At 37.7% G+C, this 57,671-nt stretch carries 59 protein-coding genes and 2 pseudogenes (2 of these 61 running past the window's edge); 53 read left to right on the top strand and 8 right to left on the bottom strand.

What is annotated here, in order from left to right; translation table 11 throughout:
• Positions 1-481, top strand: partial view of a redox-regulated ATPase YchF gene (ychF, locus tag KSHG_RS14025; protein WP_010308291.1) — the 3' end only. 620 nt of this gene lie to the left of the window's left edge; 481 of the gene's 1,101 nt are visible here — the last part of the coding sequence; its start codon lies beyond the left edge, outside the window; it ends in the stop codon at positions 479-481.
• A gap of 23 nt (positions 482-504) precedes the next feature.
• Here the strand turns inward: ychF and KSHG_RS14020 are convergent, their stop codons facing one another.
• On the bottom strand, positions 505-1,092 hold the full coding sequence (locus KSHG_RS14020) for a DUF3267 domain-containing protein (protein WP_010308287.1): 588 nt from the start codon (positions 1,090-1,092) through the stop codon (positions 505-507).
• A gap of 182 nt (positions 1,093-1,274) precedes the next feature.
• Here KSHG_RS14020 and rpsF point away from each other — a divergent pair, with 182 nt between their 5' ends.
• The 21 genes from rpsF (at position 1,275) to KSHG_RS13915 (ending at position 21,538) form a co-directional block, all read left to right on the top strand.
• The gene (gene rpsF, locus KSHG_RS14015; protein ID WP_010308283.1) at positions 1,275-1,565 is read left to right on the top strand and encodes a 30S ribosomal protein S6; all 291 of its coding nucleotides are present in this window, start codon (positions 1,275-1,277) and stop codon (positions 1,563-1,565) included.
• Positions 1,566-1,610: 45 nt separating this feature from the next.
• On the top strand, positions 1,611-2,171 hold the full coding sequence (locus KSHG_RS14010) for a single-stranded DNA-binding protein (RefSeq protein WP_010308277.1): 561 nt from the start codon (positions 1,611-1,613) through the stop codon (positions 2,169-2,171).
• Between the two features lie 21 nt (positions 2,172-2,192).
• Positions 2,193-2,432: a 30S ribosomal protein S18 gene (gene rpsR, locus KSHG_RS14005; protein WP_187116288.1), complete on the top strand. Its 240-nt coding sequence runs from the start codon at positions 2,193-2,195 to the stop codon at positions 2,430-2,432.
• Between the two features lie 215 nt (positions 2,433-2,647).
• Positions 2,648-3,607, top strand: coding sequence for a YybS family protein (locus KSHG_RS14000; RefSeq protein WP_010308272.1), 960 nt, complete (start codon positions 2,648-2,650; stop codon positions 3,605-3,607).
• Between the two features lie 4 nt (positions 3,608-3,611).
• Positions 3,612-5,585, top strand: coding sequence for a DHH family phosphoesterase (locus KSHG_RS13995; RefSeq protein ID WP_010308269.1), 1,974 nt, complete (start codon positions 3,612-3,614; stop codon positions 5,583-5,585).
• The gene (gene rplI / locus KSHG_RS13990) at positions 5,585-6,034 is read left to right on the top strand and encodes a 50S ribosomal protein L9 (protein ID WP_010308267.1); all 450 of its coding nucleotides are present in this window, start codon (positions 5,585-5,587) and stop codon (positions 6,032-6,034) included. The genes KSHG_RS13995 and rplI overlap by 1 nt, the downstream gene beginning before the upstream one ends.
• A 12-nt stretch (positions 6,035-6,046) precedes the next feature.
• Positions 6,047-7,402, top strand: a complete 1,356-nt coding sequence (gene dnaB, locus KSHG_RS13985; protein ID WP_010308265.1) for a replicative DNA helicase — start codon at positions 6,047-6,049, stop codon at positions 7,400-7,402.
• Between the two features lie 151 nt (positions 7,403-7,553).
• A complete protein-coding gene (locus tag KSHG_RS13980) occupies positions 7,554-8,843 on the top strand; it encodes an adenylosuccinate synthase (RefSeq protein WP_010308263.1) in 1,290 nt (429 codons plus the stop codon).
• Between the two features lie 376 nt (positions 8,844-9,219).
• A complete protein-coding gene (gene yycF, locus KSHG_RS13975; RefSeq protein ID WP_010308260.1) occupies positions 9,220-9,927 on the top strand; it encodes a response regulator YycF in 708 nt (235 codons plus the stop codon).
• A gap of 6 nt (positions 9,928-9,933) precedes the next feature.
• Entirely contained in the window at positions 9,934-11,760 is a 1,827-nt protein-coding gene (gene walK, locus KSHG_RS13970; RefSeq protein ID WP_010308256.1) for a cell wall metabolism sensor histidine kinase WalK, read from the top strand.
• A complete protein-coding gene (gene yycH / locus KSHG_RS19025; protein WP_010308254.1) occupies positions 11,757-11,939 on the top strand; it encodes a two-component system activity regulator YycH in 183 nt (60 codons plus the stop codon). Before walK ends, yycH begins: the two co-directional genes overlap by 4 nt.
• Entirely contained in the window at positions 11,918-13,108 is a 1,191-nt protein-coding gene (locus KSHG_RS13960; RefSeq protein ID WP_147630555.1) for a YycH family regulatory protein, read from the top strand. Before yycH ends, KSHG_RS13960 begins: the two co-directional genes overlap by 22 nt.
• Positions 13,095-13,919: a two-component system regulatory protein YycI gene (locus KSHG_RS13955; RefSeq protein WP_010308247.1), complete on the top strand. Its 825-nt coding sequence runs from the start codon at positions 13,095-13,097 to the stop codon at positions 13,917-13,919. The genes KSHG_RS13960 and KSHG_RS13955 overlap by 14 nt, the downstream gene beginning before the upstream one ends.
• Positions 13,920-13,932: 13 nt before the next feature.
• Positions 13,933-14,721: an MBL fold metallo-hydrolase gene (locus KSHG_RS13950; RefSeq protein WP_010308244.1), complete on the top strand. Its 789-nt coding sequence runs from the start codon at positions 13,933-13,935 to the stop codon at positions 14,719-14,721.
• Positions 14,722-14,868: 147 nt separating this feature from the next.
• The gene (locus tag KSHG_RS13945) at positions 14,869-16,164 is read left to right on the top strand and encodes a S1C family serine protease (RefSeq protein ID WP_010308239.1); all 1,296 of its coding nucleotides are present in this window, start codon (positions 14,869-14,871) and stop codon (positions 16,162-16,164) included.
• A gap of 132 nt (positions 16,165-16,296) precedes the next feature.
• Positions 16,297-16,461 carry a CxxH/CxxC protein gene (locus tag KSHG_RS17810; protein WP_010308235.1) on the top strand — a complete coding sequence of 55 codons (165 nt, stop codon included), beginning with the start codon at positions 16,297-16,299 and terminating at the stop codon, positions 16,459-16,461.
• A 90-nt stretch (positions 16,462-16,551) separates the two neighbouring features.
• Positions 16,552-17,031 carry a 23S rRNA (pseudouridine(1915)-N(3))-methyltransferase RlmH gene (gene rlmH, locus KSHG_RS13935; protein ID WP_010308230.1) on the top strand — a complete coding sequence of 160 codons (480 nt, stop codon included), beginning with the start codon at positions 16,552-16,554 and terminating at the stop codon, positions 17,029-17,031.
• A gap of 222 nt (positions 17,032-17,253) precedes the next feature.
• Positions 17,254-18,231, top strand: coding sequence for a papain-like cysteine protease family protein (locus tag KSHG_RS13930; RefSeq protein ID WP_010308225.1), 978 nt, complete (start codon positions 17,254-17,256; stop codon positions 18,229-18,231).
• Between the two features lie 176 nt (positions 18,232-18,407).
• Positions 18,408-19,907, top strand: coding sequence for a phytoene desaturase family protein (locus KSHG_RS13925; RefSeq protein ID WP_010308221.1), 1,500 nt, complete (start codon positions 18,408-18,410; stop codon positions 19,905-19,907).
• A gap of 13 nt (positions 19,908-19,920) precedes the next feature.
• Entirely contained in the window at positions 19,921-21,036 is a 1,116-nt protein-coding gene (locus KSHG_RS13920) for a glycosyltransferase (RefSeq protein ID WP_010308219.1), read from the top strand.
• 16 nt (positions 21,037-21,052) lie between these two features.
• Positions 21,053-21,538, top strand: coding sequence for a glycosyl-4,4'-diaponeurosporenoate acyltransferase CrtO family protein (locus KSHG_RS13915; protein WP_010308217.1), 486 nt, complete (start codon positions 21,053-21,055; stop codon positions 21,536-21,538).
• A 36-nt stretch (positions 21,539-21,574) separates the two neighbouring features.
• Here the strand turns inward: KSHG_RS13915 and KSHG_RS13910 are convergent, their stop codons facing one another.
• Complete coding sequence (locus KSHG_RS13910) at positions 21,575-22,231, bottom strand: TVP38/TMEM64 family protein (RefSeq protein ID WP_010308214.1); 657 nt, start codon at positions 22,229-22,231, stop codon at positions 21,575-21,577.
• Between the two features lie 190 nt (positions 22,232-22,421).
• Here KSHG_RS13910 and KSHG_RS17100 point away from each other — a divergent pair, with 190 nt between their 5' ends.
• The 7 genes from KSHG_RS17100 to KSHG_RS13875 all read left to right on the top strand — a co-directional run bounded on the left by KSHG_RS17100 (position 22,422) and on the right by KSHG_RS13875 (position 28,358).
• Positions 22,422-23,258 (top strand): Gfo/Idh/MocA family protein, encoded by an 837-nt coding sequence (locus KSHG_RS17100; protein ID WP_010308212.1) that lies wholly within the window; start codon positions 22,422-22,424, stop codon positions 23,256-23,258.
• Positions 23,259-23,398: 140 nt separating this feature from the next.
• On the top strand, positions 23,399-23,581 hold the full coding sequence (locus tag KSHG_RS13900) for a hypothetical protein (RefSeq protein ID WP_010308209.1): 183 nt from the start codon (positions 23,399-23,401) through the stop codon (positions 23,579-23,581).
• A 131-nt stretch (positions 23,582-23,712) separates the two neighbouring features.
• Entirely contained in the window at positions 23,713-24,333 is a 621-nt protein-coding gene (locus tag KSHG_RS13895; protein WP_010308206.1) for an NUDIX hydrolase, read from the top strand.
• A gap of 366 nt (positions 24,334-24,699) precedes the next feature.
• Entirely contained in the window at positions 24,700-26,232 is a 1,533-nt protein-coding gene (gene mqo, locus KSHG_RS13890; RefSeq protein ID WP_083844906.1) for a malate dehydrogenase (quinone), read from the top strand.
• 71 nt (positions 26,233-26,303) lie between these two features.
• Positions 26,304-26,444, top strand: coding sequence for a hypothetical protein (locus KSHG_RS18435; protein WP_154646913.1), 141 nt, complete (start codon positions 26,304-26,306; stop codon positions 26,442-26,444).
• Between the two features lie 140 nt (positions 26,445-26,584).
• Positions 26,585-27,382: an alpha/beta fold hydrolase gene (locus tag KSHG_RS13880; RefSeq protein ID WP_010308200.1), complete on the top strand. Its 798-nt coding sequence runs from the start codon at positions 26,585-26,587 to the stop codon at positions 27,380-27,382.
• 4 nt (positions 27,383-27,386) lie between these two features.
• Positions 27,387-28,358 (top strand): sensor domain-containing diguanylate cyclase, encoded by a 972-nt coding sequence (locus KSHG_RS13875; RefSeq protein ID WP_010308198.1) that lies wholly within the window; start codon positions 27,387-27,389, stop codon positions 28,356-28,358.
• A gap of 31 nt (positions 28,359-28,389) precedes the next feature.
• Here KSHG_RS13875 and pgeF read toward each other — a convergent pair whose 3' ends face one another.
• Both pgeF and KSHG_RS17095 read right to left on the bottom strand, forming a co-directional pair.
• Positions 28,390-29,148, bottom strand: a complete 759-nt coding sequence (gene pgeF, locus KSHG_RS13870) for a peptidoglycan editing factor PgeF (RefSeq protein WP_010308194.1) — start codon at positions 29,146-29,148, stop codon at positions 28,390-28,392.
• A 6-nt stretch (positions 29,149-29,154) separates the two neighbouring features.
• The gene (locus tag KSHG_RS17095) at positions 29,155-29,631 is read right to left on the bottom strand and encodes a phosphate-starvation-inducible protein PsiE (protein ID WP_010308190.1); all 477 of its coding nucleotides are present in this window, start codon (positions 29,629-29,631) and stop codon (positions 29,155-29,157) included.
• A gap of 173 nt (positions 29,632-29,804) precedes the next feature.
• Here KSHG_RS17095 and KSHG_RS13860 point away from each other — a divergent pair, with 173 nt between their 5' ends.
• Positions 29,805-30,170 (top strand): hypothetical protein, encoded by a 366-nt coding sequence (locus tag KSHG_RS13860; protein ID WP_010308185.1) that lies wholly within the window; start codon positions 29,805-29,807, stop codon positions 30,168-30,170.
• Between the two features lie 64 nt (positions 30,171-30,234).
• Here KSHG_RS13860 and KSHG_RS13855 read toward each other — a convergent pair whose 3' ends face one another.
• Together KSHG_RS13855 and KSHG_RS13850 are read right to left on the bottom strand one after the other, a co-directional pair.
• On the bottom strand, positions 30,235-31,872 hold the full coding sequence (locus tag KSHG_RS13855) for a methyl-accepting chemotaxis protein (protein WP_026022617.1): 1,638 nt from the start codon (positions 31,870-31,872) through the stop codon (positions 30,235-30,237).
• Between the two features lie 32 nt (positions 31,873-31,904).
• Positions 31,905-32,138 (bottom strand): hypothetical protein, encoded by a 234-nt coding sequence (locus KSHG_RS13850; RefSeq protein WP_147630554.1) that lies wholly within the window; start codon positions 32,136-32,138, stop codon positions 31,905-31,907.
• Between the two features lie 246 nt (positions 32,139-32,384).
• On the opposite strand from KSHG_RS13850, the gene KSHG_RS13845 reads away from it, so the two are divergent.
• Positions 32,385-34,439 (top strand): methyl-accepting chemotaxis protein, encoded by a 2,055-nt coding sequence (locus tag KSHG_RS13845; RefSeq protein WP_010308183.1) that lies wholly within the window; start codon positions 32,385-32,387, stop codon positions 34,437-34,439.
• A 24-nt stretch (positions 34,440-34,463) separates the two neighbouring features.
• A complete protein-coding gene (locus KSHG_RS13840) occupies positions 34,464-34,754 on the top strand; it encodes a hypothetical protein (RefSeq protein WP_010308180.1) in 291 nt (96 codons plus the stop codon).
• A 207-nt stretch (positions 34,755-34,961) separates the two neighbouring features.
• Here the strand turns inward: KSHG_RS13840 and guaC are convergent.
• Both guaC and KSHG_RS13830 read right to left on the bottom strand, forming a co-directional pair.
• Positions 34,962-35,946, bottom strand: a pseudogene (guaC, locus tag KSHG_RS17090) (GMP reductase).
• A 184-nt stretch (positions 35,947-36,130) separates the two neighbouring features.
• Positions 36,131-37,012, bottom strand: a complete 882-nt coding sequence (locus KSHG_RS13830) for a LysR family transcriptional regulator (protein WP_010308171.1) — start codon at positions 37,010-37,012, stop codon at positions 36,131-36,133.
• Positions 37,013-37,171: 159 nt separating this feature from the next.
• On the opposite strand from KSHG_RS13830, the gene KSHG_RS13825 reads away from it, so the two are divergent.
• The 21 genes and pseudogenes from KSHG_RS13825 to KSHG_RS13730 all read left to right on the top strand — a co-directional run.
• Entirely contained in the window at positions 37,172-38,350 is a 1,179-nt protein-coding gene (locus tag KSHG_RS13825) for an MFS transporter (RefSeq protein WP_010308168.1), read from the top strand.
• A gap of 196 nt (positions 38,351-38,546) precedes the next feature.
• Entirely contained in the window at positions 38,547-39,758 is a 1,212-nt protein-coding gene (locus KSHG_RS13820) for a M20 family metallopeptidase (RefSeq protein WP_010308166.1), read from the top strand.
• A gap of 1 nt (position 39,759) precedes the next feature.
• Positions 39,760-40,959: an L-aspartate--L-methionine ligase LdmS gene (ldmS, locus tag KSHG_RS13815; RefSeq protein WP_010308163.1), complete on the top strand. Its 1,200-nt coding sequence runs from the start codon at positions 39,760-39,762 to the stop codon at positions 40,957-40,959.
• A gap of 117 nt (positions 40,960-41,076) precedes the next feature.
• Positions 41,077-42,483 carry a hypothetical protein gene (locus KSHG_RS13810; RefSeq protein ID WP_010308161.1) on the top strand — a complete coding sequence of 469 codons (1,407 nt, stop codon included), beginning with the start codon at positions 41,077-41,079 and terminating at the stop codon, positions 42,481-42,483.
• 520 nt (positions 42,484-43,003) lie between these two features.
• Complete coding sequence (locus tag KSHG_RS13805) at positions 43,004-43,936, top strand: ABC transporter substrate-binding protein (RefSeq protein WP_010308158.1); 933 nt, start codon at positions 43,004-43,006, stop codon at positions 43,934-43,936.
• Between the two features lie 3 nt (positions 43,937-43,939).
• Complete coding sequence (locus KSHG_RS13800) at positions 43,940-44,980, top strand: FecCD family ABC transporter permease (RefSeq protein ID WP_010308155.1); 1,041 nt, start codon at positions 43,940-43,942, stop codon at positions 44,978-44,980.
• Complete coding sequence (locus KSHG_RS13795; protein WP_010308152.1) at positions 44,973-45,755, top strand: ABC transporter ATP-binding protein; 783 nt, start codon at positions 44,973-44,975, stop codon at positions 45,753-45,755. The genes KSHG_RS13800 and KSHG_RS13795 overlap by 8 nt, the downstream gene beginning before the upstream one ends.
• Complete coding sequence (locus KSHG_RS13790) at positions 45,756-46,160, top strand: hypothetical protein (protein WP_010308149.1); 405 nt, start codon at positions 45,756-45,758, stop codon at positions 46,158-46,160.
• Positions 46,145-46,474: an antibiotic biosynthesis monooxygenase gene (locus tag KSHG_RS13785; protein ID WP_010308146.1), complete on the top strand. Its 330-nt coding sequence runs from the start codon at positions 46,145-46,147 to the stop codon at positions 46,472-46,474. The genes KSHG_RS13790 and KSHG_RS13785 overlap by 16 nt, the downstream gene beginning before the upstream one ends.
• Before the next feature lie 191 nt (positions 46,475-46,665).
• Positions 46,666-47,940, top strand: coding sequence for a sensor histidine kinase (locus KSHG_RS13780; protein ID WP_010308143.1), 1,275 nt, complete (start codon positions 46,666-46,668; stop codon positions 47,938-47,940).
• 1 nt (position 47,941) lies between these two features.
• Positions 47,942-48,841, top strand: a complete 900-nt coding sequence (locus KSHG_RS13775; RefSeq protein ID WP_010308141.1) for a response regulator — start codon at positions 47,942-47,944, stop codon at positions 48,839-48,841.
• 197 nt (positions 48,842-49,038) lie between these two features.
• The gene (locus KSHG_RS13770) at positions 49,039-50,355 is read left to right on the top strand and encodes a cation:dicarboxylate symporter family transporter (RefSeq protein ID WP_010308139.1); all 1,317 of its coding nucleotides are present in this window, start codon (positions 49,039-49,041) and stop codon (positions 50,353-50,355) included.
• A 162-nt stretch (positions 50,356-50,517) separates the two neighbouring features.
• Positions 50,518-50,670: a hypothetical protein gene (locus KSHG_RS18430; RefSeq protein WP_010308137.1), complete on the top strand. Its 153-nt coding sequence runs from the start codon at positions 50,518-50,520 to the stop codon at positions 50,668-50,670.
• Positions 50,667-51,212 carry a SurA N-terminal domain-containing protein gene (locus KSHG_RS18865; RefSeq protein ID WP_235728385.1) on the top strand — a complete coding sequence of 182 codons (546 nt, stop codon included), beginning with the start codon at positions 50,667-50,669 and terminating at the stop codon, positions 51,210-51,212. Before KSHG_RS18430 ends, KSHG_RS18865 begins: the two co-directional genes overlap by 4 nt.
• Before the next feature lie 56 nt (positions 51,213-51,268).
• Positions 51,269-51,598, top strand: a pseudogene (locus KSHG_RS18860) (peptidylprolyl isomerase); the annotation flags it as partial.
• A gap of 560 nt (positions 51,599-52,158) precedes the next feature.
• Complete coding sequence (locus KSHG_RS13755) at positions 52,159-52,749, top strand: SAM-dependent methyltransferase (RefSeq protein WP_010308135.1); 591 nt, start codon at positions 52,159-52,161, stop codon at positions 52,747-52,749.
• 500 nt (positions 52,750-53,249) lie between these two features.
• Positions 53,250-54,437 (top strand): ABC transporter substrate-binding protein, encoded by a 1,188-nt coding sequence (locus KSHG_RS13750; RefSeq protein WP_010308133.1) that lies wholly within the window; start codon positions 53,250-53,252, stop codon positions 54,435-54,437.
• Positions 54,438-54,509: 72 nt separating this feature from the next.
• Positions 54,510-55,388 carry a branched-chain amino acid ABC transporter permease gene (locus tag KSHG_RS13745; protein ID WP_010308130.1) on the top strand — a complete coding sequence of 293 codons (879 nt, stop codon included), beginning with the start codon at positions 54,510-54,512 and terminating at the stop codon, positions 55,386-55,388.
• A 9-nt stretch (positions 55,389-55,397) separates the two neighbouring features.
• Entirely contained in the window at positions 55,398-56,336 is a 939-nt protein-coding gene (locus KSHG_RS13740) for a branched-chain amino acid ABC transporter permease (RefSeq protein ID WP_026022612.1), read from the top strand.
• Entirely contained in the window at positions 56,329-57,105 is a 777-nt protein-coding gene (locus KSHG_RS13735) for an ABC transporter ATP-binding protein (RefSeq protein WP_010308124.1), read from the top strand. The genes KSHG_RS13740 and KSHG_RS13735 overlap by 8 nt, the downstream gene beginning before the upstream one ends.
• Positions 57,105-57,671, top strand: the 5' portion of a protein-coding gene (locus KSHG_RS13730; RefSeq protein ID WP_010308119.1) for an ABC transporter ATP-binding protein. The gene runs 144 nt beyond the window's last position; the window shows 567 of its 711 coding nt (coding positions 1-567); it begins with the start codon at positions 57,105-57,107; its stop codon lies off the right edge, out of view. The genes KSHG_RS13735 and KSHG_RS13730 overlap by 1 nt, the downstream gene beginning before the upstream one ends.

The raw sequence follows: 57,671 nt of genomic DNA, 5'->3' as shown, positions 1-57,671 counted from the left end.
CGTTTCAGAAGATGAAGTATCAAATTCTGAAGAAAATGATTACGTAAAACAAGTACGCGAATACGCTGCTAAGGAAGGCGCGGAAGTAATCGTTGTTTGTGCAAAAATTGAAGAAGAAATCGCTCAATTAGATGACGATGAAAAAGCAATGTTCTTAGAAGAATTAGGCATTCAAGAATCAGGTTTAGATAAACTAATCAAAGCGGCATACAGCCTACTTGGTTTAGCAACATACTTCACTGCAGGTGTACAAGAAGTACGTGCTTGGACGTTCCGTAAAGGAATGAAAGCTCCGCAATGTGCAGGTATTATTCACTCTGACTTCGAACGTGGCTTCATTCGTGCAGAAACGATTTCTTATGAAGATTTAGTAGAGTTCGGTTCAAAATCAGCTGCTAAAGAAGCGGGTCGTCTACGTCTTGAAGGAAAAGAATATGTAGTAAACGATGGCGACGTAATGGAATTCTTATTCAACGTTTAATTCGTAATAAAAAAGACACGCTCTTAAAGAGTCGTGTCTTTTTTTGTTGTTTCTAATGGTTTCAAAGAATACAAATGAAGTCTTGGAAACTTTTCATCATCTTTTACGAGACAATTTTTCGGATATTTTAAAAGTGCTGTATACATGGCAAAATCTCCGATGGCACCAGCTATGAGCCATGCACCTCCGAGAACGACTGCGACATTTTCAATAGCAAAGCCGATAATGACAGGAATGACACCCGTCACCCAAAATGGGAGTAATAACGCTTTACGCATCACATAATTCGGTAATAGTTCGGTCGTTGTCGCATAGGCAACGCCTAATTTTAAGTTGAGTCCGTATTTTAAACTTGAAAGCGGTACTCGCCCGAAAAGAACGAAACCGATTAGGTGACATATTTCATGTAAGACAATTAGAGCAACGTATAATACGACGAACAGAACGATGTTCAACAAGATCGAGCTTATTGAAAAATGTTCGGGCCAACCAAATGTTAAATAATAAGCGAATAGTAGAACGATTGATGCAATGAATGTTAGCCATACATTTTGTTTTGTAATATGGTGCATATCTAACTCAATAACAGCAAATTTTACAGGATCAGTCATTTTACCACCTCCTACTAATAAGTATCGCAAAACAAAATGGAAATAGCGAATCTCAATTAATAATCATTGCTTCAATACATCAACTATGTTAATATTTGAAGATGTGAGTAGTACAAGATACTATCTCTCCTTGTCTATCCTTTTTTGGTTAGACCAAAGTCCATAAGGAGGTGCAAATTACAATGCGTAAATACGAATTAATGTACATCATTCGTCCAAACATCGAAGAAGAAGCTAAAAAAGCTTTAGTTGAACGTTTCAACGAAATCTTAACTTCTAACGGTGCGGAATTAGCTGAGTCTAAAGATTGGGGTAAACGTCGCCTTGCATACGAAATCAATGATTTCCGTGAAGGTTACTACCAAATCATGAAAGTTTCTGCTCCAACAGAAGCAATCAACGAATACACTCGTCTAGCTAACATCAGTGAGGATATTATCCGCCACATCGCTGTTCGCGAAGAAGAAAAATAATAAACAAATCAGTTATAACATAAACGATAAGGAGGTTGTATTCTGATGATTAACAATGTCGTTTTAGTCGGTCGTCTTACTAAAGACCCCGAACTTCGCCAAACACAATCTGGCGTTGCTGTAGCACGTTTCACTCTTGCTGTTAACCGTCCATTTTCAAGCCAAGGTGGCGAGAAACAAGCGGACTTCATCCAATGTGTTGTATGGCGTAAACAAGCAGAAAATGTTGCCCAATTTTTACACAAAGGTAGCTTAGCTGGCGTTCAAGGACGTATTCAAACAGGTAGCTATGAAGGACAAGATGGAAAACGCGTCTACACGACAGAGGTAGTTGCTGATAGCGTTCAGTTCTTAGAACCGAAAAATGCTAACAACAATAACTACCAACAAGGCGGATTCCAACAACAAGGTGGATTCCAACAACCTTATGGTGGAGGCAACCAATTTGGAGGTTCTGCTCCTCAACAAGGCGGTTATCAAGCCCCATCTTATCAACAGAATCAGCCAACGAATCAAAACTACACAAGTATGGATAACGATCCCTTCGCAGCTCCTGCCAACAACAGTGGCAAGGTAAACGTTGCAGAAGACGATCTTCCATTCTAATTATACAAAGGAGGGAAATTGATCATGGCACCACGTCGAGGAGGCCGCAAACGCCGTAAAGTTTGTTACTTCACATCTAACAACATCAAACACATTGATTATAAAGATGCTGATTTACTAAAAAAATTCATCTCAGAACGAGGCAAAATCTTACCACGTCGCGTAACTGGTACTAGCGCTAAATACCAACGTAAATTAACTCTAGCTATCAAAACTGCACGTGTAATGGCTTTACTTCCATTCGTAGCTGAAGAAAAATAGGTCTTAACCTATTGGAGAAAGTTGTAACAAAAGTTTTTAACTTTTGTTGCAGCTTTTTTTTATGTTTAGAATGGTTAATTTCCGCACGTTATAGGAGGATTTCAGCTATTTTTCTATCTTATTTCACCTCTCTGTTCTTTTGTTAGGTACTTTGAAACATGGTACAATGGAAAGATAAAATATTAAAAGTTTTTCTTAAAAAGGAAGGTTTCAATATGCCAGATAATCCTGCGAGGCGCTTGACGCAAGGGGCCATGATGGTTGCTTTATTCGTTATTATATTAGCAATATCAGCCTTCGTACCGTCTGTTTATATCGTAACAATTTGGGTACTACCGTTACCGATTGCTTGGTACAGTGCCAAGTATAGTACAGGTCCATCTATTACCGTTACTATTGCGGCGCTCATTTTGAGTTTTATTATTTCGGGTGGTTTAGCCGCTATGCCAGCCGCATTGATTTTTTCAGTGATTGGATTAGTAATGGGCACGACAATTCGTTTGAAAAAGTCCAAAGCTTATATGTTTGTAGCTGCTAGTCTTGCTTCATTTATAACAGTTTCTGTTTCGTATAAAGCAGCTGTTCAAATTATGAATATAGATGTATTACAACTCGGTTTAGATTTTGCGCATAACTCAATCAATACATCGCGTAAAATGCTTAATCAAATGGAATTATCTGCAGCACAAATGAAGCAACTCGTTGCTCGTTTAGATTACGTGGACAAAACTGTAGATGCTATATTACCTACAGTCGTTGTTATGAGTATTATTGCTATCGTATTTATTGCGTTGCTCGTTTGCTTACCAATCTTAAGAAAGCTTGGTGTACAAGCACCGAAATTTAATGCGTTCCGTCATATGAAGCTACCGCGTTCACTGCTATGGTATTATTTAGCTGTTTTAATTATTCAAATGTTTGTAAAACCAGCAGAAGGTACATATTTGTATGTAGCGGTTTTGAATTTATCTTTATTACTTGTGATGTTATTAGCGCTACAAGGGTATTCTTTACTTCACTTTTTCTTATATGAGAAAAATATGCCAAAAGGTGTCGTATGGATTGTCACGATTGTGACGTTACCACTCGCGCAATTTATGCCGTTAATAGGTCTTGTTGATGTAGGTTTCGATGTAAGAACCTTCATTCAAAGAAAGACAAAAAACAGGAGTTGATGTTTTGGATACTCTATTTAGAAAAAGACCCGTTCGTTATCCGCTAGTCGTCTTATCATTATTAGCAGCCATTAGCATTATTATTTTTGTGATGAACTATCCGCTAATCGGTTCGATTTACGGCGTAGTTGCGATTATTGCGTTATCTATCGCATTTAAAGCAGAAAAAGAAGCGTATGAACAAACGGAGAAGCATATTGAACAATTGTCTTATCGTCTAAAGGAAGTCGGTGAGGAAGCGTTTATGGAAATGCCAATTGGTGTATTGGTCGTAAATGATCAGCATCAAGTAGAATGGGCGAATCCATTTATGCAACGTGTCATGCAAGTCGATACGCTCGTCGGAATGGAAATTTTTACGATCTCAGATGAATTAGAAGCGTTAATTCGTCATGAAGATTTGAATGAAGTGACAGTGACGTTGCAAAATCGTCAATACCAAACGATTTATAAAAGAGAAGAAAAGATTTTGTATTTCTTTGATATTACTGAACAAGTAGAAATTGAAGAACTGTATTACGATGATCGTACAGTCGTCGGAATTTTATTCATCGATAATTTTGATGAAGTTACCGACAACATGGACGACCAACATCGAAGCCAGGCAAGTGCACTCGTGACATCGCTCGTGAATAAATGGGCAACGATGCACGATATTTTCTTGAAACGTACGTCGAATGATCGCTTCATTGCGGTTATGAATGAATCGATTTTACAAAAACTTGAGAAAAAGAAATTTTCAATTTTAGATGATATTCGTGAAGAAACTGCTCAGCGCAGTTTACCATTAACACTAAGTATCGGCATCGGTGCAGGTTCACCTTCACTCGTTGAACTAGGCGAACTTGCGCAATCGAGTTTAGATTTAGTACTCGGTCGAGGTGGGGATCAAGTAGCGATTAAACAGCCAGATGGGAAAGTAAAATTTTATGGCGGTAAAACGAATCCTGTTGAAAAACGTACACGCGTACGTGCGCGTGTCATTTCACATGCTTTACGTGATTTAATTCAAGATAGTGATCAAGTATTCGTTATGGGGCATCGTATGCCGGATATGGATGCAATTGGCGCATCAATTGGTGTACGTAAAATGGCTGATATGAATGGCATTAACGGTTATGTCGTTATGGATTTCGACAATATTGACAACAGTATTAATCGTTTGATGCAAGTCGTGCGCGAAAAATCGGATTTATATGATAAGTTTTTAACACCTGAGGATGCGTTAGAGCGCATTACTAAAAAATCGTTACTCGTTATCATTGATACGCATAAACCTTCTATGACGATTGATGAACGCCTTTTAAGTCGTACAGATAAGGTCGTTGTTATTGACCACCATCGTCGAGGAGAAGAATTCGTGAAAAGTCCGATGCTCGTTTATATGGAACCGTATGCTTCATCAACAGCCGAACTCGTAACGGAGCTGTTAGAATATCAACCGAAAAATGACAAACTGACGATGTTAGAAGCAACAGCATTGTTAGCGGGGATTATCGTTGACACGAAAAGTTTTACACTTCGTACAGGGGCTCGTACATTTGAAGCAGCGTCTTATTTACGAACGAACGGTGCTGATACCGTACTCGTACAAAATATGTTAAAAGAAGATATGGACACGTATATTACGCGTTCTAAAATTGTAGAAACAGCAGAAATTGTACACGATACGATTGCAATCGCACATGGTGAAGCAACGAAGGTGTATAATTCTGTATTAATCGCTCAAACAGCAGATATATTATTAACGATGCAAAAAATATCTGCTTCTTTCGTAGTTGCACATCGAGCAGATGGACGCGTCGGTATTTCCGCCCGTTCACTAGGGGACTTGAACGTCCAGCTCGTTATGGAAAAACTCGGCGGTGGCGGACACTTAACGAATGCTGCTTGCCAGTTAGAAGTAGATACGATTGGTCAAGCGATTGATCAATTAAAAGTAGCGATTAATGATGTAATAGAAGGGAGTTCAAAATGATGAAAGTTATTTTCTTAGAAGATGTTAAAGGTAAAGGTAAAAAAGGTGAAGTGAAAGAGGTTTCTGACGGTTACGCCCGTAACGTTTTATTGAAACAAAAGAAAGCAGTAGAAGCAACAGCTGCTGAACTACAAAAATTAAACAACAACAATAAACGCGCAGAAGCAAATGCTGCAAAAGAACTTGCTGATGCAAAAAAATTGAAAGAAACGATGGAAAAACTAACAGTTGAACTAACTGCAAAACTTGGTAAAGATGGTCGTTTATTCGGTTCAATTACATCAAAACAAATTGCTGAACAACTACAAAAAGATCACGGTATTAAAATTGATAAACGCAAAATGGATTTAAAAGATGCGATTCGCACATTAGGTGTTACGAACGTGAATGTAAAATTACATCATGAAGTAACAGCTGTTCTTAAAGTACACGTTGCGGAAGAAGCGTAAGGAGAGACGCATATGAACGATCCAATGGACCGCGTCATGCCACACAACCAAGAAGCGGAGCAATCTGTTATTGGTGCTATCTTCTTGGATCCACAAGCGCTCGTGACGGCTTCAGAGTTATTAGTGCCGGAAGATTTTTATCATTCTGCACATAAAATTATTTTTGAAACGATGCTAACGTTAAATGACCAACGTAAAGCGATTGATATCGTTACGGTTGCTGAAGAATTATCGAATAAAAATTTATTAGATGATGTCGGCGGTGTGACGTATATTACGGAAGTTGCGAGTATCGTACCGACAGCGGCAAATGTCGTATTTTATGCAAACATTGTCGCTGAAAAATCAGTACTTCGTCGCTTAATTCGCACAGCTACGAAAATTGTGGAAGATGGGTATACACGCGAAGATGAAGTTGCAGACTTACTTGGCGAAGCTGAAAAGCAAATCATGGAAGTCGCAAGTCGCAAAAATTCTACCGACTTTAAGCATATTAAAGGTGTATTAGTTGAAACGTACGATCACGTAGAACAACTACAAAATCGTAAAGGTGATGTAACTGGTATCCCGACAGGATTCCGTGACTTGGATCGTCTTACAGCAGGGTTTCAACGTGGTGATTTAATTATTGTTGCTGCCCGTCCATCTGTCGGTAAAACGGCATTTGCGTTAAATGTTGCGCAAGCTGTCGGAACGAAAACAACGGAAAATGTAGCCATCTTCTCTCTGGAAATGGGTGCAGAACAACTTGTAATGCGTATGCTTTGTGCGGAAGGAAATATCGATGCACAAGTGCTACGTACTGGCGCATTGACAGCAGAGGATTGGAGTAAATTAACGCTTGCGATGGGAACATTATCACGAGCAGGTATTTACATTGACGATTCAGCTGGTATTCGTGTAAATGATATACGAGCAAAATGTCGTCGTCTGAAACAAGAAAATGGATTAGGCATGATTTTAATCGATTACCTACAATTAATTCAAGGTCCAGGTAAATCAGGTCAAAATCGTCAACAAGAAGTATCGGATATTTCTCGTTCACTTAAAGCGTTAGCTCGTGAATTGGAAGTACCTGTAATTGCCCTATCTCAGCTATCTCGTGGTGTAGAACAACGTCAAGATAAGCGTCCAATGATGAGTGATTTACGAGAATCTGGTTCAATTGAGCAAGATGCCGATATCGTTGCCTTCTTATATCGTGAAGATTATTACGATAAAGAAACAGAAGATGCCAATACGATTGAAATTATAGTAGCAAAACAACGTAACGGTCCAACTGATACAGTTAAATTAGCTTTCAAAAAAGAATTTAATAAATTTGTTAGCGTAGATTGGTCCCAACAGGCACCAGCTGCAGATTACTAAAAAACAACCTGAAACACGAACAATGATGTCAGACCTTGATATCTTGTTCGTGTTTTTTCGTGTTTTTGGTTGACTAATGGAAATATCGTTGTTACAATAAGTCTGTTTGAATCAGGGCATACAAAAATTGCCTGACGGAGGTGCTGATCATATGACATCAGTTGTAGTAGTAGGAACACAATGGGGAGACGAAGGTAAAGGTAAAATTACCGACTTCCTTTCTAAAGAAGCGGACTCAATTGCTCGTTACTCAGGTGGCGACAATGCGGGCCATACAATTCAGTTTAAAGGCGAAACTTATAAATTACACTTGATCCCATCAGGTATTTTCTATAGTGAAAAATCTTCAGTAATGGGTAATGGTATGGTTATCAACCCAGAATCTTTAGTAAAAGAATTAAAAGGTCTTCAAGATCGCGGTGTAGATACTTCTAACTTACGCATTTCTAATCGTGCACATGTTATTCTTCCTTACCACGTTTACCAAGACAAAGTAGACGAAGAATCTCGTGGTGATGCTAAAATCGGCACAACATGCAAAGGTATCGGACCATGTTACACAGATAAAGTGCAACGTATCGGTATTCGTATTGCAGATCTTTTAGATAAAGAAGTGTTTGAACAAAAACTTCGCTCTAACTTAGAAATGAAAAACCGTTTATTCACGAAATTCTATGAAGTAGAAGGCTTAAACTTTGACGACATTTTCGAAAAATTTTATGCATACGGTCAAGAAATCGCGAAATACGTTACAGATACATCTAAAGAATTAAATGATGTAATCGATAACGGAGGTAAAGTGTTATTCGAAGGTGCACAAGGCGTATTACTAGACGTCGACCACGGTACGTATCCATACGTAACTTCTTCTAACCCAGTAGCGGGTGGAGTTACAACTGGTACAGGTATTGGACCTTCTGCTGTTACACGTGTAATTGGTGTTTCAAAAGCATACACATCTCGTGTAGGTGATGGCCCATTCCCTACTGAATTATTTGATGAAGTAGGTCACCAAATTCGTGAAGTTGGCCGTGAATATGGTACGACAACAGGTCGTCCACGTCGTGTTGGCTGGTTCGACTCAGTAGTCGTTCGCCACTCTCGTCGTGTGTCAGGTATTACGGATTTAGCATTGAATTCAATCGACGTGTTAACAGGTCTTGATACAGTGAAAATTTGTGTTGCTTATGACTATAACGGTCAACGCATTACAGAATATCCTGCAAACCTACACATCATTGAACAATGTAAACCAATTTATGAAGAGCTTCCTGGTTGGGAAGAAGATATTACAGGTGTACGTCGTCTAGAGGATCTTCCAGAAAACGCTCGTAACTATGTGAAACGTGTTAGTGAATTAACAGGTATTAGCATTGCGACTTTCTCTGTAGGTCCAGACCGTGACCAAACGAACGTATTAGTAGACGTTTGGGATAACTAGTCTACACAGACAATCTTGATAATATGATTGCAATTGTTTAAAAATTCCTCTATTATCGAATTATAACGATCGGTACTATTGCTCCCATCATTTATTTGATGAAGAGCGTTTCAACATATCTTTGAAATAACGTACAAAATAATTGCAGAAAAAGACGTTCGCTCGGCAAAGGCGAACGTCTTTTTTAGTTATTGCAACAATAAAAGGCTTATGTGACTTTTATTTTTCAAGTTCATTACAATGTGTCAAAATCAGTAAACTAGCCACTTTATTTGTGATACGTTAGAATAAAAGAATGGTATATTACAGTTTTATGCTATAAACACGAAAATATTTTCATTTAATATACAACTTTATTGCGAAAGGAAGAATGAATTTGGAAAAGACAATTTTAGTAGTAGACGATGAGAAACCGATTGCAGACATACTGCAATTTAACTTAATTAAAGAGGGCTACAAAGTCGTATGTGCATATGACGGGGAAGAAGCACTTGAAAAAGTAGAAGAAGTACAACCAGACTTAATGTTATTAGACATCATGTTACCGAAACGCGACGGCATGGAAGTATGTCGTGAAGTACGTAAAAAATACGATATTCCAATTATTATGTTAACAGCGAAAGATTCAGAGATTGATAAAGTATTAGGTCTCGAATTAGGTGCGGACGATTATGTGACGAAACCATTTAGTACACGTGAATTAATCGCACGTGTGAAAGCGAATATGCGCCGTCATCAAACTGTGGCTCAACCAGAAGAAGTAGAGGAAAGTAACGATATCGTAGTCGGTTCATTAACGATTCAACCAGATGCTTATTTAGTATTAAAACGTGATGAAACGATTGAATTAACACATCGTGAATTTGAATTACTACATTATTTAGCACGTCACATCGGGCAAGTAATGACACGTGAACATTTACTTCAAACAGTTTGGGGTTATGATTATTTTGGAGATGTTCGTACAGTAGACGTAACGATTCGTCGTTTGCGTGAAAAAATTGAAGACAATCCAAGTCACCCGGCATGGATCGTGACACGTCGTGGTGTCGGTTACTATTTAAGAAACCCTGAACAGGAGTAAAATACGATGCAAAAAGTGAGATTTTTAAAATCGGTACAAATGAAAATAGTATTAATTTACATGCTATTAATTATCATTGCGATGCAAATTATGGGTCTCTACTTTGCGAATAAACTAGAAGCAACATTAATCAATAACTTTGAAACGTCTATTTCACAGCGCTTAAAAATCGCTGAATTTAGCGTGAAAGAAGAAATGAAAAAAACGAATAACGAAAATGATTCCACACTTGAAGACAATCTCCGCAGCATCATTGGGGGATTGTCTTCCAATGATATTACGGAAGTTCGTGTAATTGATGTACGCTCTAGAATACTCGCAACGAGTGACGAAAATAATCAAAGTAGTGTTGGGCAACGTTCGAATGATTCACTCGTTCAACAGACGCTTACGACAGCTTCACAAGTCGATAAGATTGCGTTAGACGATGAAACGCGTAAACGTGTCTGGGTCGTCGCAAAACCGATTCAAGCGGGCGATAAGACGCTCGGAGCTATTTATGTGAAGGCGAATATTGAATCCGTTTTTGATCAAATGAGTTCAATCAATAAAATTTTAGCAGCAGGTACAGCACTTGCCCTATTAATTACGATGGTATTAGGTGTATTTATTTCGAAAACGATTACGAAACCTATCTCAGATATGCGACGCCAAGCACAGGCGATGGCAAAAGGAAATTATTCACGTAAAGTAAAAGTTTACGGAGATGACGAAATTGGTCAGTTAGCCGTTGCCTTTAACCATTTAACGAATCGTTTGCAAGAAGCGCAGTCAACGACAGAAGGGGAGCGACGCAAATTAGCATCCGTTTTAGCGAATATGACAGATGGCGTTATTGCGACAGACCGTAAAGGGAAAATTATGGTCATTAACACACCTGCACAAAACTTACTCGGTAGTGAACAGAGTGAGATGATGGGGCGTTCGTTAACGACCGTATTAGGCGTCGACGATGAGTATACGTTTGAAGATTTGATTCATATGAAAGAGTCGATTAATTTAGATTTCAGTAAGCAAGAGCAGCCGTATATTTGGCGCGCGACGTTTTCTGTTATTCAAAAGGAAACGGGCTTTGTAAATGGTTTAATTACGGTACTGCATGATATTACAGAACAAGAAAAAATCGATATGGAACGTCGTGATTTCGTTTCGAACGTATCGCATGAATTACGTACGCCATTAACGACGATGCGCAGCTACTTAGAAGCGTTGTCGGACGGAGCGATTAATGAGCCGGAACTTGGAAAGCAATTTTTAAGTGTGGCACAAACGGAAACAGAAAGAATGATTCGTCTCGTGACGGATTTACTACAATTGTCTCGTATGGATAGTCGCGAGTATGAACTAAATACGGATTTTGTTGATTTCATTAAGTTTTTCAACCGTATTATCGATCGGTTTGAAATGGCTAAATCAAAAGAAATCACGTTTAAACGTTCGTTACCTACGACGCCGCTTTACGTAGAAATCGATACGGACAAAGTGACGCAAGTCATCGATAATATTATTTCGAATGCCCAAAAATATTCACCAGATGGTGGGAGCATTCGCTTTACGGTAACGGCAAATGATGGCGAGTTGCTCGTTGAAATTAAAGATACCGGAATGGGCATTCCACGTGAACAAGTTGATCGTATTTTTGATCGATTTTATCGTGTAGACCGTGCCCGCGCTCGTTCTATGGGTGGTACAGGACTTGGTCTCGCTATTTCCCGAGAAATGATTATGGCACATAACGGTCGTATTTGGGCAGAAAGTGTTGAAGGGAAAGGGACATCTGTCTTCTTCACACTGCCATATGATGTGGATATTGAGGACGGTGAGTGGGATTGAAATATATAGAACAAATTAAGACGGTCGTTTTATTCGTTCTCGTTATTTTAAGCGTCACGTTAACATTCTCAATTTGGTCATATCGCCCAAGTTACGATACGATTGAAAAACCAAAAACGGTTGATATTGTGATGGACGATAAAAAAATACGGAAGAAATTATTAAGCCGTATAAATTAATCGGCTTTAGCGATCGTACGTATTACGGAACGACAAATAATGATGCGATTGAAGATGTGTACAATACGTTTAAACACGCGAAGTTATCTAATATTATGATGTTAGATGAGCAAGCATCTTCTAAAAAGCTACAACAATTAGTTACATCACAAGATAGTTTGACACTTTTATTCCCGGATGAAGTATCGCTATCTATTTTCCAAAGTATTTTGCCAACAACGAATAAAAAAGTGCCGGGAATAAACTTTACGCGGATGACGATTGCATTGGATGAAGCGAAAGAAAATAAAGTGGATGTGTATTTAGCGTCAGAAACGACGAAAGATTTATATAAAGCAAAAATTCGTCTAGATGATGCGAAGCAATATATTAAGCATCAACTAAAGGAAATTGATCAATATGATCGTTATGAAAAGTATGTAACGACGAAAAATCGTTCAATTTACGTACCTGAAAACAATCCAAGTATTGCGACACAACAATATTTTTCACGTAATGTGAGTGGGAAAGTAGACGACTTTAAAAATGCGTTGTTTACGAATCCTAAAATTGTGAAGCTGAGTCAAAATCGTCAAAGTAACGTCGATAAGTATTCGGATGATCGTTCGGTCATGACAGTTTTCAAAAACTTTTATACGTTGAGTTTCTCGAACATGCTTGGAGAAGAAGAGACACGTATTTCAAAATCGCATTTGATGGCGAATACGATTGGATTTATTAATGAACACGGTGGCTATACGAATGATTATCGTTATAAATCAGTCGATTACGTGAACCAAAAAGTAGCGTATCAACTGTTTATGTCTGGATTACCTGTCGAGCCTGCTAATAAGGCGATGATGACAGAAATCGACGTGAAGTGGGAAAGTGGAAAAGTTTCGACGTACACACGTCCGTATTATGAACTTGAAAACATTCCGACAGATGAAGAGAAAAATAGTGTGAAACTACAAACGGCACCAGCAATTTTACAAGCACTTGAAAGCCAAAATCCAAAAGTTACAATCGTCGACCTTCGACTTGGCTATCGTATGACATCTGAGGAGCGGGGGACGTCAGCTGTCGTCTTTACATTAACGCCAAATTGGTATTATAAAGTGAAAGAAGAATGGATTGAAGTGCCTACAAGTATTAGTACGGTAGGAGGTGCAGCTAGTGGATTGGAATAAGACGAAGACGATTTTTATTGTCGTGTTTTCTATATTAAATGTTTTCTTATATTCGATGTATGTGAATAGCTACAATGAGTCGAAGAAGTTAGATGTCATCGGCCAAACGAACATTGACGATGAATTGAAAGTAGCGCATATTAAAATTGCAGACTTACCGACGACAGTTGAAAATACGTCCTACATTTCGGGCAAAACGAAATTGTTTAGTGCGCAAGATACAGTCGGCTTAGCGGCTAATCAAACGTTTCAATTTAGCCCGTCGAAACTCGTATTAACGAGTAAAATTAGCATTCCGTATCAATTGGAAAATGTTGATTCAGAACATTTAACAGAGTTCGTACAAAGTTATGCACCAATGGGGAAAGAATATAAGCTTTTCACAATCGATGAAAAATCGCGCGTCGCAACATTTTTCCAAATGGCGAACAAACAAACGATTTTTTACAATGAAAGTGCCTATATTAAAGTGAAATGGGATGCTAACAAACAAATAACAAGTTATGAACAAACCGCTTTCAAAAATCTTAAAAGCTTCGGTGAAGAAAGCACGCTCGTAACACCGAATCAAGCGGTTAAAACATTGTTTAAAAAAGGCTACCTACCAGAATATTCTCGTGTTACGAAAGCAGAACTTGGTTATTCTACACTCGTTCCATTAACGGAAACACGCGTACTATCACCTACATGGCGCATTCACGTAGAAGTGCCAAAAAATGATAAAATGGTAAGTGAAGATATGTTTATCAACGCTGTCGATGGACAATACATCGACGTATCCGAAAATAAAGAGGCATTAGAAGCGAAGTAAGGAGTCTTAAACGATGAAGTTTAGTGTATTAGCTAGTGGTAGTACGGGGAATTCGATTTACGTCGAGAATGAAGATCACGCGTTTATCGTTGATGCAGGATTGACGGGCAAAAAAATGGAAGCTCTTTTTGCTCAAATTGATCGTGAAGTGAAACAATTGAGCGGTATTCTTGTTACGCATGAGCATTCAGATCATATTAAAGGTGTTGGGGTACTTGCACGCAAGTACAACATTCCTATTTTTGCGAATGCTAAAACGTGGCAGGCGATGGATTCATTAATCGGCAATGTACCGCTTGAACAACGATTCGAATGGCAAATGGATGAAGTGAAAAACTTTGGGACGATGGATATTCAATCATTTGGCGTGTCTCATGATGCGGCTGATCCGATGTTCTACACTTTCCATGAAGATGGTCGTAAACTCGTTGTAATGACGGATACAGGCTATGTGAGTGACCGTATGAAAGGAATGATTTCTGCTGCGGATGCATACGTGTTTGAAAGTAATCATGACGTGAGTATGTTGCAAATGGGACCGTATCCTTGGAAAATTAAACGTCGTATTTTAAGTGATGTCGGTCACGTAAGTAACGAAGATGCGGCAGTTGCCATGAGCGAAGTCATAGCAGAGAAAGAAACACAAATTTACTTAGCGCATTTAAGTAAAGATAATAATATGAAAGATTTAGCACGCATGAGCGTTTCACAAACGTTGCAATCATGTGGTATTATGCCAGGTGAATTTTTACATTTACACGATACAGATGCAGAAAAATCAACACCTCTTGTGCTCGTTTAAAACCTCCTTATTAAGGAGGTTTTTTTTATTCCAATTTGGAAATAATAATATTGGTGCCATTTTTATGTTAATTTTTAACCGATTTTCATCTAATTTTCATGTTCAAGTATTACAGTAATAATAAGAATATAATAGGAGGTAAGTACAATGAGCATTTATGATAATGAAAAACCATCACAATCAGACCAACAGCAATACGAACAACCGATACCACCCTCTAAACGAAATAAAGGGAAAAGCAAGTTAGGTTATTTTTTAAGCGCGTTAATCGGTGTAATCGTCGGAGCATTACTCGTTTGGCTCATCGTACCGAATAATTTAAATAACGATACAGCAGGCTCAACAACAACGACACAAGTTATGAAATCAGATCCTGTTAAAGTATCCACAGACATATCCACAGCGACAACAGAAGCTGTCGATAAAGTAGATGATGCGGTTGTTGGTGTCGTCAACTTACAAAAATCCCAACAAGATTTATGGGGCTCATTCGGTAATAGAGGAAACCGAGGAAATCAAACATCTTCAAAAGAAGCTGTAACTGAAGAAGCGGGGACAGGTTCTGGGGTTATTTATAAAAAAGATGGCAATCAAGCGTACATCGTAACGAACAATCACGTAGTCGAAGATGCAGATGAATTAGAAGTAAGACTAGCAGATGGAACAAAAGCCGATGCGAAATTAGTTGGCACTGACATTTGGACGGATTTAGCAGTCATTTCAATTTCAAGTAAAGACGTAAAAACAGTCGCAACATTCGGGGATTCTTCATCTCTTAAAAAAGGTGAATCGGTTATGGCAATCGGGAATCCACTCGGTTTAGATTATTATGGCTCTGTTACAACAGGTGTTATTTCAGGTTTAGATCGCTCAGTACCGGTAGATTTAAATTCTGACGGTACAGCAGATTGGAATGCAGAAGTACTTCAAACAGATGCAGCGATTAACCCAGGGAACTCAGGTGGCGCGCTCGTGAATTTAGCGGGACAAGTGATTGGTATTAACTCAATGAAAATTTCAGATAGCCAAGAATCAGTAGAAGGAATTGGCTTCGCTATTCCGAGCGATACGGCCGTTCCAATCATTGAACAATTAGAGAAAAATGGGAAAGTAGAACGTCCATCACTTGGCGTTACATTAGCCGACTTAGCTGACGTACCAAGTTACTATCAACAAAGCGAATTAAACTTATCAGCAGACGTAACGGAAGGCGTCGTTATTACAGGCGTAGAAAAAGGTACAGCAGCAAGTAAAGCAGGTCTTGAAAAATATGATGTGATTGTTGAACTAGACGGTAAAAAAGTAGAAAATGCGATTGGTTTACGCAAAGTGTTATACAACGACAAAAAAGTTGGAGATACACTGAAAATTAAAGCGTATCGTAACGGGGAAATAATTAATAAAACTGTTACATTAACGAGTACACTTACAAATGAAAGTTAATCCCATCATGTGGATAACTTAGTGGATAAACGGTGGATAGATGAGGCGAACTTTGCTTTTCTATCCACTTTTTGTTTGCTACAATGAGGAAGATTAGAAAAAACATAAAAACATATTTAAAGGAGACTGTCAATGAAAATTTTTAGCTGTGAAGAGCATGTAGGGCACGCCCTAGACATGTTTGTAGCCCTTGAGAAGGATTTTCCAATTATGGATCGTTTGCAAGAAAACGAACAAAATAACGAAAAATGTGAGTATTGTGCAGAACAAGCGACATATATTGTGGCGAACAAATGACCTCCTACAACATATAGGGGTATCTGTGGATAACTTTCAGAAAACTGTGGATAACTCAGAAAATTAGCAAAAAAATAGGAGGAACCAATTGTGAGTATAACGTTAATTTCTGTTGGGAAATTAAAAGAGAAATATTTAAAGATGGGCATTGAAGAATACGTTAAACGCTTAAATGGCTATACGAAAATTGATTTAATCGAAGTGCCAGATGAAAAGGCACCAGAACAATTAAGCGATGCCGAAATGGAAATTGTAAAGAAAAAAGAAGGGGAACGTATTTTAGCGAAAATCCCTCAAGACGCATACGTGATGGCACTCGCAATCAATGGAAAAATGCGTACGTCTGAACAACTTTCAAAAGACATCGAAAATTGTATGACGTACGGTCATAGTAAAATCGTTTTTGTCATCGGCGGATCACTCGGTCTTCACGACGACGTCATTAAACGTGCAAATGATTTATTATCATTCGGTAAAATGACCTTGCCGCATCAGTTGATGAAACTCGTACTCGTTGAACAAGTGTACCGCAGTTTTAGAATTATGAAGAATGAACCGTATCATAAGTAAGTGCGTAAAAAAACGTTGAGATAGAGGCTCAACGTTTTTTTTATTTATTTAAATTTAAACTCCATATCAATCAAAGCAGAAGTTGCTTTTTTGTTCAAAAAATTCCCATTATTATGTGTATTCTTGAATTTTTAAAATAATATTGCTAAAAAATCTATTTTTATCTATAATAAATTCTTGTGCAAGAATTGCATACAATCAAAAGAAAAGGCGGAGTGATAAATGAAAAAAACCCTTACAGCAGTTTTAGCATCTGTAATGTTGCTGGGTGCATGCTCAGACAAAGAAACAAAAGACAATACGGAGGCTTTAGTAGACACAAACGCGTCAGCAGAAACTACTGTGGCAGTTAAACCAACGCCAATCGAAGGCAAAGACTATGACAAAGCAGGCGGTGCAGATGCATACGCCAATGCGGGAGATAATAAAGAATCTCGTTATTACAAAGCACCTGATTTTTATAATATGAAATCAGATGAAAACTTAACAATCATTGAAAAATTCCAAACGATGCAACAAACGACAGAATGGTCTTGTGGTCCAGTTACAGCATTAATGGTAGCGAATCATTTTGGTTATAACAAAATGACAGAAATGGACATTGCGGTTCAAATGAAAGCAATGACTGACCTTGATGTGAAAGGTGCATTACCTGGTTCGGCGAATAATTTCCATGAGTACGGATCAGATGTTTCTAAGCTTTATAACTTTTTCACAAGTGTTGAAGGATTTGAAGTGGTAGAAACGAGCTATCGTGCAGACTATAAAAAATCTGATTTAATTCAAGCTGATTCGGGCGCAACGGGTAATAATGTTGGTAATTTACCAGAAACATTTTTATGGAATAGCTTATATGCATCGGAAAATAGCGACACAACAGAAGCTTGGGTTGAAGATGCAAAAGATAGTTATTTCGTAAAATGGCTAACAAATCATTTGAATAATGATCGTCCAATTATGGTTGAATGGGGCGATTGGGGCGGACATTGGCAAGCAATTATTGGATACGATAACAACGGTACACCAGGTATCGGTGATGACGTTTTAATTTTTGCAGACCCATATGATACTTCAGATCATTGGCAAGATGGTTATTACTTCTATCCATTAGAGCGTTGGTTCGGGATGTGGAATGACCGTAACATAGCACCGAAACCATTCCAATTACAACCTTACATCGTTGTTGATTATAATAAATAAAATAGTTACATATAAAACAGACATAACTTTAGTTATGTCTGTTTTTTTTGTTTACCATATGATTGCCGTTTTTATGTACACAATTTCACTTCAATAGATTGAAAGTCCACGGAATAGGGAAAACTAATAATAAGTAAAAATGGTGGAAGTTGTAAAAATATAGAGGGGGATCATACATGCGAGAAGAAACGAAAGTAGTTGTGATTGGCGGAGGATTGGGCGGTTTGTCTGCTGCGATTTCTTTGCGACAACAAGGATATCAAGTCGATGTATACGAGCAAAATCAGCATATTGGTGGTAAATTGAATCGCTTGGAGCAAGATGGCTTCGGCTTTGATTTAGGGCCTTCGATTTTGACGATGCCACATATTTTCGAGTCGCTTTTTGCGCGTAGCGGGAAGGAAATGAAAGACTATGTGCAAATTGAGCATTTACCTCATCAGTGGCGCACTTTTTTCCCGGACGGTGACGTGCTAGATTTGCATAAGGATTTAGACGATATGAAAAATAAAAACGACACGTTAACAGCAAAAGACATAAAACAGTACGAAAAATTATTAGCTTATTCAAAAAAGCTGTATGACATCACAGAAGAAGGGTATTTCGACCAAGGGCTAGATACGATGTCTGATATTTTGCGTGCGCACGGACCGCTGAAAGCACTAAGGAAGTTTGATATTCATTCGACGATGTTTGAAGCAATCGATGAGCGTATTTCAAATGCGCATTTTCGAGATATGTTGAGCTACATCGTTAAATACGTCGGCTCGTCTGCCTATCACGCACCAGCTGTATTAAACATGATGATTTACATGCAACATGCACAAGGAATTTGGTACGTGAAGGGCGGTATGAATCAGCTGGCGAACGGACTCGTTACACTAGCAAAAGAAATCGGCGTGACGTTCCATTTAGGCAGGAAAGTCGTGAAGCTCGATACACATAAAAAAGACGTGATAGCTGCTTATTTAGATGACGGAACAAAATTAACAGCGAACTATTTCATATCGAATATGGAAGTCATTCCTACATATGAACAGCTGACGAAAGAACCTGAGAAATTTACAGAACGACTAAAGAAAAAATTTGAACCAGCTAGTTCGGGACTCGTTTTACATTTAGGTGTTAAAAAACAATATCCGCAATTAGCGCATCATAATTTCTTTTTCTCACGAGATGCTAAAAAACAAATGACGCGTATTTTTGAGCAACATATACTGCCAGATGATCCGGTGATTTACGTCGTGAATGTTAATAAAACGGATGACAGTCAAACGCTACCAGGACACGAAAATTTAAAAATTTTACCGCACATACCATATCTTCAAGAAGATGGTATGACACGTCAAGATTACGAGGCATTTGCGGAGGAAGTTTTAATAAAGCTAGAAAGTATGGGGCTGACGGATTTAAGACAAAACATCGTAACGCGCGACATGTGGACGCCACACGATATTGAACGTACGTACAGTTCAGACCGTGGTGCGATTTACGGCACGGTGTCTGATAAGAAAATGAATAAAGGCTTCAAACATAAAAAGCAAAGTGAGCAATACGATAATTTGTACTTCGTAGGAGGCACCGTAAATCCTGGTGGCGGTATGCCGATGGTGACGTTAAGCGGTCAACAAGTAGCTGCGAAAATCGTCGGCAAGGATCGTATTTCATCGCTCTAAGGGGGAAGTGTAGATGATCGTATTTATAGTACTTCAAGCTTTGGCGTTGATTGGACTTCTTTGTGGCATAGTTATGTTTTGGAAAATGCCAACCGTACGAATGGAAGAAAGACAAGACGACTTACCGAGACTGTCTATTATTATTCCGGCACGTAATGAGGAATTGCGACTACCACCACTACTGAAATCGTTGAATGAACAACAGTTTCAAAACTTCGAAGTACTTGTCGTAGATGATGGCTCGACAGACGAGACAGAACAAGTTGCGAAGTCTTTTGGTGCGCGTGTACTAAAAAGTGAACTACTCGAAAATATGCAGCCGGGTAAAGCGAATGCTTGTGCATATGGGGCACGTTTTGCGACGGGCGAATGGATTTTATTTTTAGATGCGGACATACAATTGATCGGAGAAAATAGTTTGCAAACGATTTTAAATGGCTTTCAAAAGCAAGGTGGGAAAGGTATTTTTTCTATGCAACCGTATCATTATATTTATAAAATGTATGAAAATTTATCGGCCATTTTCAACGTTACGATGATTACCGGGATGAATGTTTTTACGTTTTGGGGCAAGAAATTTAAAACAGCTGGTTCGTTCGGTCCGTGCATCGTTTGTGATGTAGAAAGCTATCGAAAAACGGGCGGACATGAAGTAGCGGCACATACGATTATGGATGACTTTGCATTAAGCGATGTATTTTTAAAAGAGAGGTTGCCTGTGACAAATCATTTAGGAAAAGGCATTTTGAAAATGCGTATGCATGAGGAAGGACCGAAGCAATTAGTTGAAGGATGGACGAAAAATTTAGCGACCGCTTCCCAGTCAACACATCCATTCGTCATGTTTTGCATCCAACTGTGGATCATGGGGAGCTTCATGACAGTAGCAGCACTCATGTGGGCATTGTTTTTACAACAGCCAATTTTCCTCATTATTAGCGTCATTTCGTATAGCTTATACGGTTTACGTGTGTACCGTTTAACACGTAAAGTCGGCAACTTCCATTGGAGTATCATCGTAGCGTATCCGATTTTCATTAGTTTCTTTATTGCGATTTTTAGCTATTCATTTTATTGTACGCACGTATTGCATACAGTTACGTGGAGAGGACGGAAAGTAAAAATATAAGAGGAGGGGGAACGTATTGAACTTGTTCCTATTATTTTTAGTGAACTTTTTTTGTTGGTTGTTGTTTCATTACCTCTTATCGTATATTTGTTTCAAAATTCCTCTCTCCTTTTTTCTAAAAGAACATCGACTTTTTACGATTGCTAAATGGGAAAAAGAAGGACAGCTTTGGAATCGATTGTTTCAAGTGAAGAAGTGGAAAAAGCATTTAATCGACGGATCTTCCATTGTGAAGCATAGTTACAACAAAAGTCATTTACACGGAACGAGGCAAGAGGCACTAAATGAATTTAGTGCAGAAACGAAACGTGCAGAATTGACGCACTGGGTGTTATTATTACCGGCACCTTTGTTCTTTTTATGGAATCCGGCTTGGGCTGCGTGGCTCAATGTGTTGTATGCGGTCATTGCGAACGTACCGTTTATCGTGACGCAGCGTTACAATCGTGCACGTTTGGAGCGTGCTTTAAAAAGACAAGAGATGAGAAAGTCGCGCCATTAAAAAAAGAAGAAGCCGCTACTGCGACGTCCTCTTTTTTTAAGGTTGTGAGCGAGTTCTTTTTTTAATACTTTTAAATACGACAAAGGCGAATAGTAAAAAGAGCGCCATAATAACGAGTAGTTTTGAATCGTGTATGCCTAAAGAGATGACACCGAATGATGCCGCAGCAAGAACGAAACCGTACACGGTATTCCCAATTGCTGTACCTAAAATAAATGAAGATATTTTCATCGAGCTAATGCCCGATAAAATATTAATTAAATTCGTTGGCATGAACGGTAAAATTCGTCCAGACAGTACGAAAAGAAAGCCATTTTTCTCGATTTTTTTCTCGTATTTTTCAAGTTTTGAATGGGCGAATAAATTGGGAAATAAAAAGCGAATAGATAAGAAGATGAGTGTACTGGCAATCGTGCTACAAATAATGCTGTATGCATAACCTTGCCAAAAGCCAAATAATGTCGTATTCACACCGATGACGACAACGAGTGGAATAAACGTAAAGATATTTTGGCAAAGCATAATGCCAAACATAATGAGAAGCATTAATGGAATATGATGATTAGCTAAATGTTCAATAGTAGTTGGATTTAAATCTTTCATCGTATATCCACTTTGTATAAAAAGGCATAGGACGAATAAAATAACCGCAACGTAACAGACGATGCGAATGATTAACTTTTTAATGTTCATGAGACGCTTCCTTTACTAAAATGGAATCAATAGCCTTCACGTATGCAAATATACGATAAAGGGCATCAACATAAATTATACCTGTATAAAATCGTGATGAACAGAAACAATAATGCAGAAAGTGTCTATTAACTAGATAGTATACGCAAAAGTAAGGACTTGGTATACTCCAATAAAAGGGGATGATGGAATGGGACAAAAATTAGCATTAATCGGCACAGGGGTTGTCGGCGAACGTATTTTACGAGAAGCGGCACAACGATCTACATATGAGATTGTCGGGATTTTTGATGAAAATGAAGAGCGCATGAATCGTTTAGCGACAACGTATAATGTTTGTGCGACACACTCATTAGAAGAACTTTTCGCTAAAGAGCCAGACTGGGTGTACATCGGCACACCACCGATTAGTCATGCACCACTTGCAGAAGAAATTGCGAAACGTGGCTTTGCGGTTTTATCAGAAAAACCACTTGCGCACGATGCGGCAGACGGGGAGAAAATGGTCGAAGTAGTTCAGCAATATGACGTTAAAAATGCGATGCACTTTCCGATGATGTATAGCGATGAAGTAGCGGTATTACGAGAAGCCGTGCGCGAAAGAACGTTAGGGGATATTTTGCGAATCGAATGTCATGCACATTTTCCTGCATGGCCTAGACCGTGGCAACAAAATGAATGGATTGCGACGAGAGCACAAGGCGGTTTCATTCGTGAAATCTTCCCGCACTACTTACAGTTGACGCATCATTTATTTGGCGACTTACAATGGACGGCACATCAAACGGAATATCCAGACGATCCGACACTTTGTGAAACGGGAACGATGGCTATTGGGAAAACGACATCGGGTATACCTGTATTGTTTAATGCTTCATCAGGCGCAGCTCAAATAGAACGAATTGAATATCGCGTAGTCGGAAGCGAAAGGGTGATGACGATTCGTAATTGGGGAGAGCTGTGGATAAGTGAAAAAGAAGTAAAAGAAAAAATATCTCCTGTGGACAACTTGGTAATTCGTTCTTAAAAACGATCGCATCCGACGGTTTGACGGTTTCTTTCGCAGAAGGTGCACGCGTACAACGGTGGATTGACGAGTTACTTCAATAGCTTTCCTTCTTCAAAAGAGGTAAGCTAAAAGTACTTAAGCGAAAGAGGGTTTCTTGCGTGAAATATCACAACGAACAAATGAATAAGCTCGTGAAAAATACACCGGCTTTACAAAAAGAATTAAAATCAATCATGAAACAAATGTCTTTAGAACGTCATTTAGCATTAAAGGCATTGTATCATTCAGAAGTTGCTGACGGTGGTCCTTACCAAACGGATTATCAAGATTTAAATAAATAAAAATCTTCTATCTTTATATAATAGGAAGAAAAAAAGAATTGTCGTAAGAAGGCAATTCTTTTTTATATATTTATGGAATGAATGAACATGTTATGATGAGATTACGAAAAGGTCGTACTGGAGGAAATAACATGGATTTAACTAAACTTGAAAAAAAATTGCAACAGCCACAACCACTTTTCATTGGTGAGGAAACAGCTTTCCGTTCAGCAGTTATCATTCCACTCGTTGAAGTGAACGGGGAGACACATCTTCTTTTTGAAGTGCGCTCACTTATTATGCGTAAACAACCGGGAGATATTAGTTTCCCAGGAGGACAAATTGATGCGACGGATGCTAATCCAGAGCAAGCTGCTCTTCGAGAATTATACGAAGAATTAAGCGTGCCACCATCTTCTGCTCAAGTTATTCGTGCTTTGAGTCCGATGGTCGTATCCCCATCTTTCGTCATATATCCTTTCGTAGCAAAAGTAGATATTCGAGAAGTGAATACGATGAACCGAGACGAAGTGGACGAAGTATTTACAGTGCCGCTTAAATGGTTGCTAGAAACGGAACCTGAAGTACATCAAGTATACATGCAACCAACACCATCTAAAGATTTCCCTTTTGAAAAAATTATGAACGGTAAAAATTATGAATGGCGCGCTCGTGCATTAGAAGAGTACTTCTATGAGTACAATGGCTATACAATTTGGGGCTTAACTGCACGTATGATGAAATATTTCTTAGATCTATTACGTTTAGAATGATAAAAAGGCGCATGCTTTTTTTAACTATTTTTATCGTCATCGCGTTATAATAGTGAAAAATGAAAAAGGAGGCAAAATAAACAATTGTATTAGAAAAATGATCTTCATATAAATCATTATTTTCGTGGTATTTTTAGTAGATTTTGTCATCAAGTAAGAAAGAAACTACATTTTATAACAATCGATTTGTTCAAAAAATGTACGTATTTCTCTGTTTTCGCTCACTTAAATAGCGTATAAACGAGGTATAGCACTATTTATTTTATTCAATAAATAATTATGATACACTGTAATAAGGTAAATTATTGATACAGAAAAGGTGTGTGACGAAGTCGCTTTTAGGCCAAATTCGTTTAGAAATTCATGATGCTGTGCCTACATCCTTTCTGCAAATCTTATGGTATAAGGAAGGTAAACATGAGTAACAAACAAACTACAACAGACGTTATCTTAGTTGGTGCTGGTATCATGAGTGCGACATTAGGTACACTCCTTAAAGAATTAGCACCTGATTGGAAAATTAAAGTATACGAAAAATTAGACAAACCAGGTCTAGAAAGTTCTAATGAATGGAACAATGCTGGTACAGGTCACTCAGCTTTATGTGAACTTAACTACACTCCAGAAAAAAATGGTGTAATTGATACGACTAAAGCGATCAACGTTAACGAACAGTTCCAAGTGTCTCGTCAATTCTGGTCTTATTTAGTAGAACAAGGTCGCATCGCAGACCCATCAGAATTCATTATGCCAATTCCACATATCAGTATGGTGCAAGGTGCTGATAAAGTAGAATTCCTTAAAAAACGTTACGCAGCTCTTAAAGATATCCATCTTTTCGAAGGTATGGAATTCTCTGAAGATGAAGCAAAATTAAAAGAATGGTTCCCATTAATTATGAAGGGCCGTACGAGCCAAAGCCCAATTGCTGCAACTCGCATCGAATCAGGTACGGACGTAAACTTCGGTTCATTAACTCGTATTTTAATGGCATCTTTAGAACAACAAGAAGGTGTTGAAGCTTCTTATAACGCTTCAGTACAAGACGTTAAACAAAACAAAGATGGTCTTTGGGAAGTTAAAGTTAAAAATGCTGATGGCAAATTAGAATACGTAACATCTAAATTTGTATTCTTAGGTGCTGGTGGCGGTAGCTTACACTTACTACAAAAAACTGGTATCCCTGAAAGCAAACACGTTGGTGGTTTCCCAGTAAGTGGTCTTTGGTTAGTATGTAACAACCAAGAAGTTGCAGATCAACATCACGGTAAAGTTTACAGTACTGCTGAAGTAGGTGCTCCTCCAATGTCAGTACCTCACTTAGATACTCGTTATATTGATGGTAAAAAATCATTATTATTCGGGCCTTTCGGTGGTTTCTCACCTAAGTTCTTAAAAACGGGTTCTAATATGGACTTATTTGCTTCAATTAAACCGAACAACATCCTTACATTACTTGCTTGTGGCGCGAAAGAAATGGGCTTAACTAAATATTTAGTACAACAAGTTATGTTAAACAAAGGTCAACGCGTAGATGAATTACGTAAATTCGTTCCTGAAGCGAAAGATGATGAATGGGATATCGTAGTTGCTGGTCAACGTGTACAAGTAATTAAAGATACTGAAAAAGGCGGTAAAGGTACGCTTCAATTCGGTACAGAAGTAATTACTGGTGCGAACGGTACAGTTGCAGCATTATTAGGTGCATCTCCAGGTGCGTCTACTGCTGTTAAAGTAATGCTTGACGTTATGAAAAAATGTTTCCCAGAACAAATGACAGAATGGGAACCAAAAATTAAAGAAATGATTCCTTCATACGGTCAAAAACTGATCGATAATCCAGAACTTTTCAAAGAATTACACGCAGCTACAAACAAATCTCTTAAATTACACGACTAATTTTAAGATGATCAATCCTCGTCTTCGGACGGGGTTTTTTTTATAATGAAATGAATAGGAGGGGAGTTTCGATGAAAAAGATCTCATTCGTAAAAATTCTCGGTTTTGCATTTGGTATTGCGGCTGTTTTAGACGTACAACAAAAAGGGGCGGGTTATAAAATGTTGCCCCCTGCCGCACAAAAATGGGCAACGAAAATATTTAGTAAGTAAAATTTGCTATAAAATGGCGTAATTTAAAACTAAAGCGTTTTAAAAATAGGCCTAATAAGCAAATAAAAATTATGTAAAAATTAGTAATTCTAACCTATAATAAAGAAAAGAACGTAGTATTGTAAGGAGAGGTGTTTATAATGAATTCTATTTTTTCACGAAATCATGTGACAATTTTAGGAGAAGGAAAGCAAGTTATTTTATTTGCACATGGTTTTGGTTGCGAACAAAGCATGTGGAAACAAATAACACCAGCATTTGAAAAAGAATATCGTCTCGTTTTATTTGATTATGTCGGTGCAGGCAAATCAGATATTCACGCATACGATGCGAATTATCGTAGCATCGAAGGGTACGTGCAAGACGTATTATTAATTATTGAACAACTACAATTAGAGGATGTTATTTTTGTAGGGCATTCAGTAAGTTCAATGATTGGAATGCTTGCTTCAATTCGCCAACCGGAGAAATTTAAGAAAATCATTATGATTGGACCTTCACCTTGCTATATGAACGACGGAGATTACAAAGGTGGTTTTGAAGAGGAAGACGTTCAAGAACTATTAAAAATGATGGAAATGAATTTTACAGGTTGGGCTAGTTATATGGCGCCTTTCGCTTTAGGAGAATCATCTACTGAAAAAACAGCAGAGCAGTTAGAAAATGTGTTCGTATCACAAGATCCTCATATTGCACGTGAATTTGCTGAAGTGACGTTTCGTTTAGATTGTCGAGATCAACTATCGAAAATGACGACACCGTCACTTATTTTACAATGCGCAGATGATAGTATCGTACCGAGTGAAATCGGATATTATTTGCATGCACATTTACCACATAGTCAGTTTCAACTGTTGAAGGCAAAAGGACATTATCCACACATTAGTCATCCAGAAGAGACAATTGCATTCGTGAAAGATTATATAAAAGAGGGATAAAATAATGGATATTCGTTTACTCAAAGCACCATGTGGGTTTTTAAGTACGAATAATGAGGGCTTCATAACGGAAGTGAATGAAACGTTTTTAAAATGGACGTCTTATGATGAAGAAACATTGTTAGGCAAACATATTGAAATACTTTTATCACCTACGAATAAAATCATGTTTCATTCTTATTTTTATCCGACGATCCAATTAAAAAATCGTGTCGAAGAATTTTATATTCGTATGAAAGATGCAGAGCGTCAATCGCTTCCTTTTTTATTGAACGCGAAACGTTACGTACGTGGCGGCGAGGATGTCATCGATTATATTTTAATGAAGATGCAGCATCGAATGGAATACGAACAAGAAATGCAAAAGCTGCAAAAACAAGCAGAACAAGCATACGTTAAAAAATCAGAGGCTTTCGATCATCTCGAACAAATTTATGCGGAAATTGAACAGAAGCAACATGAACTGCTCGTCATTAATTCAGGTTTAGAAGAAATTTCGAATACGGACAATTTGACACAGTTATTTAATCGGCGCTACTTCAGTCAAAAAGTAGTAGAAGCGATTCGCGCATATGAAATGGAAGACGAGCATTTTTCATTATGGATTGTCGACATTGATTTCTTCAAAAAAGTGAATGATACGTATGGGCATCAATCGGGCGATCAGATTTTAATGGAGCTTGCAGCTTTCTTAAAAACATTCGTCAAAGATCAAGGCATCGTTTGTCGATTTGGTGGGGAAGAATTTACGATTTTAGTACAAGGACATCCTGATGAATGTGCCATAGCATTGCAGCAAGCTGTCGATTTAAAAGTATGGCCAATCGTTGAAAAGTTAACGATTAGTATGGGTGTAACACATTATAGAGAAGGCGACACAGAGAAATCACTAATTGAGTGTGCAGACCAAGCACTGTATTATTCAAAACAAAATGGTCGTAATCGTGTGACATTTTATAACGACTTGAATACGTAAAAAAGAGGACTCGTGAAAGAGTCCTCTTTTTTTATTTTTGGACGATAAAGCTTAAATGACGTCCAGCTTTTTTATTTTGGCGATACGAGAAGCCCTCATCTGAATTAAATGTACAAACGCGCTCGACTGTAATGTTATCACTTGGAATACCGGCGAGTTCACATTGCTTTTGAACAGTTAATTGATTGTCGATGTGGTATTTATGTGTACTTTCTTTCAAATACATCAAATCATTTGCGTAACCTAGATTTTTAAATCTCGTAAAAACGTCTTCGTCGACTTCAAAGCGTTCTTGACTAAGTGCTGTACCGATATGGACAAATACATTGTTTAGATCAATGCGCTCTTCATCTCGTAAATGTTCAAATGTTTTTAATGAAATTTCTTTCACAGTACCTTGCCAGCCAGAGTGAATCGCACCGACTAAGTGGTCCTCTTTAGAATAAAAAAGAACAGGTACACAATCGGCAGTGAAAGAGCAGAGTACGATATCCGATTCGAACGTATAGAGTGCATCGGTTTCAGGAATCGCATCCTCATTACGAAAAGCACCACGACCTGCATCTTCTTTTGTCACTTTATAAAACGTTGCGCTATGTGTTTGATTCGCACAAACGAATTGTTCCAGTGGATAATTAATTGTAGCTGCAAGCTGCTTGCGATTGTTTATAATCGTCTCTGGGTTCTCACAAATATGAAGTGCCATATTGTTGTTTTCTGGAACGTTTACATTTTGTAAGGAGATGCCCATTAAAAGGTCATCATCTCGTTGATAAATTGTCGTTGTCATTGTGAATCACCTCTCCTTATTATAAGTCGAATCGTCGCCAACCGTCGCATTTTTAATCGTATAACTTACCTTTTTTGGACGTTCGAGCGGTGTAATATTAATAATGAAGTAGCCGACGATGAGAAGTAATACGACAAGACCGTAAAGTAATGAGTGAATGGCATTTGAGTGGTCGATAATAATTAAGCGAATTAAAGCTGTAATACCGATGTAAATAAAATAGCGTAAAGGGAAATGGTAATCCTCTTTGAAATATTTCACAATCATCGTGATGAACTCAAAGTAGAGGAAGAACATTAACACATTCGCTAAAAACTCTTCGTGGCTATGCTTCGTATCTTTCTCAAATAGAAGAATGTCTGCAAAGATCAATAATTCTTTCGCCATTAGTAAGACGAGAAAGAAAGCTAGTGCTACGAGAGAAACGTTCAATATCCATTGTAGTACGTGGGGGAAAACGGTTGTGAAAGACTTCTTTTTCATAAAATCGCCTCGCTTCCATACTAGTTTTTATTATTTTCACATAAAAAATAACCGACTGCAAAACTTACACATTTTGTAAGCGTTTTTATTATTCACAAATATTTTGACATTTATTTTATAAGTGTTATAATTCTTATAAGATAACTAGGTATTAAAGAAAAGGAGCGATTGACATGAGTACAAATACATTTTTCCGAACAACAAAAGCACATACATTTACCGTACGTAAATTTTTTAAACTTGTAGCGTCAGACATTGAAGCACAGCTACGTGAGTGGGATCCTTCGTATTGCGTAGAAGTGGAAACTTGGAGAACGTACTCTTTGTCGATTCGCCGTAATGAAGAGGAAGAGTTCCGTGTTACCTTGTCTAAAGGGGAAGCTGAATTGCTTCAACATATGCACCCATACGCACTCGATGAAAAATTATGGGCTATGCTTGAGAAGAAAGGTCTTGAAGTACAAGATATTAGCGAATATATGTATGCCATTTTAAATTATGATGTCATGCGCAGAGACCGTCTGAAATTAGCGCGTTAATGGCAAAATAAAATAGAAAAAAGGAAGCTATGACATCGTTGTCGTAGCTTCCTTTTTTGTTTTATTAAACGGTGAATTTAGAAATATGTTGTTGCAGTTGTTCAGAAAGTTGAATGAGTTTTTTCATCTCTTCTGACATCGTATCCATTGCGTGAAGGGACGTTTGAGCAGAAGCTGTTACTTCTTCGGTCATCGCATTGGTTGATTGTGCATAACCTGTTAAATGTTCCGTCGTATTCGCAAGTTGGTCTGTGACAGATGCCATTTCTTCTGTTGTAGCAGAAATACCTTCAAGCTTCGGCGTCATTTGTTCCATATTCGTCATGATATGAGAGAAGCGTTCTTTCACTTCTTCCGTTACGGCAACACCTTCATCTACGGTATGCATCGTTGAACTCATTTGATCAACGGACTGTTTCGTACTCATTTGAATAACTTGAATTAATGTTGAAATTTCGTTTGCTGACTGTTGAGAGCTTTCGGCTAGTTTGCGTACTTCTTCTGCAACGACAGCAAACCCTTTACCGTGTTCACCCGCTCGTGCTGCTTCAATTGAAGCATTTAAAGCGAGTAAATTCGTTTGGTCTGCGATATCTTTCATCATGAGTAAAATGCGATCGATTTCTGTCGTATGTGTATGCAAATCACGAATTTGCGTATTCGATGTATGAACGGCTTGTTTAATCGTATGCATTTGTTTTACAGCTTGTGCAATGCTCGTTTCGCCGGCTTGGGCGTGTTGTAGAGTCGTTTGCGAGAAGTCTGCAACGTCTGAAATCGTATGGGCGATTTCGGTCGTACCAATTGTTACTTCATTTACTGAAGTAGCAGCTGTTTGAATGTCATTTGCTTGTGTTTCTGTTGTGACCGTTACATCGTTCATTGCTTTTGCGACGTCTTCAATACTTACCATGTTTTGTTGGATTTGTTCGTTTACGTCGTTTGTCGTTTTCATCACATGATTTGTGTTTATTTGAATGTCTTTTACGAGAGAAGCTAAATTGTCTTTCATGCTCGTTAATGATTGTGCAAGTGCACCAATTTCATCTTTGTTTGTCACGTCGATGGCTACTTGTAAGTCACCGTCTTTAATTTTTGCTGCTTGTTCAGACATATGTTGAAGTGGGCGTGTAATCGAACGAACGAGATAAATAATAAGAAGGGAAGCAAGTACGATAATAATAAAGGCAACAATGATGTTGCTGATTGTTGTTGAAAGCATAGCGGCGGCCGCTTCGTCTTTATAAATTGTCGTAACAACTTTCCATCCTGTTGCACTGTTCGTCTCGTATAAATAAATTTTATTTGAATCGCTCACTTGTCCTTTGACGTCGTGAAGTAATTTTGATACATCGTTAGGTACTTCTTCACCACCATGTGCTTTTCCATCAGCTATGTATTTATTTTGTAAATCAATAATTGATGCAAAACCGCGGTCACCAATTTTAATTTCTTTTGCGAGGTCAGCTAATTTAGAAACCGACAAGTCAATACCAAGTACGCCGCTACCATCTTCTAATTTTTTAGAAACGGTAATGACTAAATCGCCACTCGTTGAAGAAATATACGGATCTGTAATAACAACATCGCTCGCTTGTTCACTTGCGATATACCAAGGGCGTTCACGAGGATCATAGTCTTTTTCATAAATGAAGTAAGGCATGCGGATCATTTCGCCTTTCGTTGAGCCGACATATGCCATCGCTACTTCGCTATGTTCTTGTACATACTGGTCTAGAACGATACGGGCTTCACTATTTTTTTCACAGAAAGTGAATCGTTCGTAAGTCGAGATGCTAAATAGGTTACATCGTGTATTTTCGGTTGAATTAAATTGCTAATACTACTATTTAACAATTTCATATTGGAAGCTGCTGCATTAATTTGTTCGTTTTGAATTTTATTTTTACTCGTTTGAAACCAAATACTACCGCTAATAATGATAGGGATAATCATAATTGGTAGCAAAAAATTAACATTTTTTTCCTTAAACCATTACCTTTAGACATACTTTAACTCCTTATTCGTGGATTAAATGACATATTTATATCCTAACACACAATGGGTTAAATTGTTTAAAACTTTAGAAATATATATATTTTCTATCATTAATTATAACGAGTACAAGGAACTATTATCGTGATATTATAAAATTAATTAATTTTTTCTATAATTGACAAAAATTTAGTAATAAAGAAAAGGGGTCGGGAAAGAATGAATTGGTTTTACAATTTATCATTACGTTTAAAGTGGATACTATTTATTTGCGGTGCTATTGTTTTGACAGCAGGCATAATGGCATCTGTGAATTATAGTATTTCAAAAAAATTAGTGCAATCTACAGTAGAGCGTAACAACGAAACACAAGTAGAAAATGCGACGAAGCAAGTAGGCTTACAATTAGAAAAATATCGCGTGTCTTCTGAGCAATTAGCAAGTTTAACAGAACAAGCATTAGCGGAAAAAAATAGTACGAAAACGATTCAAAAAATGTTACATAACGTACAACAGGCGAACAAAGATTATTTAAGTGTATACTTTATGGATTTTAAAACAGGTGCAATTCATCTTTCACCTGCAGCGAAATACGATATTGATGTGCGTGATACGAGAACGTATACGACGTTAAAAGAAAATCCGAGCACGACATGGATGGACGTCTATGAAGATCAAACGACGAAAAAAATTATGACGTCGATTATCGTACCTGTATTTACGAATGAAAAATTAGTCGGGGCGATTGGCTACGATATCGACTTAAATACAATTAGTGCGATGCGAGAAGGACTGGAAAAAGATAGTACTTCTAAATTTATGATTTTAGATTCGAAAGGGCTTGCGATTACGAGCTTTGAACCATCTATGAATGGGACGAACGTCAATCCTAAATTAAGTGGTGAAAATGAAGGGATTAAAGATTTCGTCTCTAATCCGAAAGATTTCAAAAATGAATATGATTGGATTACACCGTTATACAATACGAAAGAAACCAAACAACAAGAACGTCAATATGATAAAACGAATTATATCGTGACGACATCGACAGTCGACGAAGTTGGTTGGAAAGTACTCAGCTTCGAAAATAAAAATGAAGCGTTAGCAGGGCTTTCAACATTAAACATTGCGACGGGTATCGTACTAATTGTGATGATTATTTTAGGTGCAATCATTGCCGTTTTATTAGGAAACTCTTTACGCAAACTGTTTAATCAATTACAAAAAACGATGGAAAATACAGCATCGGGTGATTTAGGAACAGAAATGGAAGAGCGCGGTGCAACTGAATTAGCGTCACTCGCGAAAAGTTACAATCATATGCTACGCAATATGAGAAAGCTTATTCATCAAGTGAACGAACGTGCGACGGCTATTCATAATTCGTCAGAAGGATTAATGACGATTACGAACGAAAATAGTGGAGCACTTGCGTCCGTTACGACAGCTACGCAAGATATTTCGAACGGTTCGAAAAGTCAGGCACTCGAAATCGAGCGTGGTACAGAGGCCGTTCATAAATTGAGCGTTGAGATTGAAGCAATTATGAATACGACAGAACATAACACACGCACGATTGATGGCGCAATGATGCAGTTGAAAGAAGGCAATACACAAGTAACACAATTAGCACAAACGTCTGTCGATTTTGAAGAAGACTTTGAAGAAGTGAATACGATGGTCGAGTTGTTAAATGAAAAATCTAAAACGATTTCTAATGTGACACGCGCTATTTCGGACATTACAGATCAAACGAACTTACTCGCATTAAATGCGTCAATTGAAGCAGCACGTGCTGGCGAGCATGGGAAAGGTTTCGCCGTCGTAGCAGGTGAAGTGAGAAAGCTTGCGGAGAAATCAAAAGAAGCGACGAATGAAATTCAACATACGTTGACAGAAATTTTAACGGGTATGACACAGCTCGTTGAAAAAATGTCAGATACGACAGAGATGAATAATCAACAACGCAGGGCGGTAACGAGCGTACAACAATCTATGGAAACGTTGACGACCGATTTGTACGCAGTTATTCGTGAACTAGGTGAGAATATGCAACGAATTCAACAAGTACACGTTGAAAAAGATCAAGTCGTTACGATGATTGAACAACTATCAGCAGTTTCTCAACAAACAAGTGCTTCTATAGAAGAAATTGCTTCTGTTATGGAAGAACAATCTGCTTCTACAGAAGAAGTTGCGCAGCATGCTCGTCATTTGAATAATGAAGTGACGTATTTAAACGGTGCTGTGAACGTATTTAAATTGAAAAAGTAAGCAAGAATGTAAGAAGGTGAAACGATGAAGAAACTACTTTTTGTCCTCGTATGCATGACGATTTTATGTGCATGTCAAAATGGAAACAGCGAAGCGTACAATCAAAAAGTAGAATCGGGTTTATGGAAAGTAGGGGACGCTAAATTCCATGAAGCGTACGTTGATTTTAACTATGCAGAGCAGCAATCACATTCCGATCAGCAAGCGGCTACGTATAAAAAACAAGTGCATTATATTTTAGAAGCAATAGAAGCTTCTGAAGATGGAGAAAAAAAAGGAAGCGGTTCACTTACTAAAAAAATCGATAGAAGTTAAAAATGGTTCAACTTTAATTGCCGAACGCGCAAGAGAAATGAAAGAACAACTATTAAACGATTAATTCGTTTTGATAAAAGTGTTACGCATAACAAAAGAGCCGTCATGATTTTAAAATCATGACGGCTCTTTTTATTGGACTAAGTTTTTCACTTAGTCTATTTTGAACAAATCTTCCATCCCATATATAGAAACCCTTTGTTCGGTTTAGTAAACTTTATCCCCGTTGAAAATAGAATTTTTTACGACAACGTAATCTACGTTGCGGATTGATTCTAGTTTCGTACCACCAGCATATGAAATAGAAGATTGTAAATCTTGCTCCATTTCAATTAGCGTATCTTTTAATGAACCTTTATGTTCGACAAACATCTTTTTACCTTCGACGTTTTTCTTTTCGCCTTTTTGGAATTCAGATGCAGAGCCGAAATATTCTTTCACTTTTTTTACCGTCTACTTCGATTGTTTCACCAGGTGACTCTTCATGACCTGCAAATAGTGAACCAATCATAACCATTGAAGCACCGAAACGTACAGATTTCGCAATATCCCCATTCGTACGAATTCCGCCGTCTGCGATAATTGGTTTAGTAGCAGCTTTTGAACACCAGCGAAGTGCAGCTAATTGCCAGCCGCCTGTGCCGAAGCCTGTTTTGATTTTCGTAATACAAACTTTACCAGGTCCGATGCCGACTTTCGTTGCATCTGCGCCTGCATTTTCAAGTTCACGTACAGCTTCTGGTGTACCGACGTTTCCGGCGATTACAAAAGTGTTAGGAAGAAGTTTTTTAATATGTTGAATCATAGAGATAACTGCATTTGAATGACCGTGTGCGATATCAATTGTCATAAATTCAGGTGTAAGACCTTCAGCAGCTAGTTGTTCAACAAAAGCATACTCCTCTTGTTTAACACCAACACTAATAGAAGCGATTAGTCCTTTTGATTGCATATCTTTAATGAAAGCGATGCGTTTTTCAGGGTGGAAGCGGTGCATAATATAGAAGTATCCACCTTCAGCTAATTTTGTAGCAATCGTTTCATCGATAATTGTTTGCATATTTGCAGGAACTACAGGCAGACGGAATTTATGGCCACCTAATTGTACAGATGTGTCACATTCTGAGCGACTGTTTACAATACATTTTGCGGGAATTAATTGAATATCTTCATAGTCAAATACGTTATCCATTAAAAACACTCCTAAAAAGCGAATATTATTTTTTATATTTAATAAAATGTTCGTCCTTTGGTAATTTACAACAAAATGGTAGCGTTGTCAAAGCTTTTTACTGAAATTTTTTAAAAAAATTATTTATTAAAGTGTAAAATTACTCTAAACCGTACAAAAAGAATCATTCATCAGAAAATGTTCATTATTTATCTGGAAGTGATTGTACGACGAAATCGATGAAATTTCGCATAGCAGGCGACATATAGCGGTCTTTTGCCCAAATGATTTGTGTATGATGGTGAATCGGTTTGTTTAAAATTGTCAATGGTACGACTGGATAATCAAATAAATTAATGCCAACTGGTAAAATGGCGACACCGAAATTTTTACTCACGAGATCAATAATAGATTTTTCAGCAATGCCTTCAAAAACGACATTCGGTTTGAATCCAGCTTTTTCACAAATATCATCGGTTACTTCGCGTAAAGATGTTTCTTCTTTGAAGACGATAAATTTTTCGAGGGCAATTTCTTCTAGTAAAATCGCTTTTCGTTTACTTAAACTATGATTTTGAGGAACGAGTACCATAAGCTCTTCTTCTAATATAATATGTTTTTCAATTGAATTATTCGTAGAGAAGGGAGAACAAAAACCAACATCGATTTCATTTCGAAGTATTTGTTTCACAATTTTTTGTGTGATGTCTTGGTAAAGTTTAAACGTAATGTTAGGGTACAGTTTATTGAATTCTGAAATGATGGCAGGAATATAATCAGACGTAAGTGGTTGCGTAAATGCGAGTCGAATCGTGCCGTGTGTTGGGCTAATTAAATCTTGAATACGATGTTCCGCCGTTTTAATTTCATTTAAGGCATTCAAGGCATGCTCAAGAAAAATTTCTCCGTATTTATTTAATGTGACGCCTCGACTTTCGCGAGTAAATAACGGACAACCAACTTCTTTTTCTAAGTTTTGTATCGAACGACTAAGTGCTGATTGAGATAAAGATAAACGTTCAGCAGCATGAGAAATATTGCCGACTTTTGCGAGTGTTTCAAAATATATTAGTTGATAAAATTCCATAACACACCTCCATATGAGTATTATGCATAGATTGTATGCATAATACAATTATTCATCATAGCTTGAATAGTACTATAATAAATGAGTCGATGTAGCGCATGCCGCTGCATATTTTTTGGACGAGTATTCATAGTAATTAAATTAAAGGAGATGCATGAGGTGTCTACACAAAAAGAACCTTTATGGACGAAGAACTTCATTAACATTACCGTAATGAGTCTCTTCATCTTTTTAGTATTCTACATTTTATTAACGGCTTTACCACTCTATATTACCGAGAAACTGGGCGTTTCTTCAGATAAAGCAGGATGGTTATTAACGGTATTTTTAATCTTTGCTATTCTCGTTCGTCCCGTTGCTGGAGGTTGGATTAGTAAGTTTTCTCAAAAGAAAATTTTAATTTATTCTACAGCAGCATTTTTCGTTGCTTGTTTGCTTTACTTCGTAGTTGATTCATTTACAGTATTACTTGTAATTCGTGCGATTCACGGGATTACATTCGGTGTTATTACAACGGTCAAAGGTGCGGTCAGTGCGGAATTAATTCCAATCACTCGTCGTGCGGAAGGGTTAAGTTTTTATTCAATGGCGATGGGTCTTGCGATGGTACTTGGGCCGGTAATCGGTCTTCAATTTGCAAGTGCAGGTTCATATCACGTTATGTTCGCAACATGTGCTATTTTATCAGTCGTCAACATTTTACTCGCATTAGTCATTACAATTCCGAACGATCAGCCAGATCCGAATGCGAAGAAAGTGAAATTCTCTTGGAGCAATATCGTTGATCCACGTACGATTCCATACGGCGCTATGACACTAATTTCAGCGATTGCTTATTCAAGTATTTCAGCGTTCTTATCTTTATTCGCAAAAGGACTAGACTTAGTAACGGCAGCTAGTTACTTCTTTATCGTTTATGCAATTTGTATGTTGATTTGTCGTCCATTCGTCGGTAAAGCAGCAGACCAATACGGTTCAAAATATATCGTATTTATTTGTTTAATTATTTTCGCTATCGGTATGTTCGTCTTACAAATGACGACAACTGGTTGGATGCTTATTTTAGCAGGTGCAATTATCGGAATCGGTTACGGTTCAGTAACACCAATTTATCAAACAGAAGTAATATCTTCTGTACCTCCAGCTCGTGTTGGGGTAGCAAGTTCAGTATTCTTTAACTCAATGGACTTAGGTATGGCGATTGGTGCAGCTGTGATGGGTGCAATTGCAGGTGCAACAGATTATTCAACAATGTATATGACAGCACTCGGCTTCATCGTTTTAGCCCTTATTTTATACATTTTCGTGTCACGTAAAAATCGTCGACATGTAGCGTAGTATGTTCTTACCGATTCGCTGACAGTGGAGCGGTAAGGATCCATTTTCGAATGATGGAAGTACTAGCGAAAAAAGAGCTCTTTTTTTAGAAAGATGACCTAAACCATCTTTTTGAAAAGAGGGCTCTTTTTTATATGTTCATTTTATTTATGGTAAAATAGACAAAATATTCTGTTTAAATAAAGGCGGTTAGTATATGACATTTGAACAACGAAAACAAAAAATCGTTTCGAAAGTCGACCAACTCGCATCGCGCATGGTCGATATTAGTCACCAAATTCACGCGCGTCCAGAAGTAGGGAATGAAGAATTTTTCGCTTCCAGAACGCTTACGGATTTTTTAGAACATGCAGGGTTTCAAATTGATTTTAATATTTCAAATTACGATACAGGTTTTATCGCAACATACGACACAGGTAAGGAAGGTGCGGTCATCGGTTATTTAGCTGAATACGATGCGCTACCGAGTTTAGGACATGCGTGTGGACACAATATGATTGGCACGACATCTTGTGCAGCCGGCATTGCTTTGAAATCTGTAGCTGATGAAGTTGGAGGGAAAGTAAAAGTGTTCGGCACACCAGCAGAAGAAGGAGGGGTGAATGGTAGTGCAAAGGCAGCATTCGTTAAAGATGGCCATTTTAAAGATGTCGATGTCGCATTGATGGTTCATCCAGGTGCAGATAGTTATGATACGATTCCGACGCTTGCTGTCGATGTGTTTGAAGTTGAATACTTCGGGAAGCCTGCACACGCGTCAGAAAATCCTCATGATGGTATTAATGCACTTGATGCGATGTTGCAATTTTACAACGGTGTGAATGCCTACCGTCAACAAATGCTCGATACAGATCGCGTACACGGGGTCATATTAGATGGTGGGCAAGCACCGAATATCATTCCGGCTTATACGAAAGCGCGCTTCTTTACACGAGCGCGTAGTAGACAACATTTAAATGACTTAACGAAACGCATTAAGCAGATTGCAGAAGGCGCTGCGTTGCAAACAGGTGCGACGATGACTTTTTCATTTATTCAAAATGGTGTAGATGACTTTTTCGTTCACGATGAACTAGACCGCGTATTTAGACAACATGCTGAACAATTAGGAGAGAAGTTTAGCGACGGTGATTTCGGTTTCGGCGCGACGGATACAGGGAATGTAAGTCAAGTCATCCCAACAATCCATCCGCACATAAAAATAGGATCTTCTACATTGATTGGTCATACGAAGGAATTTTGTGATGCTGCCGCATCTCCGAAAGCAGATGCCGCGATGGTATTATCTGCAAAAGCATTAGCGTTTACAGGACTTGAAATAATGGAGGATCCTAACTTAAAAGAGCGTATTAAAGAAACTCATCAAGAGATTGTACAACAACAAACTTTTACAGATTGGAGTATTTAATATGATGAAACCAAAGTATACAATTCGAGATATTTATGGCGATGTTGTAGTTACTGTACGACCAGCTCATGAAAATAACCCATGGATGCCGAGTGAAAATAAGCTGAATGCATTATCAGCAAGGGAGTCTTTAATTGCGGACGTTCCTGTTCTCGTACATGCGGCTACACAGTCAGAAAAAGCACGCCAACTTTTCCAATTAGCTGGACTACATTTTCAAGAACAACCTTATGTGTATCGTTCGAAAGAGCAATACGATGAAGTGTTAAAAATGTGGGAAGATAAAGGAAAAAAAGTCGTTTTACAATATATTCACGATAAGAAGACACTAGATCGAGATGCCTATTGGATGGACGCAGATTTATTAAATTATTTGAATAGTAAAGCGTACTTAAGTGAAATTGTACCGAAGCAATTCATTCCAAAACGGACGGTTGTTGAAAGCAACTATTTGCAAAAAGAACTGAAGAAATGGACGTTGCCTCTCGTTTTAAAACCGGGTGATGATACGCCTACTGCGGGGGGGTATGGGGTGCAAATTTGTCATACTGATGAACAACTTGAAAAAGCGAAAAAGCTCTTCATGCAAGAAGGGTCAAAGTCAGTCATCATTGAAAAATACGTTGAAGAACTTGAAAATTATTCATGCCAATATGCGTATAGCGAAAAAATCGGTTTGCAATATTTAGGGACGTCTGTACAAATTACCAATGACGAAGGTTTATATGCCGGAAATGTAATCGTCTCTGATGTACCCGAACAAGTCATTGAAGCGGGTAGACAGATTATGCAAGTCGGTATTGATAAAGGGTATGTTGGCGTAGCTGGATTTGATTTACTTTGGACTGCTGACGGACAAGTTCAAGCGATTGATTTGAATTTCCGTTTAAATGGTTCCACTTCGATGCTCTTGTATTATGATTCATTCGAGCGACCTGTTGCGAAGTTTTTCACATACGATGCAGCCTCGGTTGATGACAATGAAGCTTTTTACAATATGTTAGCGGATTACGTAGCACAGGGTGTGCTATTGCCCTTGAGTTATTATGACGGCGACTTATTAGAAGAAAAAGAACCCTCTACATTTGTTTGCATTTGGTATGCACAAAAATTAGAAGAAATTGAACGTTATGAAAAAAGCTCTTTTAAATACAGGGGTTGTCGTAGCACAATAATGGGAAAAGGTTATGTATATACATAGCCTTTTTTTATATTAAAATGATGGTATTTTTGTACAACTATTGTAATAGAAGGCTTATTTCAGAACGAAACATGATATGATGAACATACAGAAACAACGATGAGAGGAATAAGCATAATGATAGAACTAGAAATGAAAATCAAAGAATACATGCTCGGGCGTCCAGCGATTAAAATTGAAATGGATGAAGACATGGAAATTGGTGAAATCTTAGATGCACGTCGTGACTTCACATATGGACAAGTAGAACTTTCAGATGAAGGAAAGTTAGTAAATGTATTAATCGATATGGAAGAAATTATGGAACATAATGATATTTCATTAGACGAATTTGAACGTTTAGAGTTAAACGACTTAATTGAAATAGCACAAGAGTTTGCGGAAGATTTCTTCACGAGCAAAATTAAATATGTGAATACGAAACAATGGGTAGATGATACGTATTTAATTACGTTTGAACAATTCGATAACACATTGCAACTACCAATTCCCCAATCAGGAGTAAGTGTTGAAATTAATAGCCAAGGATTCGTCAGCTCAGCTATTTTTAACCGTGGTTATTATCAACTAACATATCCAGAAATTGAAATTACAGCGAGCCAAGCGAAAGATATTTTACGTAAAGAAATGCTGCTGGCAGTGGAAGTAGAGCAAGACGTAGAGGAATTAAAAGTCGTTTATGTTCCTAAGATGAAAGAAGTTGTCGTTGGCGTAGACGGTCGTGTGTTTGAAAAACAAACGTTAGAAGAAGACGGTGAAACACTTGCAACCGCTCCTTTTGAAAAAGTGGAAGTTTCGACATCATTACCACAACTGTTAGGCATTACATCTGACATGATTATGGAAGATGAAGAAGGTGTGCAAGTTTGGCATACATTATCAGAAGAAGATTCATCAATTGTACGCATTAATCAACGAAATGAGTACGATACAGTTTATGAATCTGTAACACCATGGAAACATGTACAAGAAGAATTATCTGTCGAACAATTAACAGATCGTGCGAAACAATTTTTAGAATTAACGGTCGGTGACATCCATAAAAAATTCGAGTTGGAAGAACAAATGCCTGAAGAACAACTAACGGAAGAAGAGTTAGCATTTTTTAAAGAATTAGAGGCAAACGGTGAGCTTGATGACGAAGATGACGATGATGAAGAAAATGATTTTGAGCCTTTCCGTACGTTTTCATTCATTCGAAAAGTAGGGGGCATTGTATTAGATGAATACAATGTTCATGTTGACGTGGGCGTGTATACAGGGATCATCCGCGATAGTAATATTTCTCGTTTAGATGAGTCTCTTGAAACGACATTAACAGCTGAAACGACCGTATCACTTCAAGTAGCGAATAGTATGTATGTCGACTTCGGTGACGTTCGTTTAGTACGTGTTATTGAAAGTAATGATGACTTCCCTATTTATACGTTAGCGTATGAAATTTGCTACAACGATGGCAAAACAGAGCTATTGAAAATCGATGCTCAAACAGGTCAAATGGAATTCGAAGAAAATGTAGGTTAGAAAATAAATGACACAGTGCCGTCTTATGAAAATAAGCGGGCTGTGTTTTTTTATGTCGTATTTTATAAGATGGAGACGTAGTGTTAAAGCAAAAAATTAACACTTAATTATTGAAGAGTTAAGGGAGTTTATTAAAAGGTACATATGAAAAAATAACATGTAGCGTAACATCCGGGTGTAGGGAGGGGGACATGTTTTAATTGATTGTTGATGATTACAACGTTTTACAGCTAAAAAGTAAAAGGGATTATGCTATCGTAATTGAGAATGCTAATAAATAATTGGAAAGAAAAAAAGTCTATTTAAATGGTTCTTGACACGTTTCTGATAGTAAAAAAATGATAATTCGATAAAAAAGTCACTTTTCAAAGATATTTATTGAAAAAATACTGTTTTTAATTTTTTCCAAAAATTCAATTGACAATGATTCTCACTGTAAGTAACATTGGGTTTAAATGAAAACGTTTATCAATTAGTTTTGAGAAATATAACTTATAAAATGTTGCGGGAGGATTAGAACATGAATAAATATTTAAAACTTTCTGCCGTGGCATGTTTTTCAATCGCACTGGCAGCTTGCGGAGGACAGTTATCAGACTCATCAACAAAAGCAGGAGATGCGATCATATCGGTAACTGACCGAGCTGGAAATAAAGTAGAGCTAACGAAAGTACCAGAATCTGTTGCGGCATTAAGCCCTGGAGATGTTGATACGTTATTAGCGTTAGATGCGAATGTCGTAGGTCGTCCAACGATGACGGGTACGGTTCCAGAAGAAGTGAAGAAAATCGCTGAAATTGGAAATCCTCACACACCTTCCCTTGAAAAAATAGTACTGGCACATGCCGATGTTTTCTTCGCACAAGAATCGTTTAAACAATATGCACCGACTGTTGAAAACCAAGGATCTAAAGTCGTTTATACGAAAGCTGATTCTATTGAAGATATTCAAGAAAATGTGACGTTGTTGGGTGATATTTTAGAAAAAGAAAATGAAGCGAAAAAAATAAATGCGGATATTACGGAGCATGTCGATACGTTAGAAAAATCAACTGAACGTGTACGTACATTACTCGTTTACGGAGCACCGGGTACGTTTTTAGCTGCGTTACCGACATCTTTAGTCGGTGATATTTTAGAAAAAGCAGGTGGTGAAAATATCGCCTCTGCTTTCCCGAAAGCCGATAAATATCCGAATTATGCAAGTATAAGTACAGAAAAAATCGTCGAAGCGAACCCGGAAGTCGTTATGCTAATTACGCATAGTGATCCAGATGCAGTGAAAAAAGCATTTGAAAAAGAAATGAACCAGAATGCAGCGTGGAAAAATTTAGACGCTGTTAAAAATGATCGTGTCATTATTTTGAGTGCTGAGTTATTCGGTCAAAATCCAGGAACAAAAGTAACTGCTGCATTAGATGAAATGCAAAAGCAATTGAACGAGGTGCAGTAAAAGATGGTAGTCGTACAACAGAAGGATGAGCAATCTACAACTAAACAAGCGCATCCTTTAGCGAAAAAGAGAGTATGGACGATTATTATTTTGATTGCACTGCTCTTAATCTCTTCAATTTTAAGTTTAATGATTGGACCTGTGAAATTTTCAATGTCTGATATTTGGCACGGGTTAACGTCTGCTGACGATTCACTCGAACGTCGGGTCATTTGGGAACTACGATTCCCTAGATTATTAATTGGTATGCTCGTCGGTGCTTGTTTAGCGATTGCAGGTGCTATTTTACAAGCAATTATGCGAAATCCATTAGCAGACCCTGGAATTATTGGGGTGTCTTCAGGTGCTGGGATTGCCGCGATTACGATTATGATTATTTTTCCAAACTTATTAAATTTATTGCCACTAGCTGCATTTCTCGGTGCATTTGTTACGGCATTGCTTATTTATTTAATCGCATGGAAAGGTGGCGCGACACCTGTAAAAATCGTACTTGTTGGTGTGGCAGTCAATGCGATTGTCGGTGCTGGTACGAATGCGCTGATGCTTCTTTATAGTGACCGTGTACAAGCTGCACTTCCTTGGTTATCAGGAGGAATCGCGGGTGTCGGTTGGTCGCAGTTTAATATGATTGTGTATTATGCGATTGCTGCAATCGTCATTTCGATGTTTTCTGTGAAACATATTCGCGTTTTACGTTTAGGTGATGATGTTGCGAAGCTTTTAGGACATCGTGTAGAACTGATTCGTTTTTGCTTAATCGTACTCAGTGCGTTATTAGCAGGGATTGCTGTAAGTGTGTCGGGCTTAATCGGGTTTGTCGGTTTAGTCGTTCCACATATTTTACGCTTAATTATCGGTACAGATGATCGCTACTTAGTACCGACGTCTGCGATTGGCGGGGCATTGATTGTCGTATTTGCAGATATGATTGCACGTACGGTATTCGATCCAATTGAGTTGCCGGTCGGTATTTTATTAGCCTTTTTAGGCGGACCATTCTTCTTATATTTAATTCAACGAAAGGGCGATGAACGTGCTTAAAACCGAAAACATCCAGTTTGTTCGCAATGCAGCTTTTTCTTTGCAAAATATTAATATCGATATTAAAAAAGGCGAAATTGTGAGCTTGATAGGCCCTAATGGATCTGGGAAATCGACGTTGCTACGAGTCATTGCGAATTTATTGAAGCCAGAAGAAGGTACGATTATGATCGACGGTAAGAACGTGCACGACATGACGAAAAAAGAGTTTCCGAAACGACTCGCGATGTTGCCACAAATGCACGACCATCAATTGGATTTAACAGTCGGTGAATTAGTTGAGTTTGGACGTACACCACATCAGGCGAAATTTAAAAAAATGTCACAAGAAAATCAATCAATCATCGATTGGGCATTAGAAGTAACCGGACTTACACATATGCGTAATCGTCCGCTTCCTTCTTTATCCGGGGGAGAGCGACAACGTGCATGGATTGCGATGGCGGTTGCACAACGTTCAAATGTCCTCTTATTAGATGAACCGACGACGTTTTTAGACATCGCTCATCAAATGGAAGTGCTAGAACTCGTGAAACAATTAAATGAAGAGTTTGGCATTACGGTCATCATGGTGCTTCACGATATTAATCAAGCGGCTACGTATAGCGATCGATTAATCGTTTTGAAAGCTGGAAAAATCCATTATGACGGCATTCCACAATGTGTGCTTTGTACAGAAATGTTCCAAACAGTTTTTAATATCGATGCAGAAGTTCATAACAATCAGGACGGTGTGTACTTTACACCGTTGCGTAGAAAAAGGGGGAATTTATAAATGAAAGATTTCATTCGACCATTTGTGATTGCTGCCCATGGGGACTACGAAATGGTTGAGCATTTATTGAAAATAGAACCTTCACTTGCTTATATCGAATTAGATTGGGGAAGTGGAGAATTTGAAAGTGGTTTAGCAGCAGCTTCCCATACCGGAAGTCGTGACATTGCCCAATTACTTATTCGCTACGGCGCTCCAAAAACATTGTTTTCACAAGCGATGTTAGGAGACTTAAATTATGTAGAGATGGCTTTGGAAAATAATCCGTCTCTTATTCATGCGAAAGGTGCACACGGTATTTCGCTCATTCGACATGCAGAGCGCGGAGGATACGAAGCAGAACCAGTTTTACAATACTTAAATCAGTTACTAGAAAGGGAGAATTTACAATGCCAGTCAAATTAGAAAATTTAATCCGAACGAAAAAGGGGTTCGGAGGAGATGTTGCGAAACGTTTTGCAGAACCAAAAACAGTTTCTTCTTCAAAAGGCTTCATCCGTATGGAAGTTTTATTAAATGAAAAACATAAAGAATACGATGAAGTAAAAATCGTAACAAACTGGGATACGAAAGCTGATTTCAACGCTTGGTTCACTTCAGAAGCTGCAACGAATACACACAAACGTGTCGCAAAAGAAGAAGATTCACCGATGATTGGAAATGAAGTGCACATTTATGAAATTCAATATGAACACTTACCAGTAGTTATCGCTGAGTAGAAAGAAGATGTATCAAAAATGAGGATCACCTCAATCGTTTTAGGATCTCGAAATCAAATTGATTTCGAGATTTTTTAATTGTCGCGGGACGAAAAATGTTTCTTCTATATAGTAGGGGCGTTCAAAAGAGCCTACGGTTATTTTATGTTATGATACAAATTAGATGACTTCGTAAAATAGGAGATTGTAAGATGAAAATGAAAAGTAATTGGCTACATAAAGAATGGGTCTGGGTGATGACGATTGCAATCGTGACGACATTGCTTGGCGAAATTAAATTAATGCCTTTTAGCAATACGGAAAATTTCCGTTTCGCTTTAGGGAGCATCGTTTTTTTATTAATGTTATTCGTTCGACCGTTGAAGTCGATCATTATGACAGGCGTTATTACGGGTAGCGTTACAATTCTTTTTCGAATTGGTCGTTCATTTATAGAAGACGGCTACACATCTGATATTATCATTAACCATTATCCAGCTTTCTTCTATTATATTGTTTATGCGTGTGGCTTTCAGTTATTTCATTTAAGAAGCTACGTAGATAGTCCACTTCGTTTCGGTTTACTAGCAGCATTGTTAGAGTTTATAAGCAATAGTGCAGAGCATTTATTACGCTTCTTTTTGATTCCTAACATAGCGCTTAGTGTAAGTGACTTTCTACTTGTAGCATTCGTTGCGATTTTTAGAAGCTTCTTCGTCGTCGGTATTTACAGTACGGTTATTTTATCGGAGCAACGCAAATATGCGCAGGAACAATTAACGCTAGGATCTGATTTATATGTAGAGGCGCTTTATTTAGAAAAATCGATGAATCATATCGAGCAAATTATGGCGGATAGTTATGAACTATATCGTCGTTTGAAATCAGAAGAACAAAAAGAGTTGAGTAAAAAAGCATTACACATTGCGCAAGAAATTCATGAAGTGAAAAAAGATTCACAACGCATTTTCTCAAGCATCTCGAGTATGACGATGCATAAAAATGGAGAAAATTATTTATTGTCAGATGTCATCAATCTTGTAGAAGTAGCCAATGAAAAGTACGGTGAGATGCTCGGTAAGCAAGTAATGTTTCATGTGGAACAATCATATGATTGTTCTACGAATCAGCACATACCGTTGTTAGCAATCATGAACAATATCGTCGCAAATGGTATTGAGGCGATGGAAAGAAGTGGCACGATTTATTTATCAATTAATCAACGTGAAACATTTATTCAAATTGAAATTCAAGATGACGGTAAAGGAATACCAGAATCAGACTTAGATATTATTTTTGAGCCAGGGTTCACGACAAAATACAATGAGCAAGGTGTAGCAGCAACAGGCATTGGTTTGTCGCACGTACAAGAAGTCGTTCATATGCTAGAAGGTACCATTAATGTAGACGTACAACGTGCTAAAAAAGGAACGACTTTCATCGTAGATATTCCGTTAAAAAATGTTTTGCTGAAAGGGGAAAAGTAAGATGCGCTATTTTATCGTTGATGATGATGCAGCAAGCAGACGCATGTTGAAACAAATCATACTAGAAGGAGATATGGGAATTGTCTTAGGGGAAGCCGATAGTGGGGAGAATGCAATAGAGCCTATTTTATCGAGCGACCCAGACTTCGTATTAATTGATTTATTAATGCCTGAATTAGATGGAATTGAAACGATGGACCAACTACGAATAAAAGGGTTCAAAGGACATTTCATTATGATTTCACAAGTAGTTAATAAAGAGATGGTCGGTGAAGCATACGAGAAAGACGTGGAATTCTTCATTCATAAACCAATTAATCGTGTAGAAGTTCAAAGTATTTTACGTAAGACGAGTGAACGCTTTATATTAAAAAAATCATTAATGACAATTCGTAATTCTATTTTACATTTTGAAGAAGAGGCGAAAGAAGAAGCCCTTTTAACTGTTAAAGATATTGTACTTTCCATTTTGAGCGAGATGGGGATTGTCGGAGAAGTTGGCAGTGACGATATTGTAAGAATGATAACGATGTTATCAGAACGAGAAAATACATCGATGCAAGTACCTTCTTTAAAAGGTTTATATGAAGAACTTGCGAGCCAAACGAAATTTAGTGGTGTAGAAATTGCGAAAGAAGGGAAAGCAATAGAGCAGCGTATGCGTCGTACGATATTAGCGGCGATGCACAATATTGCAACTTTAGGTGCGGTAGACTATACGAATCCTGAATTTGAATACTATGCACCACGTTATTTTGACTTTGGAGAAATCCGAATTATCATGAAAGAAATACAAGAAAGCGGTTCCAATACGAAGAAAGTAAAAGTGAATATTAAAAAATTTATTCAAGTACTTTTTGTGGAATCAATGGATAAATTTAGAAATAAAACATCGAAATAGCATAGGTTTCATCTAAAAATGAGATATATACCATATCTATTATCAATAAAAACTATGAAATCTTAATTTATTTGAAAATTTATTTTAATAAAACTGTCGGATGATGTCGGATTCTCTAGGTCATCTATAGAATAAGGTTATAGTTTTTTATGTAGACATGCAAAATTATAATAGTGCCTTGAAGGGAGTCTTCATAGATGGAAAAGAAAAAGCGTAAAAAAATTGGCTTGGCATGGCAAATCTTAATCGGTTTAGTCTTGGGGGTTATCGTAGGAGCAGTTTTCTACGGTAATGAAAATATTACAAAATATATTTACCCGCTAGGTGTAATTTTCATGAACATGATCAAAATGATCGTTGTTCCGATTATCATTTCAACACTAATTATTGGTGTTGCAGGTCAAGGGGATCTGAAGCAAGTTGGTAAGTTAGGTTTAAAAACATTAATTTATTTTGAAATCATTACAACTATCGCAATTATCCTAGGTATTTTCTTAGCTGACATCACTAAGTTTGGTGAAGGCGTGAATATGAAAGATTTAACGAAGGGCGATATTTCTTCATATGTAAATAGTTCTGAAGAAATGGCGAAAGAAAGCCACGGTATTATGGATACAATTATTAGCATTGTACCGACAAATATCGTTTCTTCAATGGCATCAGGAGATATGCTTCCAATTATTTTCTTCTCCGTATTATTCGGTATCGGTGTTGCAGCAATCGGTGAAAAAGGTAAACCAGTTTTAGCTTTCGCACAAGGTGTTGCAGACGCAATGTTCTGGGTAACAAACACAATTATGAAATTTGCTCCAATCGGGGTTTTCGCATTAATCGCAAATACAGTTGCGACATTCGGTTTATCTTCATTAATTCCATTAGGTAAATTAATGATCCTCGTATACTTCGCGATGATTTTCTTCATCGTTGTCGTATTAGGTATTACAGCGAAAATCGTTGGACTTAGTATTTTCCGTATTGTCCGCATATTGAAAGATGAGTTAATTTTAGCTTACTCAACATCTAGTTCTGAAACCGTATTACCACGTATTATGATCAAAACGGAAAAAGCAGGTGTTCCGAAAGATATCGGTTCATTCGTTATTCCAACTGGTTATTCATTCAACTTAGATGGTTCTACACTTTATCAAGCAATTGCAGCATTATTCATTGCACAAATGTACGATATTGATTTAGCACTATCTCAACAAATTCTTTTAGTCTTAACATTAATGGTTACGTCTAAAGGTATTGCAGGTGTTCCAGGGGTATCATTCGTAGTACTTCTTTCTACACTTGGCGCAGTAGGTATTCCATTAGAAGGTTTAGCATTCATTCTTGGTGTTGACCGTCTATTAGATATGATGCGTACAGTTGTTAACGTATGTGGTAACACATTAGCAGCATTCGTTATGGCTAAATGGGAAGGTCGTCTTGATATGGATAAGTACAACAACTACTTTGAAAATGAAGCGGCTGAATTAGCAGCGAAAGCAGCAGCGAAAGAACATCACTAATTACGTATTTTCATTCGATTGAATCGAATATATAGGAAGTCGTCATGATAGTCATGGCGGCTTCTTTTTTATTGAGCATACTTTTTCACGAAGTGGAGTTGACATGCAGTCGACATAAAAGCGTAGTACAATCAATAGACGATGAAATAAGGTGGGGTTATTATGGAGAAAATATTAATTGTAGAAGATGAATTTGCGATTAGCCAAGTGTTGAAGGCGTATTTAACGAAAGTTCAATTTATGACAGAACAAGCCTATACTGGTTCTGACTTTATGATAAGTATATCGAAAGACAGAAAGGAAGTTACAACATGAATACGAAGCCTAAGAAACGCAACAAAGGCTTGTTTGCAACAATCATTACTATCATTGTATTAGTCGTTGCAGGTGCTATCTATTTCTCTACGAAAGGATCAAGTTACGTAGCGAAAGTAGGAAGCGAAAAAATTACACAATCGGAATTAAATAAAGCGATGGAGACACAATATGGTTCTACCGTATTACAAACATTGATTACGAATACAGTAATTAATCAAGAAGCGATGAAACAAAAAGTGAAAGTAACAGACAAAGAAATTCAAGCAGAAGTAGATACGCAAGCAGAGCAATACGGTGGTACAGATGCACTTGAATCAGCTTTAGCTTCTAGCAATATGACAATGGATGATTTTGAGGATAGCATCAAAACATACATCCAAACGAAAAAACTAATGGAACCAACATTAAACATTACAGATGCGAAGTTAAAAGCATACTTTAAAGAAAATAAAGATACGTACGATACAGCGAAACAAGTGAAAGCAAGCCACATCTTAGTAGAAGATAAAGCGACTGCTACGAAAGTTAAAAACTTTTAGATGATGGCGGCAATTGGGATAAACTCGCTAAAAAATACTCAACAGATACGAGCAACTCTAGCGATGGCGGTAACTTAGGCTATTTTGAAAAAACATCGATGGATGAAGACTTTGCTGAAGCAGCATTCTCTATGAAAAAAGGCGAAGTTAGCGATCCTGTTAAATCTTCATACGGTTACCACATTATTAAAGTAACAGGTGTTAAAGCTGCGAAAGAAGCAACATATGCAAGCGTGAAAGATAAAGTACGTGAAGCGTATGTAACTGAGCAACTAAATAGCAATTATTCAACTTGGTTATCTGAACTTGAAGCAGATTACAAAATTGAAAATAAATTAACAGCGACAGATGATACAACAACATCTACGACAACATCTTCAAATTAATGAAATAACCTGGGCATTTGTCAGCTGATCTATTGTTGCCAGCTTTAGATGGTGCATTTGCCCAGAATATGCAAACCCTCTTGTTTTTCATAACAGTTCAAACAGTTCGTTTGGAACTACGCTATTCGTACAACGTATAAGATTGTCCACTCTTATATATTCTATAGAAATAGCAAAAAACAGTTGCTCATATGAGAAGTATTTTTACTTCTAAGAAGCCATATGATGTTTGCGAGCAGTTGTGTATTTTCATGAAAGATTTACTAAATTTAATGTCCACTAAATTTAGTTCCGCACACTCTTTTAAGAAGTACGCTACTTTTAGTAGAAGCTGTACGTCCACACAGCTAATGCATACAGTAACAAACTTAATGTTGTAAGCTCGTCACTTACAACTATAAGAAACCTATTTTTTTCATAACTGCTTCGGCAGTATAACCCACCAAACTTTATATTTACGCTTGAAGAAAAACCTTTGATGAAATGCCTGCACAGCAATCCATCAAAGGTTTTTTTCGTATGTTTCGTGTATAGTTGCAAAGAAGGGGTGAGGAATCTGAATGGAAAGTTATTATGAGAAGAAATTAGGAATTCAAACGGCGATGACTGAAGAACCTTGCCTGCATTTAGAAGAAAATCATCGTTACGAACCGACGAGTTATAATGTACTCACATTATTAGCAGAACAGCTTACATTGAATGAAACAGAACGGTTTGTTGATTTTGGTAGTGGGAAAGGGCGCGTGCCTATTTTTATGGCAGACCTTTTTCACGTCCCGACAGTCGGTGTAGAATACGACGGTTTATTAGTAGAAGTAGCGAATATGAACCGCCACTTGTATACGAAAAAACATGCGGAAGCAGATATTGTTTTTTACCAATGTTTAGCGCAGCGCTATCAAATTCAAAAAGAAGATACGACATTTTTCTTTTTTAATCCATTTAGTGAATCGATTTTTAAACAAGTGTTAGAAAATATTGACCATACATTAAAGAAATACCCGAGACGTATAACGTGCATCGTGTATTATCCGATGACTTCTTATTTACAATTGTTAGAGATGTTTCACTACGATTGTGTAACGGAAATTTTAATGCCACCGACGTTTATTACGTCACCGAATGATCGATTATATATTTTTCAAAAATAGAAATGTATGAAGTTTCGACGTCAAAAAGACGTTGAAACTTATTTTTTTTGAATAAAATATGACAAAAAAAGAAAGTGATTGAGCACGTATAAATGGATTATTTAATTGATCATATTGTAATAATAAAATATTATTTTGAAAGAAAGTGCAGAGGTGATTTTTTTTAGAGATTTTCATGTACATAATATATAAATTGCAAAATAATAAAGTGCTTCGCAATTGTTTACGAAATCATCGTATAAAATTCTATGAAATCACTTATATTTAGTTGGTCATCTATGACTAAGAATATCAGTGTGAATATTATACTAATCTATTCGGATGACGTAATATTCTCGCTTGTGTATGTTAAAAACTATAATATTCAATTATTATAAATAGTTTAAATTTTTAGAATTTATAGAAAATAATGTTTACTTCTATCATTTTTCTATATAAAATGATGGAAAGAAATGAATTTCTCATAGTTGAAGTCTATCGAAGGAAAAGGGGATGGAAAAATGAATACGAAGCTAAAGAAGTATAGTACGTTAATCGTATCGTCAGCATTATTACTCGGCACGCTAACGGCATGCGGAGCAAAAGATGATAAGTCGTCAAGCAGTGCAGATGACACAATCAAAGTCGGATTGAACTTAGAACTATCAGGTAACGTAGCATCATACGGTTCAGGTATTGCGGCAGGTGCTGAACTAGCAATTAAAGAAATCAATGATGCTGGCGGAATTGATGGTAAAAAAATTGAAACCGTTAAAGTCGATAATAAATCAGATGCGGCAGAAGCCACTTCAGCTGCTTTAAAATTAGCGACACAAGACAAAGTAGTCGCTCAAATCGGTTCGGCTACTTCAGGGAATACGGTAGCGGCTGTACAAGTTGCGGATCAAAATAAAATGCCACTTATTTCACCATCAGGTACTTCAACGACTGTAACGGTTAATGATGATGGTTCTGTAAATGAATATGCATTCCGTACGTGTTTCATTGATCCATTCCAAGGTAAAATTGCAGCGCAATTCGCGACGGATACATTGAAAGCGAAAAATGTGGCAATCTTTGCGGATAGTTCAAGTGATTATGCGAAAGGTTTAGCAAAAGCCTTCAAAGAAGAAATTGAATCAAAAGGTGGTAAAGTCGTAGCGGAAGAATCTTACGTAGCGAAAGATACCGATTTCAAATCAACACTAACGCGCTTAAAATCAAAAAATCCTGATTTCATTTACATTCCGGGTTACTACGAAGAAGTAGGTCTAATTGCGAAGCAAGCTCGTGCAGCGGGCATCGATGCACCATTAATGGGTGGCGATGGATGGGATTCTCCAAAACTTGTTGAATTAGCAGGTAAAGATGCGCTAAATAATACGTACTTTACGAACCACTATTCTTCAGAAGATCCAGATGAAAAAATCCAGAAATTCGTAACAGCATTTAAAGAAGCAAACAAAGATAAAGCACCAGATGCGTTCAATGCGCTAGGTTATGATTCGGTTTATTGGTTAAAAGATGCCATTGAACGTGCAGGATCAACGAAAGGTGAAGATATCCAAAAAGCTTTAGCAGATACGAAAGATTTAAGTTTAGTAACAGGTACTTTCTCTGTTGATGAAAAACACAACACAATCAAATCTGCAACAGTTCTTGAATTCAAAGACGGCAAACAAGTGTTCAATACGAAAGTAGAGCCTTAATCAGAAAGATGACGAAGGGGGACACACTTGTCCTCCTTTTTTATATGACTGAATGACAGAGGAGTGAAACAGATGGAGTGGTTACAACAACTTATTAACGGGATATCTATCGGAAGTATTTATGCGCTAATTGCACTCGGGTACACGATGGTTTACGGCATTATTAAATTAATTAACTTTGCGCACGGTGATGTGTTTATGATTGGTGCATTCGTTGGGTTTTACGGATTGACACATTGGCATATTGGCTTTATTCCATCACTACTCGTAGCGATGATTATTTGTTCGATATTAGGTGTTTTAATCGAGCGTCTTGCGTATAAACGATTACGGAATGCGACGCGAATTGCAGCGCTTATTACAGCAATCGGGGTGTCACTTTTAATTGAGTACACGACGATTTTTATACGCGGAGCACAGCCAGAAGCGTATCCGAGCGATGCAATTTTTTCAAAAACATTTACAGTGTTCGGCACACAAATTACTTCAGAAACAATCGTTATTTTAGCGACGACCATCATTTTAATGTTATTGCTACAATTCATCGTTCACAAAACGAAAATCGGGAAAGCGATGCGTGCTGTATCACATGACATGGAAGCGGCAAAATTAATGGGGATTAACGTAGATAATACGATTTCTGCGACGTTTGCAATCGGGTCAGCATTAGCAGGTGCAGCGGGTGTTATTTTCGGTGTTTACTATACGAAAATCGATCCGTTAATGGGTATTATTCCGGGTGTGAAAGCATTTATCGCAGCTGTTTTAGGTGGAATCGGAAGCATTCCAGGTGCGATGACGGGCGGCATGTTATTAGGTGTAGTAGAAACGATTGTCAGTGCAGTCGGTTTTTCTACGTGGCGTGACGCAGCGGCATTTGTCATCTTAATTTTAATTTTAATTTTCAAACCAGCAGGTATTTTCGGTAAAAATACCCGCGAGAAAGTGTAGGTGAGAACGATGAGAATTTCAAAAACGTTTTGGATTTACACGATTCTTGCACTAATCGGTTATGCGGTCGTTCAAATGCTCATTACGAACGGACAGCTCGATATGTATTACGCAAACTTATTAATTACGATTGCTATTAATATTATTTTAGCGGTTAGCTTGCATTTAGTAATCGGTATTACAGGACAGTTTTCGATCGGACATGCAGGTTTTTTAGCAATCGGTGCTTACGTATCGGCAATTTGTACGATGCACTTCCATTTACCGTTTATCGTCGCTCTAGCAATTGGTGCAATTGCGGCGGCAATTGGCGGCTTAATCGTCGGCATTCCGACATTGCGTTTACGCGGAGATTATTTAGCTATTGCTACGTTAGGATTCGCAGAAATTATTCGAATTACTTTCTTGAACATTGATTATGTTGGTGGTGCAGCAGGTATGCAAATTATCCAACAAACGAATTGGACGTATGCCTTCTTCGGAATGTTCGTGACGATTGTTGTCATTTCTAACTTTACGAACTCTCGCCACGGTCGTGCATGTATTTCTGTACGTGAGGATGAAATTGCCGCGGATTCTATGGGCATTAACGTAACGTATTACAAAGTGTTAGCATTCGCAATTGGCTCGTTGTTTGCAGGGCTTGCAGGTGGTTTGTTCTCACATAATTTCTTTATTATTCAACCAGCACAATTTAACTTCTTGAAATCATTCGACATTTTAATTTACGTCGTATTAGGTGGCTTAGGAAGTTTAACAGGTTCGATTGTTGCCGCGGTATTGTTAACGGTCATTTCGTTGTACTTACAAGACTTCCCGGAAACACGCATGATTATTTATAGCCTCGTTTTAATTGTCGTGATGCTTTATCGTCCAGCAGGATTAATGGGCACGAAAGAATTACCAGATTTATTTAAACGTAAAAAAGGAGGGAAAGTTCATGAGTAACCCTCTATTAAAAGTAGATCATGTCGGTATACAATTCGGTGGTTTAAAAGCTGTTCAAAAATTTAATATGGAGCTATTTGAAGGGGAGTTAGTCGGGCTGATCGGTCCGAATGGCGCAGGTAAGACGACGAGTTTCAATATGCTAACAGGTGTATACAAACCGACGGAAGGTACGATTACATTCGATGGGAAAGTGACGAATAAATTATCTCCGCACCAAGTGACGAAAAACGGTGTCAGCCGTACGTTCCAAAATATTCGTCTTTTTAAAGAGTTAACGGTTCTTGATAACGTAAAAGTAGCGAATCATTCTCTCGCGCATCATTCGATGTTAAGTTCTATTTTCCGCTTACCCACTCATTTTAAAGGAGAAGCGAAAATGGAAGAAGCGTCTCTCGCATTTTTAGAAATTTTCGGCTTAGACGTCTATAAAGACGAACTAGCAAAAAATTTGCCATACGGTATGCAACGTCGTTTAGAAATTGCTCGTGCGCTAGCAGCAGGACCGAAGCTCTTGTTACTAGATGAACCAGCAGCTGGGATGAATCCGCAAGAAACGAAAGCGTTAATGGATTTAATCGCATTAATTCGAAAAAAATTCGATTTGACGATTTTATTAATCGAGCATGATATGGGATTAGTTATGGGAATTTGTGAACGTATTTACGTGTTAGATCACGGGGAATTAATCGCTTCTGGGACACCGGAAGAAATTCGTCATAACAAAAAAGTAATTGAAGCCTATTTAGGTGAGGAGGTGCCTTTATAATGCTAAAAGTAGACAATATTGATGTGTTTTACGGTGGAAATATCCAAGCGTTAAAAGGTGTTTCTTTAGAAGTGAATGAAGGAGAAATCGTGACACTAATCGGAGCGAATGGCGCGGGGAAAACGACGTTGCTTAAAACGCTTTCGGGCTTATTGAAGCCGAAAAAAGGAACGATTGAGTATTTAGGGAAAAGTATTGGTGGGAAAGCTGCACAAGGAATCGTTAAGAGCGGCATTTCACAAGTACCTGAAGGACGACGCGTTTTTTCTAATATGAGCGTTGAAGAAAACTTAGAACTCGGCGCGTATTTACGAAAAGACCGTGACGGCATAAAAAAAGATCTACAGCGAGTGTATGCACTATTCCCTCGATTACTGGAAAGAAGTAAGCAATCAGCAGGTACGCTTTCAGGAGGGGAACAACAAATGTTAGCGATGGGTAGAGCGATTATGGCGAAGCCTAAGCTATTATTATTAGATGAACCGTCGATGGGACTTGCGCCGATTATGGTTCAAACGATTTTTAGTATTATTAAAGAAATAAATGAGGAAGGTACGACGATTTTA

Source organism: Kurthia senegalensis, assembly GCF_000285595.1.
Taxonomy (GTDB): Bacteria; Bacillota; Bacilli; order Bacillales_A; family Planococcaceae; genus Kurthia; species Kurthia senegalensis.
The sequence above is the reverse complement of the archived record's forward strand: the minus strand, read 5'-3'. Positions and strand labels throughout refer to the sequence as shown.

What these genes read in the sequence shown, in the direction of transcription:
- KSHG_RS18865 (WP_235728385.1), top strand. Translation starts at nt 50,667, where the DNA reads ATGAATACGAAGCCTAAGAAACGCAACAAAGGCTTGTTTGCAACAATC.
- KSHG_RS13930 (WP_010308225.1), top strand. Translation starts at nt 17,254, where the DNA reads ATGAAAAAAACCCTTACAGCAGTTTTAGCATCTGTAATGTTGCTGGGT.
- KSHG_RS13950 (WP_010308244.1), top strand. Translation starts at nt 13,933, where the DNA reads ATGAAGTTTAGTGTATTAGCTAGTGGTAGTACGGGGAATTCGATTTAC.
- KSHG_RS14010 (WP_010308277.1), top strand. Translation starts at nt 1,611, where the DNA reads ATGATTAACAATGTCGTTTTAGTCGGTCGTCTTACTAAAGACCCCGAA.
- KSHG_RS13740 (WP_026022612.1), top strand. Translation starts at nt 55,398, where the DNA reads ATGAGAATTTCAAAAACGTTTTGGATTTACACGATTCTTGCACTAATC.
- KSHG_RS18430 (WP_010308137.1), top strand. Translation starts at nt 50,518, where the DNA reads ATGGAGAAAATATTAATTGTAGAAGATGAATTTGCGATTAGCCAAGTG.
- KSHG_RS13810 (WP_010308161.1), top strand. Translation starts at nt 41,077, where the DNA reads ATGATAGAACTAGAAATGAAAATCAAAGAATACATGCTCGGGCGTCCA.
- KSHG_RS14020 (WP_010308287.1), bottom strand. Translation starts at nt 1,092, where the DNA reads ATGACTGATCCTGTAAAATTTGCTGTTATTGAGTTAGATATGCACCAT.
- KSHG_RS13925 (WP_010308221.1), top strand. Translation starts at nt 18,408, where the DNA reads ATGCGAGAAGAAACGAAAGTAGTTGTGATTGGCGGAGGATTGGGCGGT.
- KSHG_RS13750 (WP_010308133.1), top strand. Translation starts at nt 53,250, where the DNA reads ATGAATACGAAGCTAAAGAAGTATAGTACGTTAATCGTATCGTCAGCA.
- rpsF (WP_010308283.1), top strand. Translation starts at nt 1,275, where the DNA reads ATGCGTAAATACGAATTAATGTACATCATTCGTCCAAACATCGAAGAA.
- KSHG_RS13770 (WP_010308139.1), top strand. Translation starts at nt 49,039, where the DNA reads ATGGAAAAGAAAAAGCGTAAAAAAATTGGCTTGGCATGGCAAATCTTA.
- KSHG_RS13980 (WP_010308263.1), top strand. Translation starts at nt 7,554, where the DNA reads ATGACATCAGTTGTAGTAGTAGGAACACAATGGGGAGACGAAGGTAAA.
- KSHG_RS18435 (WP_154646913.1), top strand. Translation starts at nt 26,304, where the DNA reads ATGAAAAAGATCTCATTCGTAAAAATTCTCGGTTTTGCATTTGGTATT.
- KSHG_RS13840 (WP_010308180.1), top strand. Translation starts at nt 34,464, where the DNA reads ATGAAGAAACTACTTTTTGTCCTCGTATGCATGACGATTTTATGTGCA.
- pgeF (WP_010308194.1), bottom strand. Translation starts at nt 29,148, where the DNA reads ATGACAACGACAATTTATCAACGAGATGATGACCTTTTAATGGGCATC.
- KSHG_RS13845 (WP_010308183.1), top strand. Translation starts at nt 32,385, where the DNA reads ATGAATTGGTTTTACAATTTATCATTACGTTTAAAGTGGATACTATTT.
- dnaB (WP_010308265.1), top strand. Translation starts at nt 6,047, where the DNA reads ATGAACGATCCAATGGACCGCGTCATGCCACACAACCAAGAAGCGGAG.
- KSHG_RS13790 (WP_010308149.1), top strand. Translation starts at nt 45,756, where the DNA reads ATGAAAGATTTCATTCGACCATTTGTGATTGCTGCCCATGGGGACTAC.
- KSHG_RS13880 (WP_010308200.1), top strand. Translation starts at nt 26,585, where the DNA reads ATGAATTCTATTTTTTCACGAAATCATGTGACAATTTTAGGAGAAGGA.
- mqo (WP_083844906.1), top strand. Translation starts at nt 24,700, where the DNA reads ATGCTGTGCCTACATCCTTTCTGCAAATCTTATGGTATAAGGAAGGTA.
- KSHG_RS17095 (WP_010308190.1), bottom strand. Translation starts at nt 29,631, where the DNA reads ATGAAAAAGAAGTCTTTCACAACCGTTTTCCCCCACGTACTACAATGG.
- KSHG_RS13780 (WP_010308143.1), top strand. Translation starts at nt 46,666, where the DNA reads ATGAAAATGAAAAGTAATTGGCTACATAAAGAATGGGTCTGGGTGATG.
- KSHG_RS13820 (WP_010308166.1), top strand. Translation starts at nt 38,547, where the DNA reads ATGACATTTGAACAACGAAAACAAAAAATCGTTTCGAAAGTCGACCAA.
- KSHG_RS13800 (WP_010308155.1), top strand. Translation starts at nt 43,940, where the DNA reads ATGGTAGTCGTACAACAGAAGGATGAGCAATCTACAACTAAACAAGCG.
- KSHG_RS13895 (WP_010308206.1), top strand. Translation starts at nt 23,713, where the DNA reads ATGGATTTAACTAAACTTGAAAAAAAATTGCAACAGCCACAACCACTT.
- KSHG_RS17810 (WP_010308235.1), top strand. Translation starts at nt 16,297, where the DNA reads ATGAAAATTTTTAGCTGTGAAGAGCATGTAGGGCACGCCCTAGACATG.
- KSHG_RS13920 (WP_010308219.1), top strand. Translation starts at nt 19,921, where the DNA reads ATGATCGTATTTATAGTACTTCAAGCTTTGGCGTTGATTGGACTTCTT.
- KSHG_RS17100 (WP_010308212.1), top strand. Translation starts at nt 22,422, where the DNA reads ATGGGACAAAAATTAGCATTAATCGGCACAGGGGTTGTCGGCGAACGT.
- KSHG_RS13735 (WP_010308124.1), top strand. Translation starts at nt 56,329, where the DNA reads ATGAGTAACCCTCTATTAAAAGTAGATCATGTCGGTATACAATTCGGT.
- KSHG_RS13805 (WP_010308158.1), top strand. Translation starts at nt 43,004, where the DNA reads ATGAATAAATATTTAAAACTTTCTGCCGTGGCATGTTTTTCAATCGCA.
- KSHG_RS13755 (WP_010308135.1), top strand. Translation starts at nt 52,159, where the DNA reads ATGGAAAGTTATTATGAGAAGAAATTAGGAATTCAAACGGCGATGACT.
- KSHG_RS13830 (WP_010308171.1), bottom strand. Translation starts at nt 37,012, where the DNA reads ATGGAATTTTATCAACTAATATATTTTGAAACACTCGCAAAAGTCGGC.
- KSHG_RS13855 (WP_026022617.1), bottom strand. Translation starts at nt 31,872, where the DNA reads ATGGCATATGTCGGCTCAACGAAAGGCGAAATGATCCGCATGCCTTAC.
- KSHG_RS13875 (WP_010308198.1), top strand. Translation starts at nt 27,387, where the DNA reads ATGGATATTCGTTTACTCAAAGCACCATGTGGGTTTTTAAGTACGAAT.
- ldmS (WP_010308163.1), top strand. Translation starts at nt 39,760, where the DNA reads ATGATGAAACCAAAGTATACAATTCGAGATATTTATGGCGATGTTGTA.
- KSHG_RS13785 (WP_010308146.1), top strand. Translation starts at nt 46,145, where the DNA reads ATGCCAGTCAAATTAGAAAATTTAATCCGAACGAAAAAGGGGTTCGGA.
- walK (WP_010308256.1), top strand. Translation starts at nt 9,934, where the DNA reads ATGCAAAAAGTGAGATTTTTAAAATCGGTACAAATGAAAATAGTATTA.
- KSHG_RS13860 (WP_010308185.1), top strand. Translation starts at nt 29,805, where the DNA reads ATGAGTACAAATACATTTTTCCGAACAACAAAAGCACATACATTTACC.
- KSHG_RS14000 (WP_010308272.1), top strand. Translation starts at nt 2,648, where the DNA reads ATGCCAGATAATCCTGCGAGGCGCTTGACGCAAGGGGCCATGATGGTT.
- KSHG_RS13775 (WP_010308141.1), top strand. Translation starts at nt 47,942, where the DNA reads ATGCGCTATTTTATCGTTGATGATGATGCAGCAAGCAGACGCATGTTG.
- KSHG_RS13945 (WP_010308239.1), top strand. Translation starts at nt 14,869, where the DNA reads ATGAGCATTTATGATAATGAAAAACCATCACAATCAGACCAACAGCAA.
- KSHG_RS13745 (WP_010308130.1), top strand. Translation starts at nt 54,510, where the DNA reads ATGGAGTGGTTACAACAACTTATTAACGGGATATCTATCGGAAGTATT.
- KSHG_RS13910 (WP_010308214.1), bottom strand. Translation starts at nt 22,231, where the DNA reads ATGAACATTAAAAAGTTAATCATTCGCATCGTCTGTTACGTTGCGGTT.
- rplI (WP_010308267.1), top strand. Translation starts at nt 5,585, where the DNA reads ATGAAAGTTATTTTCTTAGAAGATGTTAAAGGTAAAGGTAAAAAAGGT.